Annotated in this window: 52 protein-coding genes (2 of these 52 cut by a window edge); 22 read left to right on the top strand and 30 right to left on the bottom strand. The window is 71.9% G+C overall.

Going from position 1 to position 56244, the window contains the following annotated elements:
* Positions 1–2577, top strand: partial view of a cellulose binding domain-containing protein gene (locus ACWD5F_RS31140; RefSeq protein WP_451259401.1) — the 3' portion only. 72 nt of this gene lie to the left of the window's left edge; 2577 of the gene's 2649 nt are visible here — the last part of the coding sequence; the start codon falls outside the window, past its left edge; it ends in the stop codon at positions 2575–2577.
* Between the two features lie 49 nt (positions 2578–2626).
* Here ACWD5F_RS31140 and ACWD5F_RS31135 read toward each other — a convergent pair whose 3' ends face one another.
* Both ACWD5F_RS31135 and ACWD5F_RS31130 read right to left on the bottom strand, forming a co-directional pair.
* The gene (locus ACWD5F_RS31135) at positions 2627–4531 is read right to left on the bottom strand and encodes a rhamnogalacturonan lyase (RefSeq protein ID WP_451259400.1); all 1905 of its coding nucleotides are present in this window, start codon (positions 4529–4531) and stop codon (positions 2627–2629) included.
* A gap of 39 nt (positions 4532–4570) precedes the next feature.
* Positions 4571–5530 carry a helix-turn-helix transcriptional regulator gene (locus ACWD5F_RS31130; protein ID WP_451259398.1) on the bottom strand — a complete coding sequence of 320 codons (960 nt, stop codon included), beginning with the start codon at positions 5528–5530 and terminating at the stop codon, positions 4571–4573.
* Between the two features lie 62 nt (positions 5531–5592).
* Here ACWD5F_RS31130 and ACWD5F_RS31125 point away from each other — a divergent pair, with 62 nt between their 5' ends.
* Together ACWD5F_RS31125 and ACWD5F_RS31120 are read left to right on the top strand one after the other, a co-directional pair.
* On the top strand, positions 5593–6072 hold the full coding sequence (locus tag ACWD5F_RS31125) for a hypothetical protein (RefSeq protein ID WP_451259396.1): 480 nt from the start codon (positions 5593–5595) through the stop codon (positions 6070–6072).
* Positions 6069–6554 carry a hypothetical protein gene (locus ACWD5F_RS31120; protein WP_451259394.1) on the top strand — a complete coding sequence of 162 codons (486 nt, stop codon included), beginning with the start codon at positions 6069–6071 and terminating at the stop codon, positions 6552–6554. The genes ACWD5F_RS31125 and ACWD5F_RS31120 overlap by 4 nt, the downstream gene beginning before the upstream one ends.
* On the opposite strand, the gene ACWD5F_RS31115 is transcribed toward ACWD5F_RS31120, so the two are convergent.
* Together ACWD5F_RS31115 and ACWD5F_RS31110 are read right to left on the bottom strand one after the other, a co-directional pair.
* On the bottom strand, positions 6532–7281 hold the full coding sequence (locus ACWD5F_RS31115; protein WP_451259392.1) for a class I SAM-dependent methyltransferase: 750 nt from the start codon (positions 7279–7281) through the stop codon (positions 6532–6534). The genes ACWD5F_RS31120 and ACWD5F_RS31115 overlap by 23 nt on opposite strands.
* Before the next feature lie 5 nt (positions 7282–7286).
* Positions 7287–7592, bottom strand: a complete 306-nt coding sequence (locus tag ACWD5F_RS31110; RefSeq protein ID WP_451259390.1) for a 4a-hydroxytetrahydrobiopterin dehydratase — start codon at positions 7590–7592, stop codon at positions 7287–7289.
* A gap of 130 nt (positions 7593–7722) precedes the next feature.
* On the opposite strand from ACWD5F_RS31110, the gene ACWD5F_RS31105 reads away from it, so the two are divergent.
* The 7 genes from ACWD5F_RS31105 (at position 7723) to narI (ending at position 17146) form a co-directional block, all read left to right on the top strand.
* Positions 7723–8559 (top strand): helix-turn-helix domain-containing protein, encoded by an 837-nt coding sequence (locus tag ACWD5F_RS31105; RefSeq protein WP_451259388.1) that lies wholly within the window; start codon positions 7723–7725, stop codon positions 8557–8559.
* A gap of 199 nt (positions 8560–8758) precedes the next feature.
* Positions 8759–9622 (top strand): helix-turn-helix domain-containing protein, encoded by an 864-nt coding sequence (locus ACWD5F_RS31100; RefSeq protein WP_401729843.1) that lies wholly within the window; start codon positions 8759–8761, stop codon positions 9620–9622.
* A 116-nt stretch (positions 9623–9738) separates the two neighbouring features.
* Entirely contained in the window at positions 9739–10554 is an 816-nt protein-coding gene (locus ACWD5F_RS31095) for an SAM-dependent methyltransferase (RefSeq protein WP_451259386.1), read from the top strand.
* Positions 10555–10633: 79 nt separating this feature from the next.
* Entirely contained in the window at positions 10634–14317 is a 3684-nt protein-coding gene (locus ACWD5F_RS31090) for a nitrate reductase subunit alpha (RefSeq protein ID WP_451259384.1), read from the top strand.
* The gene (gene narH, locus ACWD5F_RS31085; protein WP_451259382.1) at positions 14317–15933 is read left to right on the top strand and encodes a nitrate reductase subunit beta; all 1617 of its coding nucleotides are present in this window, start codon (positions 14317–14319) and stop codon (positions 15931–15933) included. Before ACWD5F_RS31090 ends, narH begins: the two co-directional genes overlap by 1 nt.
* A complete protein-coding gene (narJ, locus tag ACWD5F_RS31080; RefSeq protein ID WP_450357282.1) occupies positions 15933–16427 on the top strand; it encodes a nitrate reductase molybdenum cofactor assembly chaperone in 495 nt (164 codons plus the stop codon). Before narH ends, narJ begins: the two co-directional genes overlap by 1 nt.
* A complete protein-coding gene (narI, locus tag ACWD5F_RS31075; protein WP_451259380.1) occupies positions 16424–17146 on the top strand; it encodes a respiratory nitrate reductase subunit gamma in 723 nt (240 codons plus the stop codon). Before narJ ends, narI begins: the two co-directional genes overlap by 4 nt.
* Before the next feature lie 6 nt (positions 17147–17152).
* Here narI and dnaK read toward each other — a convergent pair whose 3' ends face one another.
* From dnaK to ACWD5F_RS31045, 6 genes are all read right to left on the bottom strand, one after another.
* Positions 17153–19036 (bottom strand): molecular chaperone DnaK, encoded by a 1884-nt coding sequence (dnaK, locus tag ACWD5F_RS31070; protein WP_451259378.1) that lies wholly within the window; start codon positions 19034–19036, stop codon positions 17153–17155.
* Between the two features lie 143 nt (positions 19037–19179).
* A complete protein-coding gene (locus tag ACWD5F_RS31065) occupies positions 19180–19608 on the bottom strand; it encodes an OsmC family protein (protein ID WP_401729856.1) in 429 nt (142 codons plus the stop codon).
* 121 nt (positions 19609–19729) lie between these two features.
* Positions 19730–21463, bottom strand: coding sequence for a vWA domain-containing protein (locus ACWD5F_RS31060; protein WP_451259537.1), 1734 nt, complete (start codon positions 21461–21463; stop codon positions 19730–19732).
* 62 nt (positions 21464–21525) lie between these two features.
* A complete protein-coding gene (locus ACWD5F_RS31055; protein WP_451259376.1) occupies positions 21526–22587 on the bottom strand; it encodes an ATP-binding protein in 1062 nt (353 codons plus the stop codon).
* 119 nt (positions 22588–22706) lie between these two features.
* Entirely contained in the window at positions 22707–24725 is a 2019-nt protein-coding gene (locus ACWD5F_RS31050) for a phage holin family protein (protein ID WP_451259535.1), read from the bottom strand.
* A gap of 144 nt (positions 24726–24869) precedes the next feature.
* Positions 24870–25271 carry a hypothetical protein gene (locus tag ACWD5F_RS31045; RefSeq protein WP_401729858.1) on the bottom strand — a complete coding sequence of 134 codons (402 nt, stop codon included), beginning with the start codon at positions 25269–25271 and terminating at the stop codon, positions 24870–24872.
* An 83-nt stretch (positions 25272–25354) separates the two neighbouring features.
* Between ACWD5F_RS31045 and ACWD5F_RS31040 the strand changes: the two genes are divergently transcribed.
* The 3 genes from ACWD5F_RS31040 to ACWD5F_RS31030 all read left to right on the top strand — a co-directional run bounded on the left by ACWD5F_RS31040 (position 25355) and on the right by ACWD5F_RS31030 (position 27662).
* Entirely contained in the window at positions 25355–26128 is a 774-nt protein-coding gene (locus ACWD5F_RS31040) for an MBL fold metallo-hydrolase (protein ID WP_401729860.1), read from the top strand.
* Complete coding sequence (locus ACWD5F_RS31035; RefSeq protein ID WP_451259373.1) at positions 26125–26751, top strand: DedA family protein; 627 nt, start codon at positions 26125–26127, stop codon at positions 26749–26751. Before ACWD5F_RS31040 ends, ACWD5F_RS31035 begins: the two co-directional genes overlap by 4 nt.
* 122 nt (positions 26752–26873) lie before the next feature.
* The gene (locus tag ACWD5F_RS31030) at positions 26874–27662 is read left to right on the top strand and encodes an alpha/beta fold hydrolase (protein ID WP_451259371.1); all 789 of its coding nucleotides are present in this window, start codon (positions 26874–26876) and stop codon (positions 27660–27662) included.
* Positions 27663–27688: 26 nt separating this feature from the next.
* Here ACWD5F_RS31030 and ACWD5F_RS31025 read toward each other — a convergent pair whose 3' ends face one another.
* The 4 genes from ACWD5F_RS31025 to ACWD5F_RS31010 form a co-directional block, all read right to left on the bottom strand.
* Positions 27689–28717, bottom strand: coding sequence for an MBL fold metallo-hydrolase (locus ACWD5F_RS31025; RefSeq protein WP_451259533.1), 1029 nt, complete (start codon positions 28715–28717; stop codon positions 27689–27691).
* 47 nt (positions 28718–28764) lie between these two features.
* Positions 28765–30012, bottom strand: coding sequence for an aminotransferase class I/II-fold pyridoxal phosphate-dependent enzyme (locus ACWD5F_RS31020; protein ID WP_451259369.1), 1248 nt, complete (start codon positions 30010–30012; stop codon positions 28765–28767).
* Positions 30013–30323: 311 nt separating this feature from the next.
* Positions 30324–31013: a hypothetical protein gene (locus ACWD5F_RS31015; RefSeq protein WP_451259368.1), complete on the bottom strand. Its 690-nt coding sequence runs from the start codon at positions 31011–31013 to the stop codon at positions 30324–30326.
* Positions 31014–31246: 233 nt separating this feature from the next.
* Positions 31247–32041, bottom strand: a complete 795-nt coding sequence (locus tag ACWD5F_RS31010) for an RNA polymerase sigma factor SigF (RefSeq protein ID WP_401729869.1) — start codon at positions 32039–32041, stop codon at positions 31247–31249.
* A 242-nt stretch (positions 32042–32283) separates the two neighbouring features.
* Between ACWD5F_RS31010 and ACWD5F_RS31005 the strand changes: the two genes are divergently transcribed.
* Positions 32284–32676, top strand: coding sequence for a DUF2795 domain-containing protein (locus ACWD5F_RS31005; RefSeq protein ID WP_451259366.1), 393 nt, complete (start codon positions 32284–32286; stop codon positions 32674–32676).
* Between the two features lie 43 nt (positions 32677–32719).
* Here the strand turns inward: ACWD5F_RS31005 and ACWD5F_RS31000 are convergent, their stop codons facing one another.
* From ACWD5F_RS31000 to ACWD5F_RS30990, 3 genes are all read right to left on the bottom strand, one after another.
* Positions 32720–32950 carry a DUF6158 family protein gene (locus ACWD5F_RS31000; protein WP_124001763.1) on the bottom strand — a complete coding sequence of 77 codons (231 nt, stop codon included), beginning with the start codon at positions 32948–32950 and terminating at the stop codon, positions 32720–32722.
* Between the two features lie 95 nt (positions 32951–33045).
* Positions 33046–34665 (bottom strand): ABC-F family ATP-binding cassette domain-containing protein, encoded by a 1620-nt coding sequence (locus ACWD5F_RS30995; RefSeq protein ID WP_401729872.1) that lies wholly within the window; start codon positions 34663–34665, stop codon positions 33046–33048.
* 76 nt (positions 34666–34741) lie between these two features.
* Positions 34742–35389, bottom strand: coding sequence for a histidine phosphatase family protein (locus tag ACWD5F_RS30990; RefSeq protein ID WP_451259363.1), 648 nt, complete (start codon positions 35387–35389; stop codon positions 34742–34744).
* Positions 35390–35459: 70 nt separating this feature from the next.
* Between ACWD5F_RS30990 and ACWD5F_RS30985 the strand changes: the two genes are divergently transcribed.
* From ACWD5F_RS30985 to ACWD5F_RS30975, 3 genes are all read left to right on the top strand, one after another.
* Positions 35460–36947 carry a phosphatase PAP2 family protein gene (locus ACWD5F_RS30985; protein ID WP_451259361.1) on the top strand — a complete coding sequence of 496 codons (1488 nt, stop codon included), beginning with the start codon at positions 35460–35462 and terminating at the stop codon, positions 36945–36947.
* A gap of 171 nt (positions 36948–37118) precedes the next feature.
* Complete coding sequence (locus ACWD5F_RS30980) at positions 37119–37940, top strand: class I SAM-dependent methyltransferase (RefSeq protein ID WP_451259360.1); 822 nt, start codon at positions 37119–37121, stop codon at positions 37938–37940.
* Between the two features lie 42 nt (positions 37941–37982).
* Positions 37983–38153 (top strand): hydrophobic protein, encoded by a 171-nt coding sequence (locus ACWD5F_RS30975; protein WP_451259358.1) that lies wholly within the window; start codon positions 37983–37985, stop codon positions 38151–38153.
* Positions 38154–38215: 62 nt separating this feature from the next.
* Here the strand turns inward: ACWD5F_RS30975 and ligD are convergent, their stop codons facing one another.
* A complete protein-coding gene (ligD, locus tag ACWD5F_RS30970) occupies positions 38216–39187 on the bottom strand; it encodes a non-homologous end-joining DNA ligase (protein ID WP_451259356.1) in 972 nt (323 codons plus the stop codon).
* Complete coding sequence (locus tag ACWD5F_RS30965; protein ID WP_451259354.1) at positions 39184–41052, bottom strand: transketolase; 1869 nt, start codon at positions 41050–41052, stop codon at positions 39184–39186. Before ACWD5F_RS30965 ends, ligD begins: the two co-directional genes overlap by 4 nt.
* Positions 41053–41309: 257 nt before the next feature.
* Between ACWD5F_RS30965 and ACWD5F_RS30960 the strand changes: the two genes are divergently transcribed.
* On the top strand, positions 41310–41657 hold the full coding sequence (locus ACWD5F_RS30960; RefSeq protein ID WP_124001755.1) for a VOC family protein: 348 nt from the start codon (positions 41310–41312) through the stop codon (positions 41655–41657).
* 28 nt (positions 41658–41685) lie between these two features.
* Here the strand turns inward: ACWD5F_RS30960 and ACWD5F_RS30955 are convergent, their stop codons facing one another.
* Positions 41686–43641, bottom strand: a complete 1956-nt coding sequence (locus ACWD5F_RS30955) for a DUF5107 domain-containing protein (RefSeq protein WP_451259352.1) — start codon at positions 43639–43641, stop codon at positions 41686–41688.
* Between the two features lie 167 nt (positions 43642–43808).
* Here ACWD5F_RS30955 and ACWD5F_RS30950 point away from each other — a divergent pair, with 167 nt between their 5' ends.
* Positions 43809–44156 (top strand): DUF6204 family protein, encoded by a 348-nt coding sequence (locus ACWD5F_RS30950; protein ID WP_451259350.1) that lies wholly within the window; start codon positions 43809–43811, stop codon positions 44154–44156.
* On the opposite strand, the gene ACWD5F_RS30945 is transcribed toward ACWD5F_RS30950, so the two are convergent.
* The 9 genes from ACWD5F_RS30945 to ACWD5F_RS30905 form a co-directional block, all read right to left on the bottom strand.
* Positions 44128–44715: a GNAT family N-acetyltransferase gene (locus ACWD5F_RS30945; protein WP_451259348.1), complete on the bottom strand. Its 588-nt coding sequence runs from the start codon at positions 44713–44715 to the stop codon at positions 44128–44130. The genes ACWD5F_RS30950 and ACWD5F_RS30945 overlap by 29 nt on opposite strands.
* Before the next feature lie 19 nt (positions 44716–44734).
* The gene (locus tag ACWD5F_RS30940) at positions 44735–44980 is read right to left on the bottom strand and encodes a LapA family protein (protein WP_401718490.1); all 246 of its coding nucleotides are present in this window, start codon (positions 44978–44980) and stop codon (positions 44735–44737) included.
* Between the two features lie 130 nt (positions 44981–45110).
* Positions 45111–46034, bottom strand: coding sequence for a S66 peptidase family protein (locus ACWD5F_RS30935; RefSeq protein ID WP_451259346.1), 924 nt, complete (start codon positions 46032–46034; stop codon positions 45111–45113).
* Positions 46031–47983, bottom strand: coding sequence for a dipeptidyl-peptidase 5 (locus ACWD5F_RS30930; protein WP_451259344.1), 1953 nt, complete (start codon positions 47981–47983; stop codon positions 46031–46033). The genes ACWD5F_RS30935 and ACWD5F_RS30930 overlap by 4 nt, the downstream gene beginning before the upstream one ends.
* 16 nt (positions 47984–47999) lie before the next feature.
* Complete coding sequence (locus ACWD5F_RS30925; RefSeq protein WP_451259342.1) at positions 48000–49304, bottom strand: M20/M25/M40 family metallo-hydrolase; 1305 nt, start codon at positions 49302–49304, stop codon at positions 48000–48002.
* Entirely contained in the window at positions 49297–50130 is an 834-nt protein-coding gene (locus ACWD5F_RS30920) for a M55 family metallopeptidase (RefSeq protein ID WP_451259340.1), read from the bottom strand. The genes ACWD5F_RS30925 and ACWD5F_RS30920 overlap by 8 nt, the downstream gene beginning before the upstream one ends.
* 71 nt (positions 50131–50201) lie before the next feature.
* On the bottom strand, positions 50202–50708 hold the full coding sequence (locus ACWD5F_RS30915; protein WP_451259338.1) for a MarR family winged helix-turn-helix transcriptional regulator: 507 nt from the start codon (positions 50706–50708) through the stop codon (positions 50202–50204).
* A gap of 60 nt (positions 50709–50768) precedes the next feature.
* Positions 50769–51182 carry a DUF6069 family protein gene (locus tag ACWD5F_RS30910; RefSeq protein WP_451259336.1) on the bottom strand — a complete coding sequence of 138 codons (414 nt, stop codon included), beginning with the start codon at positions 51180–51182 and terminating at the stop codon, positions 50769–50771.
* Between the two features lie 108 nt (positions 51183–51290).
* The gene (locus ACWD5F_RS30905) at positions 51291–52052 is read right to left on the bottom strand and encodes a dienelactone hydrolase family protein (protein ID WP_451259334.1); all 762 of its coding nucleotides are present in this window, start codon (positions 52050–52052) and stop codon (positions 51291–51293) included.
* A 96-nt stretch (positions 52053–52148) separates the two neighbouring features.
* Between ACWD5F_RS30905 and ACWD5F_RS30900 the strand changes: the two genes are divergently transcribed.
* From ACWD5F_RS30900 to ACWD5F_RS30890, 3 genes are all read left to right on the top strand, one after another.
* Positions 52149–52742, top strand: a complete 594-nt coding sequence (locus ACWD5F_RS30900; RefSeq protein WP_451259332.1) for a TetR/AcrR family transcriptional regulator — start codon at positions 52149–52151, stop codon at positions 52740–52742.
* A gap of 180 nt (positions 52743–52922) precedes the next feature.
* The gene (locus ACWD5F_RS30895) at positions 52923–53462 is read left to right on the top strand and encodes a hypothetical protein (RefSeq protein ID WP_451259330.1); all 540 of its coding nucleotides are present in this window, start codon (positions 52923–52925) and stop codon (positions 53460–53462) included.
* Positions 53459–55588, top strand: coding sequence for a hypothetical protein (locus ACWD5F_RS30890; protein ID WP_451259328.1), 2130 nt, complete (start codon positions 53459–53461; stop codon positions 55586–55588). The genes ACWD5F_RS30895 and ACWD5F_RS30890 overlap by 4 nt, the downstream gene beginning before the upstream one ends.
* A 96-nt stretch (positions 55589–55684) precedes the next feature.
* On the opposite strand, the gene ACWD5F_RS30885 is transcribed toward ACWD5F_RS30890, so the two are convergent.
* Positions 55685–56244, bottom strand: the 3' portion of a protein-coding gene (locus tag ACWD5F_RS30885; protein WP_451259326.1) for an SMP-30/gluconolactonase/LRE family protein. Its footprint extends 382 nt past the window's final position; only the last 560 of its 942 coding nucleotides appear in the window; the start codon falls outside the window, past its right edge — the gene reads right to left on this strand; the stop codon is at positions 55685–55687.

The following is a 56244-nucleotide window of genomic DNA, read 5'->3' as shown; positions in this document are numbered from 1 at the left end:
CTCGCCGCCGGCAGCCCGAACGTGGCACTCGCCGCCGATACCTACACCTGGAAGAACGCCCGGATCGACGGAGGCGGATTCGTCCCCGGGATCGTCTTCAACCGCAGCGAGAAGAACCTCGCCTACGCCCGCACCGACATCGGCGGTGCCTACCGCTGGGAGGAGTCGACGAAGACCTGGACGCCGTTGCTGGACTCGGTCGGATGGGACGACTGGGGGCACACCGGTGTGGTGAGCCTCGCGTCCGACTCCGTCGATCCGAACAAGGTGTACGCGGCTGTCGGCACGTACACGAACAGTTGGGACCCGACCGATGGGGCCGTGCTCAGGTCCGATGATCGGGGCGCCAGTTGGCAGAAGACCGACCTGCCCTTCAAGTTGGGCGGCAACATGCCCGGCCGGGGCATGGGCGAGCGGCTCGCCGTCGATCCGAACAAGGACAGCGTGCTGTACCTGGGGGCGCCCAGCGGCAAGGGGCTGTGGCGGTCGACGGATTCCGGGGTGACCTGGGCGCAGGTGACGAACTTTCCCAACGTCGGTGACTACGTGCAGGATCCGACCGACACGAGTGGGTACGCGAGCGACAACCAAGGGATCGTCTGGGTCACCTTCGACGAGTCGACCGGCAGTTCCGGGAGTGCGACGAGGACCATTTACGTGGGGGTGGCCGACACCGCCAACTCGGTGTACCGCTCGACGGACGCCGGCGCGACCTGGTCCCGGGTCGCCGGGCAGCCCACCGGATTCCTCGCGCACAAGGGCGTGTTGGACGCGAGGAACGGCTACCTCTATCTCGCGTACAGCGACAGGGGCGGCCCGTACGACGGGGGCAAGGGCGCGTTGTGGCGGTACGCGACGGCGAGCGGGACGTGGACCGACATCAGCCCGGTCGCGCAGGCCGACACCTACTACGGGTTCAGCGGGCTGACGATCGACCGGCAGCATCCCGGAACGGTCATGGCGACGGCGTACAGCTCCTGGTGGCCGGACACGCAGATCTTCCGTACGACGGACAGTGGTGGCACCTGGACGAAGGCGTGGGACTACACGTCGTATCCCAACCGTGCGAACCGCTACACGATCGACGTCTCGTCCTCCCCCTGGCTGACCTTCGGAGCGAACCCCTCACCTCCCGAACAGGCTCCGAAACTGGGCTGGATGACGGAGTCGCTGGAGATCGACCCGTTCAACTCCGCGCGGATGATGTACGGGACGGGCGCGACGCTCTACGGCACGGAGAATCTGACGAACTGGGACAGCGGCGGCCAGTTCACCGTGAAGCCCATGGTGCAGGGCCTGGAGGAGACGGCGGTGAACGACCTCGCCGCTCCCCCGTCGGGCGGCGCCCAACTCCTCAGCGCCCTCGGGGACATCGGCGGGTTCCGGCACACGGACCTCGGCAAGGTGCCGTCGATGATGTACACGTCCCCGAACTTCACCACGACCACCAGCCTGGACTTCGCCGAGACGAACCCCGGCACGGTGGTCCGCGTCGGCGACCTCGACTCCGGTCCGCACATCGCGTTCTCGACGGACAACGGCGCCAACTGGTTCGCGGGCACCGACCCTTCGGGCGTCAGCGGCGGCGGCACGGTCGCCTCGGCGTCCGACGGCAGCCGCTTCGTCTGGAGCCCGGCGGGCACGGGCGTGCAGTACACGACCGGCTTCGGGTCGTCCTGGTCGGCGTCCAGCGGTGTCCCGGCGGGCGCGGTCATCGAGTCGGACCGGGTCGACGCGAAGACCTTCTACGGCTTCAAGTCGGGCAAGTTCTACGTCAGTTCCGACGGCGGCGCGACCTTCACCGCCTCCGCCGCCACCGGCCTGCCGAGCGGCGACACCGTCCGCTTCAAGGCGCTGCCCGGCACGAAGGGCGACATCTGGCTGGCCGGCGGCGCCTCGGACGGCCCGTACGGACTGTGGCACTCGACGGACTCCGGGGCGACCTTCACCAAGCTGTCCGGCGTCGACCAGGCCGACACGGTCGGCTTCGGCAAGGCGGCGCCGGGTGCCTCGTACCAGACCCTCTTCACCAGCGCGAAGATCGCCGGCGTACGCGGCATCTTCCGCTCGACGGACAAGGGCACGACCTGGACCCGCATCAACGACGCCGCCCACCAGTGGGGTTGGACGGGCGCGGCGATCACCGGCGACCCTCGGGTGTACGGACGGGTGTACGTCTCGACGAACGGCCGGGGCGTCATCTACGGCGACACGTCCGACCCAGGTGGTGGAGGCGGCGGCGATCCCACTCCCACGGGCGCCTGCACGGTGACGTACAAGATCGCGAGCCAGTGGTCGGGGGGCTTCCAGGCGGATGTGCAACTGGCCAACACGGGATCAACCACCTGGAACGGCTGGTCACTCGGCTGGTCCTTCCCGAACGGCCAGAAGGTCAGTCAGCTGTGGAACGCCGACTACACGCAGTCGGCCGCGGCCGTGACCGCGAGGAACCTCGGCTGGAATGCGAACGTGGCCGTCGGCTCGTCCGTGAGCTTCGGCTTCACGGGCAGTTGGTCGGGGGCGAACACGAAACCGACGTCGTTCAAGCTGGGCGATCAGAACTGCACGGTCGTCTGACCGAGCGGGGTGCGCACCCGACTGCGGCACGCACCCCGTTCCTGCCGCCCTACGGCGTGTACACCGCAGGTCGTGGTGCCGTCGCCATCCCGTCGCCGATGAAGAAGCTCGGGTGCGGTGGCTGGTTGTACGCGGTGTTCTGCCAGGACAGGGCGGTGCGGTACTGGGTGTCGTGGAGGAGGGTCGTGATCCTCGTGCCTGTCTCGTACGGCGTCGAGTAGATCCGTAGTGCCGTGTTGTCCGACGTCGGCCAGACGACCTCCTCGCGCCAGTCGCCGAGGAGGTCGCCCGACAGGGACGGGGTCGCCTTGGTGCTGTTGTTGGAGTGGACCGAGGCGCCGGTCAGGAGGCGGGTGTCGGAGGCGGTGCCGTACTTGTCGATGTGGGTGCCGTCGAGGAGTTCGCGGACCGGGTCGGCGTCCCACCAGGACAGGAAGTTGGTGCTGGACGGCTTGCGGGTCGACACCACCGTGCCCTTGGGGTTGCGGATGCCGCTCTCGGACGCCGACCACGATTCGGCGCCCGCACTGCCCGCCCAGATGTCCCCGGAGACACCCCGGCCGTTGTCGCCGTTGGCCGGTGTGGACCAGATGATCGCACCGGTCTTCGCGTCCGCCAGCCACGACGACGGCTTCGAGGAATCCTCGTCCACCTTGAACTCCTCCAGGCCCGCACGCGACGGGTCGAGGTCGCCTACGTGCATGGCGTCGCCGTGGCCGTTCTTCGTGGTCCACAGGCCGGAGCCGTTGTCGTCCACGGTCATCGAGCCGTACACGATCTCGTCCTTGCCGTCCCCGTCGACGTCCGCGATCGACAACTGGTGGTTGCCCTGACCGTCGTACCCCTTGCCGGAGTTGGTGGAGGAGTTGGTGTCGAAGGTCCAGCGGCGAGTGAAGGCGCCGCCGCGCCAGTCCCAGGCCGCGATCACCGTGCGGGTGTAGTAGCCGCGGGCCATGATGAGGGAGGGTCGGGCGCCGTCCAGGTACGCCGTGCCCGCGAGGAAGCGGTCCACGCGGTTGCCGTACGAGTCGCCCCACGACGACACCGTGCCGCGCGCCGGAACGTAGTCGACGGTACTCATCGCTTTGCCGGTCTGGCCGTTGAACATCGTCAGGTACTCGGGTCCGGACAGGACGTAACCGCTCGCATTGCGGTAGTCCGCCGAGGAGTTGCCGATGACCACACCCGTTCCGTCGACCGTGCCGTCCGCCGTCTTCATGGCGATCTCGGCCTTGCCGTCGCCGTCGTAGTCGTACACCTGGAACTGCGTGTAGTGCGCGCCGGAGCGGATGTTGCGCCCCAGGTCGATACGCCACAGGCGGGTGCCGTCGAGCCTGACGCCGTCCAGGATCGTGTTGCCGGTGTAGCCGGACTGGGAGTTGTCCTTGGCGTTGGTCGGCTGCCACTTGAGGACGAAGTCCAACTGGCCGTCACCGTCCAGGTCTCCGACGGAGGCGTCGTTCGCCTCGTACGTGTACGCCACGCCGTCGGGGGTCGTGCCGCCGGCCGGTGGCGTGATGGGCACGTCCTTGTAGCCGGTGCGGAACTGGATCGCGTGGACCGAGTCCGCCTGCTCGACACCGCCCACGATCGCGCGGACCGTGTAGTCGGCCTGGGCGGGGGCGCCGGCGTGGAAGTAGTTGGTGGAACCGGTGACCGGGGTCGAGTTGACCTTCGTACCGGCCCGGTAGACGTTGAACGAGACGTCGTTCGGGTCGGTGCCCAGCCAGCGCCAATTGACCAGGTTGCCGGTGTCGGTGTGGACGCTGACGACACCCCGGTCGAGCTTCTCGACCTGGCGGGCGGTGGCGGCCTCGGCCGGGCCTGCGTTGAGACCGGTGAGTCCGGCGGCGATCAGAGCCGCGGTGGCGGCCATCGCCGAGACGGCGGCTCGGCGTCTGCGACGCGCGTTCGAAGACAGGTGCGGGTGCGGATGCGGATGCGGATGCTGCACGTGACGTACCTCCAGAGAGGACGGACGGGTTCCGCACGTTCAGTCGCCGCCGCCCTCCGCCACGTTGCCGTACCTTTCGGCCAGTTCGGCGATCGTTCGGGCGATGCGTTCGCGCAGCTCGGGCGGTTCGAGGACCTCGATGTCCGTGCCCAGGCGCAGGAACTCGCCATGCGCCCGCTCGACGGACTCGATGGGGACCCGGGCGACGGTCCAACCATCCTCTCCTGCACGCCCGTTCACCGTCCTCGGCAGCGTCACGCCCGGGGCCAGCCGCACCACCGCCTCCGCCCGGTACAGCCGGTCATGGAAGTCGCGCTGGTACGCCGTCCAGTAGGCCGCCAGGTCGAAGGCTTCGGGGCGCGTGAACTCCTCGTCGGACGTGGCCAGTTCGAGGATCTGGTCGACCCGGAAGGTACGCGGCCCGGATCCCTCGGCTCCCGCCACGACGTACCAGCGCCCCGCCTTCAGCACCAGCCCGTACGGCTCCAACCGCCGCTCCACATCCGTCGGTTCGACCCAGCGGCGGTAACGGACGTGCAGGACACGGCTGTTCCAGACCGCGTCGGCCACCGCCGGGAGGTACGGGGCGTCGTCGGCCTCCGCGTACCAGCCGGGTGCGTCCAGGTGGAAGCGGCCGCTGATCCGGTCGGCGTGGACACGCAGCTCCGGCGGCAGCGCGGCCCGCACCTTCAGCTGGGCGGCGGCGAGCACGGAACCGAGACCCAGCTCGGCGGCCGGGCCCGGGGCGCCGGAGAGGAAGAGCGCCTCCGCCTCCCCCGCCGTGAGGCCGGTCAGGCGCGTGCGGTAGCCATCGAGCAGGCGGTAGCCGCCGGCGTGGCCCGCGTCGCCGTACAGCGGGACGCCCGCCGCGCCGAGCGCCTCGACGTCCCGGTAGACCGTGCGCACCGAGACCTCCAGCTCCTCGGCGAGCTGGGCGGCGGTCATCCGGCCCCGGGTCTGGAGCAGCAGGAGGATCGAGACGAGTCGGCTGGACTTCACCTCTCCAGAATCCCAGACTTCACTGACACAGGTTGTCAGTGAAGGCGGCCTAGCGTCCCACCATGGCCTTCACCGAGAAACTGCTCACCGTGCCACCCCCGATCGAGCTGGCCGGCCGGCACATCAAGCGCTACCACGTGACCGCCGACCCGGCGGGCATCGCGCCCGAGATCGAGAAAGCGGCGTACGCGATCCTGCCGGAGCTGCTGCCGGAGCCGGACGGCACTGCGCCCGCGACCTTCGTGGTGCTGCACAAGGGCGGCGACACCGGCGCCTATCTCAACGCCTACAGCTGGGTGTGGGACAACGTGCTGCACTTCCGGGGCGTCTCGGCGGGCCAGCCGGTGCTGGGCTGCCCGGACGACGACCCCACCCACTTCATCCGGCCCGACCTGCCCTGGATCGGCTGCGTCTGGGAGCTGCCGCCGATCCTGCACGAACGGGACGCCTGGGTACGGCACCTGCTCGCGCCCGAAGTCCCGGACCTCGACGCCTACTTGGCCGACTCCCTGCCCGAGGGAACGACGGGAGACCGCGCATGAGCGGCCCGCACGACTTCGACTTCCTCCACGGCGATTGGGAGGTGGTCAACCGTCGCCGCACCGATTTCCTCGACCCGGACAGCGGCTGGGAGGAGTTCTCGGCAACGGCCCGCTGTTGGCCGCTGTTCGACGGGGCCGCGAACGTCGACGAGATCGATCTGCCGCAGCTCGGAGCCAAGGGCGCGACCTTGCGGCTCTTCGACCGGGAGACCGAGCGGTGGTCGCTGTACTGGGCATCCAGCCGCAGCGGCACGCTCTTCCCACTCGTGGTCGGTCAATTCGACGGCGACCGGGGCGAGTTCCTCGGTGACGACACGCACGACGGCAAGGACGTACGGGTGCGGTATGTCTGGACGGTCGCGGCGCCGGACCGTGCCCGCTGGGAGCAGGCCTTCTCCCTCGACGCCCTCGACTCTCCCGACGGCGAGGAGACCTGGCTGACCAACTGGACCATGGACTTCAGCCGGCCGCCGGCTTCCTGAAGGCCCGCAGCGTGAACTCCGGGTCGGCGCGCGGCCGTTCCTGGTCGGGCAGCGCCTCAAGACGCTCGGCGAACCGTTCGGTGAGCGGGTCGCCGGGCGGCAGCCGGGTGAACCAGCCGCGGCGCAGATCGGCGGCGGTACGACGGGGACTGCGCCCCTGACCCCGGCCCCTGAAGCGGGCCTGTCCCGCCGGACGCAGGCGCTGCGCGGCGGCGTACGTCTCCACCAGCAGGGCGGCGTCGGGGGCCGGGCGGCGCGGGCGCGGGGCGAGCACCGCGTCGATGTCGCTGCCCACGTCGTGCGCGGCGGCCTTGTCGACGGTGGTGACGTACACCCCGCCCGGCCTGAGCACCCGGGCGCACTCGGCGACGACGGCCCGCACGTGCTCGGGTTCGTCGAGCAGGTGCAGCAGCCACACGCTGGTGACGGCGTCGAAGGTGGCGTCGGGGAACGGCAGCGTGCGGCTGTCGGCGAGGACGATCGCGCCGGGCAGCCGGCGAGCGGCCATCCGGGCCATGCCGTACGTCAGGTCCGCGCCCGTCACCCGAGTGGCGGGCCGCGCCGCCGCGAACCGCCGGGTGACGATGCCGGTGCCGCAGGCGAGGTCGAGCAGCCGGCCGGCCGAGGCGGGGACCAGGCCCAGTACGGCGTCCGCCGCGGCTGCGGCCCGGGGCTCACCGCCGCGGCTCGCGTCGTAGGCGTCGGCTTCCTTGTCGTAGTCGAGCACGGACGTCAGTGTGCCCCGTGGCCCTGCGCCAATTCCTCGACGCGGCGGGCGAGCGCGAAGTCCAGCGCGGTGACCTTGCCGCCGACGCTGTGCGTGTTCACCGACAGGGACACGGTGTTGTAGCCGAGGGTGAGGTCGGAGTGGTGGTCCAACTCCTCCTGGACCTGGGCGATGTGGACGACCATCGCGGTCGCCGCGAAGTGCGTGCCGAGCCGGTAGGAGCGGGTGAGCAGGTCGCCGTCGAGCGACCAGCCCGGCAGCTCGGCCAGCCCCTCCTCGATCTGCTGCTGCGACAGCGGTTCCACGGGCATGGCATCGCTCCTTCGTGACGGCCGGACACCCCTTCAGCGTGCCACAGTCCGGGACCTCGCCGCGCTGGTCAGAGGGGGTCGTCCGCGGCGTGCCCGGTTCCCTTCCGCGGACGTCGACTACGGTCGTCGTATGACCGCCGCCGCGCACGGGAAGTCCGCCACCGCCACCACGGCTTCCACCGTCGACAAGGGTGTCGGCCCGCTGCTGCGGGACTGGCGGGAGCGGCGGCGGGTGAGTCAGCTGGAGCTGGCGCTGCGCGCCGACTCCTCCGCGCGGCACATCAGCTTCATCGAGACGGGCCGCTCCCGGCCCAGCGAGGAGATGGTGCTGCGGCTCGCCGAGCACCTGGACGTTCCCGTGCGCGAGCGCAACGCCCTGCTGCTGGCGGCCGGTTACGCCCCGCACTATCCGGAGACCCCGCTGGACTCCCCCGCCCTGGACGCCCTGCGCGAGGGCGTGGAGCGGCTGATCCAGTGCTACGAGCCGTATCCGGCGCTGGTGGTGGACGCGACGTACCAGGTGCTGGCGGCGAACCGGGGCGTCGCCGTCCTGCTCGACGGCATCCCGGACCATCTCCTCCAACCGCCCCTGAACGCCATGCGGTTGACCCTGCACCCGGAGGGCCTGGCACCGCGCATCCGCAATCTGCGTGAATGGCGCGGGCACCTGCTGGACCAGATGCGGCGCGAGATCGCCCTGCACCGCTCGGAGCCGCTGCGGCAGCTGTACGAGGAGGTCGCCGCCTATCCGGTGCCCGCGTCGGACCCGGCCGCCGAACCGGCCGAGCCCGTACCGTACTTCGCGCTGCCGATGCGGCTTGAGCACGACGGCCGGACGCTGTCGTTCATCTCGTCGATCTCCACCTTCAACACCCCGATGGACGTGACGGTCGCCGAGCTGGCCATCGAGACGCTGCTCCCGGCCGACCCGGCGACGGCCAAGTATCTCCACTCGCTGATGTCCTGACGGGTCCCGGACCGGAGTGCGCCGGCCCGGGACCCGATGTGGCCACGGTCCCGCGCGTCGCGCGCCGAGTCGATTACGTCTGGGGTAATGAGGAGGGAGATCACCGGTGAGGCATATGCCTCACCCGGATCCCATGAGACTGTCGGCGGAACATGACACACTGCTTCGCGCATACTTCGGCGCGTAGGGGAGGCGTGACGTGAGTGAGCGGCGTCCCGCGCCCACCGTGGGCCAGGTGGTGCTCGGCAAGCGCCTGCAGGAACTGAGAGAGGCGGCCGGCCTCAAGCGTGAGGAGGCCGCCCGGGTACTGCGGGTGGCTCCCGCGACCGTACGGCGGATGGAAATGGCCGACGTCGCGCTGAAGATCCCGTATGTCCAGGTGCTGCTGGAGACGTACGGGGTCGCCGAAGAGGAGGCGACGGCGTTCGTCGCGCTGGCCGAGGAGGCGAACCGGCCGGGCTGGTGGCAGCGGTTCCACGACGTGCTGCCGGACTGGTTCAGCCTGTACGTGAGCCTGGAGGGCGCCGCCCGGCTGATCCGCTCCTACGAGCCGCACTTCGTGCCCGGGCTGCTCCAGACCGAGGACTACGCGCGTGCGGTCATGGAGGCGGGCACGGTCGGGCAGACCGAGCCGGGGGCCATCGAGCGGCATGTGACCCTGCGTATGACCCGCCAGCGGCTGCTGGACCGCGACGACCCGCCCCACCTGTGGGTGATCATGGACGAGACGGTGTTGCGGCGGCCGGTGAGCATCCGCGGCGAGGTGATGCGCGGGCAGTTGGACAAGCTGCTCGAGTACGCCGAGCGCGACCGGGTCACGCTCCAGATCGCCGAGTTCGAGGACGGTCCGCACCCGGGGACGTACGCGCCCTTCACGCTCTTCCGCTTCGCCGAGCCGGAGCTGCCCGACATGGTGTTCACCGAGTACCTGACCGGCGCCCTGTATCTCGACTCCCGCAGCGAGGTCTCCGCGCACCTGGAGGTCCTCGACCACATGACGGCGCGCGCGGCCTCGGCCGAGCGCACCAAGAAGCTGCTGCGGGAGTGCCGCGAGGACTTCTGAGCGGCCCGACCCCGAGCGGCACAGCACAGCACAGCCCGGAACCACCTGCACTTCTCCCCCCACGGCACCTCCAGAGTCACGCACCGCACCTTTCCCACACGAGGAGAAGACACGGCATGACCGGATCCGACGCCGCGCCCGTCCAGATAGACACGAGCAGGCCGCACCCGGCCCGGGTGTACGACTGGTGGCTGGGCGGCAAGGACAACTACCCGGTGGACGAGGAGCTGGCCCGCCGCATCCTGGCCGCGGACGGCACCGCGGTGCGCGGGGCGCGCGCCAACCGCCGCTTCATGCACCGGGCGACGCGTACCGTCGCCGAGGCCGGCATCCGCCAGTTCCTGGACATCGGCACGGGCATCCCCACCGAGCCCAACCTGCACCAGGTGGCGCAGAGCGTCGCCCCGGACGCCAAGGTGGTGTACGCGGACAACGACCCGATCGTGCTGCGGCACGCGGAGGCGCTGCTGCACGGCTCGGCCGAGGGCAGCACGGAGTACGTGCACGCCGACGTCCGTGACCCGGACACGATCCTGCGGCTGGCCGGCGAGAGCCTGGACTTCACGCAGCCGATCGCGCTGTCGCTGGTCGCGCTCACCCACTACCTGGGCGAGGACCCCGACGGCGACGACGTGTACGGCCTGATCAAGCGGTACGTCGACGTGCTCGTCCCGGGCAGCTACCTGGTGATGTCGCAGGTCACGCCGGATCTCAACCCGGAGGCCATCGCGCAGGCCGCCGAGCACTTCCGGCGCAGCGGCACCCCGTTCTATCCGCGCGACCTGGCCGAGTTCTCGCGCTTCTTCCACGGTCTGGAACTCCTCGGCCCCGGCGTCATCTCGGTCTACGGCTGGCGGCCGGACCCGGAGGACGTGGCGGCCCAGGCCGAGGGCATCGTGCCCCTGTACGGGGCGGTCGCCCGCAAGGCCTGACCCGTACGGCTGCGGTGAAAAGGTGCGCTCCCCTGCCCCGCCCTAGGTTCGACACCACGGGCAGAGCAAGGGAGCGCACGTGACCGACACGCGGATACCGCCCGCCGAGCCGGGTGCGGCGCTGTTGCGGCTGGGCAGGTTCTTCCGGCCCGGTACACCGGCACCCGATCTGCACAGCATCGGGCTGTCCGGTGGCCGGGAGGCGGACGCCTTCTACCGGGACCGGTGGAGCCACGACAAGGTCGTGAACTCCACGCACGGTGTGAACTGCACGGGTTCGTGCCGGTGGAAGGTGTATGTCAAGGACGGCATCATCACCTGGGAGACCCAGCAGACGGACTACCCGTCGGTGGGCCCCGACCGTCCCGAGTACGAACCGCGCGGCTGCCCCCGGGGCGCCGCCTTCTCCTGGTACACGTACTCGCCGACCCGCGTGCGCTACCCGTACGTCCGGGGTGTCCTGCTCGACCTGTACCGCGAGGCCCTCGCCCGGCTCGGGGACCCGGTCCTGGCCTGGGCCGACCTCCAGGCCGACCCCGAGCGCCGCCGCCGCTACCAGCAGGCCCGCGGCAAGGGCGGACTGGTCCGCGCCACCTGGGACGAGGCCGTCGAGATCGTCGCCGCCGCGCACGTCCACACCATCAAGACGTACGGCCCCGACCGGATCGCCGGCTTCTCCCCCATCCCCGCGATGTCGATGGTGTCGCACGCGGCGGGCGCCCGCTTCCACTCCCTCATCGGCGCCCCGATGCTCTCCTTCTACGACTGGTACGCCGACCTGCCCGTGGCCTCCCCGCAGGTCTTCGGCGACCAGACGGACGTACCGGAGTCGGGCGACTGGTGGGACGCCGCGTACCTGATGATGTGGGGCTCGAACGTCCCGGTCACCCGCACGCCGGACGCGCACTGGATGGCGGAGGCCCGCTACCGCGGCCAGAAGGTCGTCGTGGTCGCGCCCGACTACGCGGACAACGCCAAGTTCGCCGACGAGTGGCTGCATCCGCACCCCGGAACAGACGGAGCGTTGGCCCTGGCGATGGGCCATGTGATCCTCAAGGAGTTCTTCGTCGACCGCGAGACGCCGTTCTTCGCGGACTACGTACGGCAGTTCACCGATCTGCCCTTCCTGGTCACGCTCACCGAGAAGGAAGGCGGACACGTCCCGTCGAAGTTCCTGCGCGCCGCCGACCTCGGGCAGGGCGGCGAGGGCGCCGACTGGAAGACGGTCGTCCTGGACGCGGCCAGCGGTCGCGCGGTCGTCCCGAACGGCTCCCTGGGCTTCCGCTGGACCGACTCCGGCAAGGGCCGCTGGAACCTCGAACTGGGCCCGGTCAAGCCACAGTTGAGCCTGTACGGCCATGAGGCGTCCGGAAACGTCGAGGTCCTGCTCCCCCGCTTCGACACCGACGGCGGCGAGCACGGACAGGGCCGCGGGGACGTCGCACGACGCGGGGTCCCGGCGACCCGGCTCGGCGGGACGGACGGTCCGCTGGTGACGACCGTCTTCGATCTCCTGCTCGCCCAGTACGGGGTCCACCGCCCTGGCCTGCCCGGCAGTTGGCCCACCTCCTACGAGGACGCCCGTACACCTGGCACGCCCGCCTGGCAGGAGACCCACACCTCCGTCCCGGCGGCCAAGTGCGTCAAGATCGCGAGGGAGTTCGCGCGGACGGCCGAGCGGTCCAAGGGCCGCTGCATGATCCTGATGGGCGCGGGCACCAACCACTGGTTCCACTCCGAGACGATATACCGCGCCTTCCTCGCCCTGCTCCAGCTCACCGGCTGCCAGGGCCGCAACGGCGGCGGCTGGGCGCACTACGTCGGCCAGGAGAAGTGCCGCCCGGTGACGGGCTGGGCCACGCTGGCCGCCGCCTCCGACTGGTCGCGGCCACCGCGCCAGATGATCGGCACCGCCTACTGGTTCCTCCACACCGACCAGTGGCGCTACGACCGCTTCACTGCCGACGTGCTGGCCTCGCCGCTGGGCGAGGGCCGGTTCAAAGGCATGACGGGCGCCGACTGCCTCGCCCTGTCGGCGCGTTCGGGGTGGATGCCGTCGTACCCGACCTTCGACCGCAATCCGCTGGAGCTGGGCGAGGCGTTCGGCGACCCGGTGGCCAAGGCGGTGGCCGAACTGCGCGCCGGGACACTGAAGTTCGCCTGCGAGGACCCGGACGCGCCGGAGAACTGGCCGCGCGTGCTGACGCTGTGGCGGGCCAATCTGCTGGGTTCGTCGGCGAAGGGCGCCGAGTACTTCACGAAGCATCTGCTGGGCACGCACTCGTCGTTGAGCGCCGAGGAGGCCTCGGTGGACGAGCGCCCCCGTGACGTCACGTGGCGGGAGGAGGCGCCCGAGGGCAAGCTCGACCTGCTGCTGTCGCTGGACTTCCGGCAGACCTCCTCCACGCTCCTGTCGGACGTCGTGCTGCCCGCCGCGACCTGGTACGAGAAGCACGACCTGTCGTCCACCGACATGCACCCCTACGTGCACTCCTTCACCCCGGCCGTGGACCCGCCGTGGCAGGCGCGCACCGACTTCGACACGTTCAAGGCGCTGGCGGAGCGGGTGAGCGAGCTGTCCGTGCTGCATCTGGGCGTGCGCAAGGACCTGGTGGCGGCGCCGCTCCAGCACGACACCCCGGGCGAGACCGCCCAGCCCGGCGGGGTCGTCCTGGACTGGAAGCGCGGCGAGTGCGAGCCGATCCCCGGGAGGACGATGCCGAACCTTGTCGTCGTGGAGCGGGACTACACCGCGATCGGCGCCAAGTTCACCGCTCTCGGCCCACTCGTCGAGGAACTGGGCCTGCCCGCCAAGGGAATCGCCCTGCACCCGGACGAAGAGGTAGCGCGGCTGCGGGAGTTGAACGGCACGGCCTACCAGGGCCGGCCGTCCCTCGACACTGCGGTGAAGGCCGCCAACACGATCCTCTCCCTGTCCGGCACGACCAACGGGCGGCTCGCCACCCAAGGCTTCCGCACCCTGGAGCAGCGCACCGGACAGGAGATGGCCCACCTGGCGGCCGAGCACGAGGGCAAGCGCGTCACGTACGCCGACACCCAGGCGGCGCCCGTCCCGGTCATCACCTCGCCGGAGTGGTCGGGCAGCGAGTCCGGCGGCCGGCGCTACACGGCGTTCACGCAGAACACCGAGCAGCTCAAGCCCTGGCACACGCTCACCGGACGCCAGCACTTCTTCCTCGACCACGACTGGATCCACGAACTGGGCGAGGCGCTTCCCGTGTACCGGCCGCCGCTCGACATGAACAGGCTGTTCGGCGAACCGCGGCTCGGCCCGGACGGACAACGGGAAGTGACGGTCCGTTACCTCACCCCGCACAACAAGTGGTCCATCCACTCCGAGTACCAGGACAACCTGTTCATGCTGGCCCTCTCCCGGGGCGGCCAGAACATCTGGATGTCCCCGCAGGACGCGGACGCCATCGGGGTCGCGGACAACGACTGGATCGAGGCGGAGAACCGCAACGGCGTGGTCGTGGCCCGGGCCGTCGTCTCGCACCGGATGCCGGCCGGCACGGTCTACATGCATCACGCGCAGGAGCGCACGGTGAACGTCCCGAAGACGGAGGCGACCGGCAAGCGCGGCGGCATCCACAACTCGCTCACCCGGCTGATCCTCAAGCCGTCCCATCTCATCGGCGGCTACGCCCAGTTGAGCTGGGCCTTCAACTACCTGGGCCCGACGGGCAACCAGCGCGACGAGGTGACGGTCATCCGCCGTCGCAGCCAGGAGGTCGAGTACTGATGCGTCCGATGGCCCAGATCGCCATGGTCATGAACCTCGACAAGTGCATCGGCTGTCACACCTGTTCGGTCACCTGCAAGCAGGCGTGGACCAACCGGCAGGGCATGGAGTACGTCTGGTTCAACAACGTCGAGACCCGCCCGGGACAGGGCTATCCGCGCCGCTACGAGGACCAGCAGAAGTGGAAGGGCGGCTGGGAGCTCAACAAGCGCGGGGCGCTGAAGCTCAAGGCGGGCGGTCGTTTCCACAAGCTCGCCGGGATCTTCTCCAACCCCAGGCTGCCGGAGATCAAGGACTACTACGAGCCCTGGACCTACGACTACAGGAACCTCACCGACGCCCCGCTCGGCGACGACTACCCGGTGGCCCGCCCGGTCTCCCAGCTCGACGGCAAGCCGATGAAGATCGAGTGGTCCTCGAACTGGGACGACAACCTCGCGGGCGCCCCCGCCTACGGCGACCTCGACCCGATGGTCGAGCGCACCCGCCAACAGGTCGCGGACAAGGTGAGGTTCGAGTTCGAGCAGACCTTCATGTTCTATCTGCCGCGCATCTGCGAGCACTGCCTCAACCCGGCGTGCGTGGCGTCCTGTCCGTCCGGCGCGATGTACAAGCGGGCCGAGGACGGGATCGTCCTGGTCGACCAGGACCAGTGCCGTGGCTGGCGGATGTGCGTGACGGGCTGCCCGTACAAGAAGGTGTACTTCAACCACCGCACCGGCAAGGCCGAGAAGTGCACGCTCTGCTATCCGCGCCTCGAAGTGGGCCTGCCCACCGTGTGCTCGGAGACGTGCGTGGGCCGGCTGCGCTATCTCGGGGTCGTCCTCTACGACGCCGACAAGGTGACGGCCGCGGCTTCGGTGCGGGACGAAAAGGCCTTGTACGAGGCCCAGTTGGACGTGTTCCTCGACCCCGACGACCACGCGGTGCAGCGGGCGTGCGAGGAGGCGGGCATCCCGTACGACTGGATGGAGGCGGCCCGCCGCTCCCCCGTGCGGGCGCTGATCAGCACGTACAAGGTCGCGCTGCCGCTGCATCCCGAGTACCGCACCATGCCGATGGTCTGGTACATCCCGCCGCTGTCGCCCGTGGTCGACGCGCTGTCGGAGACCGGGCACGACGGCGAGGACGCGCAGAACCTGTTCGGGGCCATCGAGACCCTCCGCATCCCCCTCGAATACCTGGCGGAACTGTTCACCGCCGGTGACGTCGGCCCGGTCCGCGCCTCGCTGGAGAAGCTCGCCGCGATGCGCTCCCACATGCGGGCGATCAACCTCGGCGAGGAACCGGACCCGGAGGTCACGGCGGCCGTCGGCATGGAACCCGCCGAGATCGAGGCGATGTACCGGCTGCTGGCGATCGCCAAGTACGAGGACCGGTACGTGATTCCGACGGCGGCGGTCGGGGACGCGCGCCGCCTCGAGGAGTCCGCGCTGCCCGACGAGTGCAGTCTCGACCACGCGGACGGTCCCGGGATGGGCGGCGACGGGCCGTTCGGTCAGGACTCGGGGCGCAAGCTGCTGCCGATCGTGTCCGTGGAGACCTTCCACGCGCTGCGCGACCGCCAGACCGCGGACCACCCGGACCGGCCGGACCACGACGCGAAGGATGCCTGATGCCCTCGGACGCTGTGCTGTACCAGGCGGCCGCGCTCTGCCTGACCTACCCCGACGACGACTTCCGCGCCCGGCTCCCCCTGCTGCGCGAAGCCGCCCCGCAACTACGGGAGTTCGTCGACCACGCGGCCCTCACCCCACCGCAGGAGCTGGCCGCGCACTACGTCCAGGTCTTCGACTTCAAGAACCGGCACAGCCTGTATCTGAGCTGGTGGCACGACGGCGACACCCGGCGGCGCGGGATGTCCCTGGTCCGCTTCAAGGAGCTGTACCGCGCTCACGAGCTGGAGTTCACCGGCGAGGAGCTGCCGGACTTCCTGCCGGCGGTCCTGGAGTTCACGTCCCGCACCGGCAACCTCGAACTCCTCTCCGAGTACCGCGCCGCCCTGGACCAACTCCGCGCCCGCCTAGCCGACTTCGGCACGCCCTACGCGTCCGTCCTGGACGCCGTCTGTGCCACCCTGCCGCCCGCACCCACCGAGGCACGCCGATGAGTACGTTCCTGTGGGGCGCCCTGCCCTATCTCGCCTTCGTCCTGCTGGTCGCCGGCCTGTTCTGGCGCCACCGCTACGACAAGTTCGGCTGGACAACACGCTCTTCGCAGGTCTACGAGTCGAGGCTCCTGAACATCGCCTCCCCCGCCTTCCACTACGGCATCCTGTTCGTCCTCGCCGGCCATCTGGTGGGTCTGTTCGTCCCCGAGTCATGGACCCACGCGGCCGGTATCAGCGAGCACGTCTACCATCTGCTCTCGCTCTACGGCGGCACCGCGGCCGGTGCCCTCACGGTCGCCGGCATCCTGCTCCTGCTCTACCGCCGCCGCACCAACGCCCCCGTGTTCCGGGCGACCACGGTCAACGACAAGCTCATGTACGTCGTGCTGCTCGCGGCGATCGCGATGGGCATGGTGGCGAAACTGACCCACGCCTCCGGCGACGGCTACGACTACCGCCAGTCCATCGCCCCTTGGGCCCGCAGCCTGTTCACCCTCCAGCCGAGGACGGAGCTGATGGCGGGCGTGCCGGTGCTGTACCAGATCCACGCCGTCATCGGCATGACACTGATCGCGCTGGTGCCGTACACCCGCCTGGTCCACATGTTCAGCGCGCCGGTCCAGTACCTGTTCCGCCCGTACGTGGTCTACCGCAGCCGCGACCCCAGACAGTTGGGGCCGCGGCCGGAGCGTAGGGGGTGGGAGAAGACCGGTTCCTAGGGGTGGCTAGGCCGCACCGCCCTTCGTGTCCCGGTCGTCGTCGACGATCTCCGCGTCCACCACTCCCTCGTCGTCCTGCGGTGAGGTGTCCTGCTCGGTACCGGTGCCACCGCCGTCGGCGCCGTCCGTCGGAGGCCGGTCGGCCTGCGCGTACATCGCCTGGCCCATCTGCTGGCTGACGGAGGCGAGTTTCTCCACGCCCGTGCGCAACGCGGCCGTGTCGGCGTCCTGTTCCAGCAGTTCCTTCAGCTCCGTGGCCGCGGCCTCGACCTCGGACCTGGTCTCGGCCGGGATGCGCTCCTCGTTGTCGCGGACGAACTTCTCGGTCTGGTAGACGAGTTGCTCGGCCTGGTTGCGGGTCTCGGCGGCCTCCCGGCGCTTGCGGTCCTCGTCGGCGTACTGCTCCGCCTCCCGCATCATGCGGTCGATGTCGTTCTTCGGGAGCGCCGAGCCACCGGTGACCGTCATCTTCTGTTCGCGACCCGTGGCGAGGTCTTTCGCCGACACGTGCATGATTCCGTTGGCGTCGATGTCGAAGGCGACCTCGATCTGCGGCACCCCGCGCGGGGCGGGCGGCAGCCCGGTGAGGTCGAAGACGCCCAACTTCTTGTTGTACGCGGCGATTTCGCGTTCGCCCTGGTAGACCTGGATGCCGACCGAGGGCTGGTTGTCGGCGGCGGTCGTGAAGATCTCCGAACGCCGGGTCGGGATCGTGGTGTTGCGCTCGATCAGCTTGGTCATGATGCCGCCCTTGGTCTCGATGCCGAGGGACAGCGGGGTGACGTCGAGCAGCAGGACGTCCTTGACGTCGCCGCGGATGACGCCCGCCTGGAGGGCCGCGCCGACGGCGACGACCTCGTCGGGGTTGACGCCCTTGTGCGGGTCCTTGCCGGTGAGTTCCTTGACCAGGTCGGTGACCGCGGGCATACGGGTCGAGCCGCCGACCAGGATGACGTGGTCGATCGCCGCGAGCGGCACGTTCGCGTCCTTGATCGCCTGGTGGAAGGGCGTCTTGCAGCGGTCGAGGAGATCGGCGGTCAGCTCCTGGAACTGCGCCCGGGTCATCTTCTCGTCGAGGTGCAGCGGCCCGGCCGCGGAGGCCGTGATGTAGGGCAGGTTGATGGTGGTCTCGGTCGAACTGGACAGCTCGATCTTGGCCTTCTCGGCGCCCTCGCGCAGCCGTTGCAGGGCCATCTTGTCGGTGCCGAGGTCGATGCCCTGCTGCCCCTTGAACTTCTTGACCAGGTACTCGACGACCCGCTGGTCCCAGTCGTCACCGCCCAAGTGGGTGTCGCCGTTGGTCGCCTTGACCTCGATGACTCCGTCGCCGATCTCCAGCAACGACACGTCGAAGGTGCCGCCGCCGAGGTCGAAGACCAGCACGGTCTGCTCCTCGCCCCGGTCCAGACCGTAGGCGAGCGCGGCGGCCGTCGGCTCGTTGATGATCCGCAGCACCTTCAGGCCCGCGACCTCCCCGGCCTCCTTGGTGGCCTGCCGCTGCGAGTCGTCGAAGTACGCCGGTACGGTGATCACCGCGTCCGTGACGTCCTCACCGAGGTAGGCCTCGGCGTCCCGCTTCAGCTTCTGCAGCACCCGGGCGGACAACTCCTGCGCCCGGTAGCGGGTCCCGTCGATCGAACCCTCCGAGGGGAAACGCCACTCCGCGTCACCCATGTACCGCTTCACCGAGCGCGCGGTGCGCTCCACGTTCGTCACGGCCTGCCGCTTGGCGACCTCGCCGACCAGCACCTCCCCGTTCTTGGCGAAGGCCACCACCGACGGTGTGGTCCTGGCTCCCTCCGCGTTGGCGACGACGGTGGGTTCGCCGCCCTCAAGGACGGCGACCACCGAGTTCGTGGTCCCCAGATCGATCCCGACCGCACGTGCCATTTCGGTCCCCTTCCGCCAGGGCACTTCCCCGACTACAGCACAAAACTTGAGTGCGCTGTTGTCAATGCCGCCTACCCGGAAACGACGATGCCGCGCCCCCGATCGGGGAACGCGGCACCGAAGAAGTGACCAGGCCTACGGGGTCAGGCGAGCTTGGCCGACAGCGTGATGGTCGTGCCGGTGAGCGCCTGGCTGACCGGGCAGTTCTTCTTGGCGTCCTCGGCGGCGGCGACGAAGGCCTCGTCGTCGATGCCGGGAACGGTGCCCTCGACCGTGAGGTGGATGCCGGTGATGCCCTCACCCGGCTGGAAGTTCACGTCGGCCGAGGTGACGAGCTTGGTGGGCGGGGTGCCGGCGCCGTTGAGGGCGTGCGACAGCGCCATGGAGAAGCAGCTGGAGTGCGCGGCGGCGATCAGCTCTTCCGGGCTGGTCTTGCCGTTGGCGTCCTGAGAGCGCGAAGCCCACGTGACCGGCTGCGCCTCGATGGCACCGGAGGAGTCGAAGTTCACGACACCTTGGCCCTCGATCAGGTTGCCTTCCCAGACGGTGTGTGCGGAGCGCGTGGTTGCCACGATTGTTCCTTTCGGGTGGGGCCCCGGGCGGGGCCCGTATCCGGGTGCCAGGACACCATCCGATCACACCTTCTGCCGGTGCACCCACATGACCGGCACGACGGTCGTCCACGCCGTGAGGTCAGCGCACCCGGAACACCGGCCCCCGCGCGCTGAACGGCAGTCGAGCGCCCTGCGGGATCAGGTACGCGTGCTCGCGCCGCACCCGCAGGACGTCGCACCAGCCGTCGGTGATGACCAGGATCGGGGTGCCGCGCGGGAAGTCGTCCGCGCGGTGCAGGAGATCGATGCCCGGCTGGAGGACCGTACCGCCGCGGCCGTGCACCCGGACCCGGCCGGCGATCTCCGTCACCGGCACGAACCCGGCGTCGTGCGCGGCCGCGTCGCAGAAGACGACGCGGGCGGCCGGTACGTCACGGGCCTCGGCGTACGAGGCGATCGCGCCGAGCGCCTTGCCGAGCAGGACGCGGTCCATCGAGCCGGAGGTGTCGAGGACCACGCCGAAGGTGCAGCGGGCGATCTCCTCGGGCGGGAAATAGCGGCCCGCGCGCGGGATGTCGGGGGTGGAGGACTGGCGGCGCGAGGGACGGGCGTAGGAGCGCACCGGTTCCGGGCGGGGCACGAACTCGTCGAACCAGCGGGCCAGTTGGGCGTCCCAGGGCAGCGGCGGGTGGCTGAGGGCGCGGATCTCCTCGATCAGGCCGCCGGGCAGGTAGCCGCGCTCCTGCTGCTGGTGCAGGTCGAGGCCCTGGCACAGGCCCCGCCGGTAGAACTCGTCGAGGTCGACGTAGTCGCCGGGCGGGCCCAGCGGGGTGCCGAGCACGTCGCCGACGCCCTTGCCGCGCAGGGTGGCCAGGCGGCGCATGCGGCGCAGGTCGCCGGCGATCCGGTCGTAGACCTCCTCGGCGGACAGACCCGTCAACTCGCGGTCGTACAGCAGGCCTTCGGGCATCGTGCCGACCTGCATCTCGCTCAGCCAGCCGTTGACGACGTAGTCGCAGGCGATGTTGAAGAGGTAGGGGTCACGGGTGCCGCAGCGGTCGCCGTGGCGCAGGGCGGCGTGCAGCATCTCGTGGCCGAGGATGAAGCGCCACTCCTCGTCGTCGAAGGTCCGCAGCGGGTTGACGTAGATCTCGCCGGCCTCGGTGTTGACGGCGGCCACCGCGATGCCGTGGGCGCGGGCGAGTTCGGCGTCGGCGACCAGCTTGATGCCGGCCGCGATGCCGCCGAGCAGCGGGTAGGAGGAGACGAACCAGCTCAACGCCCGCTGCCAGGGCCGCAGTTCGGCGATCTGCCCGGTCAGGGAGTCGCGTCGGCCGCCCGCCATGTCCATCGCCGCCGACACGGTCCGGGTCAGCGCGGTGGCGAACGCCAGCTGCCAGTCCGGGGGTTGACCCAGCCAGCCGTGCCAGGGCAGGAGCAGCTGGTCGGGCTCGCCGTCCGCCGTACCGCAGTGCTCGTACGCGGCCGGCAGGCCGTCCCGCCGCCAGCGCGCGGCGAGTTGCTCCTCGTCGCCGTCGGGGTAGGCGGTGGGCAGCTCCTCGGGGGTCCTGCCGATGGTGAAGCCGAGCAGGAAGCGGTTGACGACGACGCAGCGCGCGGCGAGGTCGAAGCGGTCCGGCTGGGTGCGCTCGCCCTTGACGGCCGGTACGTGTCCGAAGCCGAGGTGGAGCACGGCGTGCGCCACCGCCCAGGCCCAGTCGGCCGGTTCGGCCAGGCGTTGCGGGTGGGCGTGCAGGTCGCCGTCGGAGTCGACGCGCACGAGGCCGTCCCGGGGCGCGAGCCGGCAGTCCTCGTGCCGGCAGACGTTGAACTCCACCGCCGCCAGCGCCGGGTTGGCCCCGACCAGCCGCATCCCCGCGGCGAAGGCCTCGGCCGCCAGATCCCGCTTCTTCTCGCCCTTGGTCCGGGCCCGGCTCACCGCCGCGCCTCCACCAGGCGCGGCATGTCCCGGGCCGCCTCGACGAGGAACCACGAGGGCAGCACGGGGTTGCCGTCGGCGTCGGAGGCGATGACGGTCTGCGCGACCTCGACGGAGATCTCGGCGAGCTGCACGAGCAACGACTTGGCGCGGTACGCGGTCTGCCGGCCGCTCGCCGACATGTGCTCCTTGCTGACCGGGAGTTCCTTGACCAGCCGGCCGCGGAACGACTCGGCGAGGTAGTACAGCAGGTCGCGGTCCTGCATGCGGTGCGGCCAGCCGGCGTCGCCCTTGATGATGGCCTCGATGCCGTACCGGCTGCGCACGATCTTGACGTAGCCGCAGAAGGCGGTGGCGTGCGCGGGCGTCAGCGTGCCGTGCGCGAGCACCTTCAGGGTCTCCTCGTCGAGGTCGCGGCCGAAGGAGTGCAGCGCGTCGGAGAGCATGTGCCAGGAGCGGGGCGTGGAGAACGGCTCCTCGGTCTTCGGCGGCTTGGACCACAGGTGGTCGGGCCGGTCGGTGAGGTGGTCCAGGACCCACGGGTGGATGTCGTTGTTCGCCGCCCAGGTCAGCCAGTCCGTGGCGGAGGCCTCCAGGTGGACGTGGGCGAGCCGGTTGACCAGGGCGGAGGCGATCGGGCGGGCGAGCGCGTTGTCGGTGGCGCGGTTGCCGGCGCCGATGACGATCGAGCCCTTCGGCAGCTCGTAGTTGCCGATACGGCGGTCCAGGATCAGCGAGTAGAACGCCTTCTGCACGTCCGGCGAGGCCGCGTTCAGCTCGTCCAGGAACAGGCAGTACGGCTCGTCGCGGGCGATCGCCTCCGGCGGGCAGAACACCGAGCGCCCGTCCCGGATCTGCGGCACCCCGATCAGGTCCTCGGGCGCGAGCTGGGTCCCGAGCAGACTCACGCACTCCAGCCCCAGCGACTCGGCGAACTCCCTTACCAGGGAGGACTTTCCGATGCCGGGCGCGCCCCAGAGGAAGACCGGCCGCACGGTGGCGAGGCCGAGCAGCAGTTCGGGTATCCGGGCGGGAGTGACGGTGACGGCTGCCTGCACGCAGTTGCTCCTGGGAGGGTCGAGGGGCGCGCGCGACATGCGACGTCCGATACGACCAGTGTGTGCGGGGAGCCGATCCGACGCAGCCGATTATTCGGCCGCCGGGCCCACGCGAGCCGCTAGGCCGCGCGGTCCTCCCGGGCCGGCAGCGGCACCTGCGGTCCGTCCGTCTCGCGCAGCCAGCGCAGCAGCACCCGGTGCACCGACTCGGCTCCGACCAGCTCGCAGCCCTCCTGGACCGGCGGCGAGAACGCGACCGGGGAGAGCAGGAACGGTCTGCCCTGCGCCCCGCCGAGCCCTCCGTGCGACCCGATCTGCTCCTCGAACGCGAGGACTTCGCCGTCGGCCGGGTCGTGCGCGGAGTTGACCATGATGTCGGCGGTGTGCGGAAAGCCGTGCGTGCGCCGCACGGCGTCGGCCGCGCCCGTCCCGAACGCCCCCAACGGCCCTGGATCCCCGTCGAGTTGGTCCAACGGGATCTCGGCGCCGTACGCCCCGAGCACGACCCCGCCGTGCTCCTCGCTGCGCACCAGCAGGAAGCCGATGCCGGGGTGGTTGGCGAGCGTGGTCAGCAGGGCGGGGTGGCGGGCGTCGATCTCCTCCTTGCTCATCCGGTGCGGCACGTCCGGGAAGGAGACCAGGCCGAGGTTGCCCGAGGCCAGGACGATCGGCTCCGAGCGGCGGGAGGGCCGGTGCTGTTCGCCGCCCTCCTCGACCGGGCGGCGCAGCGCGGCCCGTACGGCGGCGCGCGCCTCGGCCCCGCTGTGCGTGCGCCGCGCCTTGCGCGGCACGGGCAGCCCGCAGCCGGCCCGCACCAGTTCGCCGAGGCCGAGGCCGTAGCGGGACCGGAAGGTCTCGCCCGGGCTCTGGCCGTGGTCGGAGAGCAGGACGATCCGGTACGGCCGCGGGGCGTGCTCCGAGGCGTTCTGGATCAGCGCGAGCGAGCGGTCGAGCCGGGCGAGGACCTTCTCGGCGTCCCGGCCGTGCGGCCCGGAGTGGTGCGCCACCTCGTCGTACGCCACCAGGTCCGCGTAGACGGAGGTGCGCCCGGCGAACATGTCGCCGATCACCGCGGCGACGACGACATCGCGTTCGACGACGGTCGCGAAGGCGCGGATGAGGGGGTAGAGGCCGCCGCGCTTGACGCGCGGGCGCTGCTTGCAGGCCCGGGAACGGGTGGACTGGCCGATCTCGCGGCCGACCTCGGCGACGAAGGACATCGCGGTGCGCACGGCGTTGGCGGGGTCGGCGAAGTACGCGAAGTAGCCCGCCCTGGACCGGTTCTCGCGCCCGCGCCTGCGGGTGGCGATGGACAGGACGAGGGCCTGTTCGTCGGCGCCGCCGCTGAACAGGTTGCCGCGGCTGGCGCCGTCGGCGCTGAGCAGGCCGCCGTCGCCGGTGCGCTCGACGGCGCGGCGCTGGAGTTCGGCGGCGCTGGTCGGCCGGTTGCAGACCATGACCTCGCGGGTGTCCTTCTCGTACCAGCGGAAGGCGGGCACGTCGAAGTTGCTGCCGTGCAGGATGCCGAGCTGGCTGGCGCCGGTCTGGCTGGACCAGTCGGTGCGCCACGGGGTGAGCCGGTGACTGCCCTCCAGCCAGCCGGCGACGGTCGGCATCAGGCCCTTGCCGACGGCGGCGAGCAGCACGTCGTGGCCGACGCCGTCGAGTTGCAGGAAGACGGTGCCGGGGCTGGACGGACCGGTCGGGCCGCGGTCGCGGCGGCGGTCGGCGAGACGGTAGAGGCGGCGGCGGTAGGCGTCGTCGTCGCGGACGGCCAGCGCACCGCCAGTGGCGGAGGCGACGGCCGACATCACGGCGGCCACCACGACGGCGGTCTCCGGGGCCACCTCACCCCGTCCCGACGGGTTGATGCGCAGCGCGATCAGCAGCAGCGACCCGTTGAGCACGAACACCAACAGGCCCAGGACCAGGGCGGGTACGAGCAGCAGCAGCCGGACGAGCAGCGGCCACACCAGTGCCGACAGCAGACCGAAGGCGCCGGCGCCGAATGCCGCGGTGACCGCTATCCGGGTCGCGCTGTCGCCGTCCGGTGACTGGATCTGGAAGTCCGGCAGGATCCCGGCGAGCACGAGCATGGTGACCGTGGAGACGGCCCACACGGCGATGCTGCGCCCCATCTGACTGGCGATCCGCCGCCAACGCCCGCCACGCACGCCCTGCCACCTCACGTCCCGGCCCGACGCCGGAGCGGGCCCCTGTCTCCCTACCCTGTCATACGGCCCGGACCGACCGGTTTCCCGACAGGAGCCGCTTGTATCGGGTCAGCGGCCGTCGTATCCCGCCGTCGGCATCGACAGACGGCGATGCACCCGCGCCTTCATCTGCGCGTCGTAGGCCGGCTCCGCGGACCCCACGGTCTCCACCCGCACCCCGCGTCGCGCGCACTCCGCGGTGAACTCCTCGACGGACGACAGCGCGCTCTCCAGGACCCGTCGGCTGGGCGCCACGAACAGGTCGGACCCGGGCCGGACCCCGTCCCACAGCACACAGTGGTCGGCCCGCAGCCCTCGGACCAGAAGCTCCCGGCTGACGATGAAGCCCCGCTCGGCGGCCCAGCGGGCACACATGGCGTGCTGGCTGCGGGAGTCCACCAGGAAGGGGTCGTCGTCCAGCTCTTCGAGCGGCGTCAGACTCGCGATCGCAGTGACCCGCACCGGTCCCATGGCGTCCCCCTCACCTCCGGGTTTCGCCGCCGACCCTACTCCAGCCCGTAGGCTTCGGGGAGTCGCGCGAAGGAGGCAAAGAAGTGCCGGTGGAGATCACCTGGTGGGGTCACGCCACCTGCACGGTCGCGGACTCGGGCGTACGTGTGCTCACCGATCCCCTGTTCGCACGCCGGCTCGCGCATCTGCGCCGCCGGCGCGGGGCGGTCCCGACGGCCGACGCGCGGCGCGCGGACCTGGTCCTGGTCTCCCATCTGCACGCCGACCACCTGCACGTTCCCTCTCTTGAACGGCTCGATCCGGGCACGCGCCTGCTGGTGCCCCGGGGCGCACCACGGGCGGTACCGGGGCTGCGCCGGCTCACTCAGCTGTCGGTGACCGAGGTGGCGCCCGGGGACGTGATCCCGGTGGGTGACGTGGTGGTACGGGTGGTGCCGGCGCGGCACGACGGGCGGCGGCTGCCGGTCGGTCCGCACCGCTCGCCCGCGCTCGGCTACGTCGTCGAGGGCGAGGCCCGGACGTATTTCGCCGGGGACACCGGCCTGTTCGACTCGATGGCGAAGGAGGTCGGGCCGGTCGACGTGGCACTGCTGCCGGTCGGCGGCTGGGGCCCGTATCTCGGCGAGGGGCATCTGGACGCGGGGCGGGCGGCCGAGGCGCTGGCCCGGCTGGCGCCGCGCAGTGCGGTGCCGGTGCACTACGGCACGTACTGGCCGATCGGGATGGACGCGGTGCGCCCCCATGAATTCCACGCCCCCGGAGAGGAGTTCGTACGCATCGCGGCCGAGCGCGCGCCCGACGTGGCCGTGCATCTGCTCGGGCACGGGGAGAGCGTGCGCGTGGGAGTCGCCCGGTGATAGCGCTGGCCGCGGCCTCGACGACGACCGCGCCCGAGACCGCGCAGCAGGCGATCGGGTATCCGACGCTGTTCCTGCTGGTGCTGCTCGGGGCGCTGGTGCCGGTGGTGCCGACGGGGGCGCTGGTGAGTTCGGCAGCCGTGGTGGCCATCCATCAGACGGCGCCGCTCGCGATGGTGCTGGTCTTCGTGACGGCGTCACTGGCCGCGTTCCTCGGCGACGCGACGCTGTACTGGCTGGGGCGACGGGGCCTGCACTCGAAGAACGGCTCGCGCTGGCTGGAGGCGATCCGCTCCCGAGCGCCGGAGGAGCGCCTCACCCAGGCGCAGGAGAAGCTCGCCGACCACGGAGTGGCGGTACTGATCCTGTCCCGCCTTGTCCCGGCGGGCCGCCTCCCGGTCATGCTGGCCTGTCTCCTGGCCCGCTGGCCGATGCGCCGCTTCGCCCGCGGCAACCTCCCGGCCTGTCTCGCCTGGGCCGTCACCTACCAACTGATCGGCGTCCTCGGCGGCTCCCTCTTCAACGAGCCCTGGGAGGGCGTGGTCGCCGCGGTCGCCCTGACGGTGGTGATCAGCACGGCACCGACTCTCTGGCGCCGGGTACGGAAGCCCAGGGCGGCTTAGAACGAGGATCGGGCGCAGGCGTATCGCACCGACACCTCCCGAGCACGGGGTGGCGGGAACGCGGTATCGGTCGGCGGGTCGGTGCGTACCCGGCTCCGGGGTCCGCGGGCTACGTTCGGGCGATGGCACAGATCAGTTATCGGGCCGGGGACGGCTGCGCCCTGCACGGCATGACACTGGGCGACGGCCCGCCGCTGGTCCTTCTGCACGCGGGCGGCCCCGATCACGAGAGCATGCTCCCGTTGGCCGAACTGCTCGCCGACCGTTGGCTGGTCGTCCTGCCCGACCTGCGGGGCTACGGGCGTTCGGTGTGCCGGGATCCGGAGCGCTTCACCTGGGACCGGTACGCCGAGGACGTCATCGGGCTCCTCGACCACCTCGGGCTCCCGGACGCCGTACTCGCCGGCGCGGGGATCGGCTCCACGGTCACGCTCCGGACCGCGGCCGCGTACCCGGCGCGCGTGCGGGCCGCCGTGCTGATCGGGGTCGAGGACATCGAGGACGACGAGGCGAAGGAGGCGGAGATCCGGTTCCTCGACGCGTTCGCCGAGCGGGTCGCGGCCGACGGCATCGAGGCGGGCTGGGCGCCGATCCTCGCCGCGCTCCCGCCCGTCGTCGGCGCCATGGTGCGGGACGCCATCCCGCGCTCGGACCCCGCCAGCATCGTGGCCGCGGCGGCGATCGGTCACGACCGCTCCTTCCACGGCGTCGCCGAACTGGCCACGATCACCGCGCCGACCTTGGTCTTCCCCGGCGCCGACCCCCGCCACCCGGCCGCCCTGGCCGAGGAGGCCGCCGCCGCTCTCCCGCACGGCGAGCTGGCCACGGTCCGGATCGACGGGGAGCTCCGCACCGCCGAGGACCTGGCCCGCGCGACGGCCCCTACGATCCGAGCGTTCCTCGGACCGTAGGGGCCTGCGTTCGCCGACCTATCCGCTCACTCCCCCAGCACGCGCGACCCTCCCACCGGCAGGTCCCACAGGTCCTCTCGCGCGAGACCCGCCTTCTCCCACGCCGTGCGTACGCGCGTGAGGGGTTCCAGGACCGGTTCCGCCGAGAGGACGAACGTGCCCCAGTGCATGGGGGCCATCCGACGGGCGCCGAGGTCCTGGGTGGCGCGGACCGCCTCCTCGGGATCGCAGTGGACGTCACTGAGCCACCAACGGGGGTCATAGGCCCCGATGGGCAGCAGGGCGAGATCGATGCCCGGGTAACGGCTGCCGATACGGTCGAACCAGTGGCCGTACCCCGTGTCGCCGGCGAAGTACACGCGCTGTCCGTCGCGGGCGGTCAGCACCCAACCGCCCCACAGCGTGCGGCAGGTGTCGGTGAGGGAGCGCTTGGACCAGTGGTGGGCGGGGACGAAGTCGAAGCGGACGCCGTCCAGTTCGGCCGCCTCCCACCAGTCCAGTTCCGTCACGGCGGTGAATCTGCGGCGGCGGAACCAGCGGGCGAGCCCGGCCGGCACGAACACCGGGGTGTCGCGCGGGAGTCGGCGCAGGGTGGGGGCGTCCAGGTGGTCGTAGTGGTTATGGCTGATGACGACCGCGTCGACACGCGGCAGGGCGCTCCAGGCGACCCCGACCGGGGTGATGCGGGCGGGTGTGCCGAGGATGCGGCGGGACCAGACCGGGTCGGTGAGGACGGTGAGGCCGCCGATCCGGACGACCCAACTGGCGTGTCCCGCCCAGGAGACGGCGACCGTGCGGGCGTCGACCCGGGGCAGCGGACCGGGTTCGAAGGGGAGCCGGGGGATGTCGGCGAGGCCCTCGCGCCCGGGGCGCACGGAACCCTCGCGGGCGAAGCGGGCCGTGGCCTTGAGGCCGGGCAACGGGGCGGTCAGACGGTCGTGGAAGGTCCGCGGCCACACCCGCCGCTCACCCTGCGGACGGGGCTCGGCGAGCGGCGGTGAGGGCGGCGGCGGGGCCAGCGGGGACAACGGTGTCATCGGGAGCGTGGAGGGCATGGTCGTCTGCGGTGTCGTACTCGTGGTGGTCGACTCTGACTGTTGCGTCATCGAGGAGGCTCCCATCGCTGAGCGTCGTCGCGGAGATCGTCGAAGACCGACTTCAGTCGGATCAACGCGCGTTGCACGTGTGGCAGTTCCAACGGCGTGGGTGACGTGAGGCATTCCGCGCGTTCGTCGTCCGTACGGCCCAGCAGCGGGCCGGTGGACAACCGGACGCGCAGGGCGCCGAGTTCGTCGCCGAAGCGGTGACCGCCGGGCGCGGGCATGCCGAGCCGGGCGGCGAGGAAGTCCTCCAGCTCCTGGGCGTCGCCCACGCCGTGCGCCGTGAGTGCGGGGCGCAGCGGGTCCAGGTCGACGTACAGGTGGCGGCCCGCCTGCGGGGGACGGGACACCGCGCCGGCCTCGACGACCGCGTGGTGCGCGGCGGCGGCCACGCGCGCGTGGAGGCGTACGGCGGCGGCGAGACGCGCGGTGACCGGCGCGGGTTCCGTCAGAGCGTAAGCGGCCGGCGCGGCGACGGGGCCGGCGATCCAGGCGCCCATGGCGGTGAGTACGTCGAGCACGCGTGCGTGGAGGGCGGTTCCGTCCTCGTCGGCCGGGAAGCGGGCGATGGCGGCCGGCCAGCCCGCCGGCAGCAGGGCGCCGGCCAGGTCGGTGACGACGGTGACCCGGTCGGGCCGCATCTCGGCGGGGCTGAGCTGCACGGAGTCGTGCGGGGCGTGCACGGTGTCGCGCCAGGTCTCGTCGCTGACCACGTGCAGCCCCGCCTCGACGGCGGCCTCCACGCACGCGTGCAGCACGTCGGGCGGCGCCACGGTCGCGGTCGGGTCGTCGGCGACGGACAGCACCAGCAGCCGCGGATCCCCGCCCTCGGCCCGCACCCGGCGCACGGTCTCCAGCAGGGCGTACGGATCCGGCACACCCCCGCACTCGGCCGGCGTCGCCACGTGGAAGACGGGCCTGCCCAGCAGTCGTGCGTACGGCGCCCACCAGGCCGCGCACGGCCGGGGCACCAGGACGTCGCCGCCGAGGGCCGCGGTCAGCGCGAGCAGCAGGGCGGGGGCGCCGGGTCCCGCGGCGACCCCGGCGGGTTCGACGGGCAGTCCGCGGCGCTGCCAGTAGCCGCAGGCCGCCTCCCGCAGTGCGGTGCCGCCGCCGACCGGCTCCCCGTCGGCGGTGGCCGCCGCGGCGGCGAGTGCGGCGCCGAGCTCGGGCAGCACGGGCAGCCCGTCCTCGGGGAGATGCGGCCCGTAGCGGACGGGGCCGTGGCCTTCCGGGGCCGTCCGCCGCATACGTACCTCCGCGCCGTGCCTGCTGCCGTGTCCGTCGCCCTCGGAGACCGTGGGACGTCCGTCCGCCCCCGGCCGCGTCCCGGTCCCCGGCCCCGTGTCCATCCCCGTCCCCCCGTCCGGTGCGTCCGCGCCCGGTAAGCCGCCTCCCCGTCGCCGTCCCGCCGGCTGTTCCCGCCGCCACGCACGGTGGTCACCGGTGCGTACGAGGCAGGTCGTGCCGTCGGGATCCGCGTACCCGGCGTGACTGACGCCGGCAGGTGTCCGCAGGGTTGCTCCGGTCGCCCGGGCGGTGCCGGACGCGGGCCGCCGGGTCACCTGTCCACGGCGGCGTCCCGGTGGCGCAGCCGGTACGCGGCGGCACCCAGGCCGCCCGCGATCAGGACGCCGCCGGCGACCAGGGCGGGCACGGAGTCGGTGAACGTGCCGCCCTCGCCGGCCTCGACGCCGCGCTGGACGGGGGCGGCGGCACAGTCCTCGGTGCGCGGCTCGACCCGGGTGTCGGTGCGGGGCTGGACCCAGGTGTCGGCGTGGGGTCCGGCGCAGGTCCGGCCGCCGCCGTCGCCGCCACCGCCGTTCCCGCGGGTCACCGTGAAGGTGGCGCTCCAGGCCTTGCCCTGGCCGCCGGGCGCCGCCGGGCAGGTGCCGTCGACGGTCCACGCGGAGTCCCGGGTGACCGCGTTCGGGCCGCGGTCCGGGAAGTCGTCGGCGGGGGCGATGCGGGCGGTGCCGCGGTAGGCGGGCCCGGCGATCGCGTCGTCGTTGCCGGCCACGCGCTGGAGCTGGACGGTGCCGTCGTCGAAGGCCTGCGAGGTCGCGTCGAGGGTGGCGGGCGCGGTGCCGCTCGTGGCGTCGCAGGAGACCGAGACGGTGACGCTGCCGCCCGGGGAGGCGTTGCTCGGGCTGACCTCCGCGGCCGGGTCCGCGAAGGCGGCCGAGGCGGCGGCGCCGAGCGCGGCACCGGCCAGGGCGGCGGCGGACAGGACACGGGCGGTGCGGCGCATGGGAAGGGCTCCTTCGGCCGGCGGCTGCGGGGACACGGAGTTCGTGTCCCCGCAGCCATCACAGCCCGCCCGACGGCGCCGCGCGCGCGGCCGGACACCATTCGCGGGACGCGCACGGCCGACCGGGTGACATGCGGAACGCTCCCCCGTGGACCCACGGGGGAGCGTCTCACCGAACCAGAACTCGAACCCGAACTCGTACCTGAGCCCGAACTCGAACCCGACCCCTTCGCCTAGGCCGCGCCGCTCATGACCTGCTCGCGCACCTGGGTGCAGCAGCGGTTGATGAGCCGGGAGACGTGCATCTGGGAGATGCCCAGCTGCTCGGCGATGCGGCTCTGGGTCATGTCGTCGAAGAACCGCATGTAGAGGATGGTCCGCTCACGCTCGGGCAGGGCGGCGAGGCGGGGCGCGACGGCCTCGCGGTCCACCACCGTGTCCAGTCGCCCGTCGGGCGCGCCGAGCGCGTCGCTCAGGGAGTAGCCGTCGTTGCTGCCGGGCAGCTCCGCGTCGAGCGAGAGCGCCGTGAAGCTCTCCAGCGCCTCCAGTCCCGCCCGCGCGTCCTCCTCGCTCATGTTCGCCTGCGCGGCGATCTCCGCGACGGTGGGGCGGCGGCCGGAGATGGTCTGGGACAGGTCCTGGCCGGCGAACCGGACCCGGTTGCGCAGGTCCTGGACGCGGCGCGGCACGTGCACGGTCCACATGTGGTCCCGGAAGTGCCGCTTGATCTCGCCGGTGATGGTGGGGACGGCGTAGCTCTCGAAGGCGTTCCCCAGGGCCGGGTCGTACCGGTCGACAGCCTTGACCAGGCCGAGGGCCGCGACCTGGCGCAGGTCCTCGAAGCTCTCGCCACGGCTGCGGAAGCGTCCCGCGAGCCGGTCGGCCATCGGCAGCCAGGCCTCGACCAACTTCTCGCGCAGGGTGTCGCGTTGCTGGCCGGCGGGCAGCGCGGCGAGCGTACGGAAGGCCTCCGCGGTGTCGGGGGCGTCGTCGTGCGGGTGGTGCTTCGCGCTCACTTTGGTGGGCATGGTTGCGTCGCAACTCCCTCGGTGCTGCTTCGGGTGAAGGTCACCGTGGGAAGTGCGGCCGGCATCCGGGCGGACACGGCCGTGGCGGCGATAGAGCCGTTCCCACGGACGTGCCTCCGGTCCGAAGCACTTGACCTCCGCCTGCCCTCGACTTCTCCGGGCAAACACCCGTGTCGACGACCGCTGTTCGGGTAGGCGCCGCACACGCACCGAAGATCCGTCCGAAGACCCAGGAGGGACACATGCAGCGAGGCAGCAACCGGCTCAGCGCCCACCGAGACGAGGAGTTGAAGCACGAACTGCGGGACCTGCTCAGGTCCGGTCACCCCACCCGGGCCGAGGAGCGGCACGGCTCCGAGCCGGCCGCCGAGGACGACCCGGAACTCGCGGGCGGTCCGATCGCACCCGGCAGCCCGTCCACGCCCCCGGAGGCGATCCGCCTGGAGCTCTCCCGCTATCTGGGCCGCCACTCGTTCCCGGCCGACCCGTTCGCCCTGGCCCTCACCCTCCAGGACGCGCACGCGCCCGACGCCCTGGCCGACCCGGTGGCACGCCTGCCCCACACGGCCCGCTACACCAGCGTCCAGGAACTGACCGACGCCCTCGTCGGCGCGGACCCGGAGCGGCGCGGGTAGGTCGGCGGGGCAGATCAGCCGCCGCCGGAGCGGCGCGGGTGGGTCAGCTGCCGGAGGACCGCTCCCGCGCCCCTTCGCGGGTGCGGCCCGCGGCGACCATGCGCTCGGGATTGCGGCGCAGGAACTCGCCCTCCAGTGACGCCATGCGGACGTTGTGCGCCCGCAGGGCGTCGACGGAGCCGTGCAGCAGGGTGTCGTGGCGCGTGCGGTGGATCGTCTCCAGCTCCTTCATGAGCTGCTGGTCGTCCAGTCGGCTGGGCTCGACTCCGGTCATCGTGGTGCCCCGCTCGTCGTGGGTACGGCTCCGGAAGGGTGCCGTGGAGCCGGCGTCTCCTCGTCCACTGTACGAACAACCGGCCGGCCCCGCGCCTAGCGGACCCGCTCCACCCGCCGCTCGTCCCACACCGGCTCCGGCGTCTCCCTGACCCGGCCGTCGCTCCCGAAGACCAGATAGCGGTCGAAGGAACGGGCGAACCAGCGGTCGTGGGTGACCGCGAGGACCGTGCCGTCGAAGGCCTCCAGGCCCTCCTGGAGCGCCTCGGCGGATTCCAGGTCGAGGTTGTCGGTGGGCTCGTCGAGGAGGAGGGCGGTGACACCCTCCAGCTCCAGGAGGAGGATCTGGAAGCGGGCCTGCTGGCCTCCGGAGAGGCGGTCGAAGGTCTGCTCGGCCTGGTTCGTCAGCTCGTAGCGGCGCAGTCGGGAGGAGGCCGCGCCCCGGTCCTGGGAGTGCTCCGACCACAGGATGTCCAGGAGTTTGCGGCCCCGCAGTTCGGGGTGGGCGTGGGTCTGGGCGAAGTGGCCCGGCACGACCCGCGCACCCAGCTTCCACTCCCCCGTGTGCGCCACCTCGTCGCCGGCCAGCAGCCGCAGGAAGTGCGACTTGCCGGAGCCGTTGGAGCCGAGGACGGCGACCCGCTCGCCGTAGAAGACCTCCAGGTCGAAGGGCTTCATCAGACCGGTCAGTTCAAGTCCCTTGCAGGTGACCGCCCTTACGCCGGTACGGCCGCCCTTGAGCCGCATCGTGATGTCCTGCTCGCGCGGCGGCTCCGGCGGCGGTCCCGCCTCCTCGAACTTGCGCAGTCGCGTCTGTGCGGCCTGGTACCGGGACGCCAACTCATGGCTGATGGAGGCCGCCTGACGGAGATTCAGCACCAGCTTCTTCAGCTGCGCGTGCTTCTCGTCCCAGCGGCGCCGCAACTCCTCGAAGCGGGCGAAGCGTTCGCGCCGGGCCTCGTGATAGGTGGCGAAACCGGCCCCGTGCACCCAGGCGTCGGCGCCGGCCGGCGAGGGCTCGACGGAGACGATCTTCTCGGCGGCGCGGGAGAGGAGTTCGCGGTCGTGGGAGACGAAGAGCACCGTCTTGCGGGTCTCCTTCAGCCGCTCCTCCAGCCACCGTTTGCCGGGCACGTCCAGGTAGTTGTCCGGCTCGTCGAGCAGCAGCACCTCGTCGGCGCCGCGCAGCAGCGCCTCCAGGACGAGCCGCTTCTGCTCACCGCCGGAGAGAGTGCTCACCTGCCGGAACTGCGCCTTGTCGTACGGCACGCCCAGCGCGGCCATGGTGCACATGTCCCACAGGGTCTCGAACTCGTAGCCGTGCACCTCGGCCCAGTCGGACAGGGCCTGCGCGTACTGGAGTTGGGCCGCCTCGTCGTCGACGGTCATGATGAGGTGCTCGGCCCGGTCGACGGCCCCCGCCGCCTCCTGGATGCGCGCCGGGGCGACCGACACCAGCAGGTCGCGTACGGTCGTCTCGTCCCGTACCGACCCCACGAACTGCCGCATCACGCCCAGGCCGCCGCTGACGGTGACGGTCCCGCCGTGCGGTTTCAGCTCGCCGGAGATCAGCCGGAGCAGGGTCGTCTTGCCCGCGCCGTTGGGCCCGACCAGGGCCACGACGGCCCCTTCGCCCACCCGGAACGACACATCGCCGAGCAGCGCCCTCCCGTCGGGGAGGTAGTACTCGAGGTGTGCGGCTTCCAGATGTCCCATGAACAGGCATTCTGCGGGCCGCCCGGCGGGTCGGGCAAACCGTTATCCCGCCCGGCCCGTCTGTCGAAAAGCGGGCTCAGTCCAACGCCTGCCCGGCCGGTCCGCCCTCGCCGGCCGGGGTCACCACCGCGCCCGCCCAGGAGACGGCCTTCCAGCCGTCGGCGGGCGAGCCCTCCAGGACGACCACGCCGGTGTTGTCGAGGGGGTGGGCGGCGGCGAAGGGGACGTCCACGTTGTCGGCGCGGGCCGCGGTCCACATCCGGATGGCCGCGCCGTGGCTGACCATGGCGACCGTCCCGGCCCCGCTGTCGGCGGCCTCGGCGACGACGGCGTCGTAGCGGGCGAGCGCCTCGGCGCCGCTCTCGCCGCCCGGCATCCTCAGCTCGGTGTCCCCGGCGGCCCAGGCGAACACCGTGCGCATGTAGATCCGGGCCCGCTCCGAGTCGCCCGGGAGCATCTCCAGGTCGCCCGCGGACAGCTCGCGGATGCCGGCCCTGACGACCACGTCGAGGCCCCGCGCGGCGGCCAGCGGGGCGGCCGTGAGCTGCGTACGGACCATGGTGGAGGCGTAGAGGGCCTCGATGTCCTCGTCGGCGAGCGCCTCGGGCAGGGCGGCGGCCTGCTGCTCGCCCAGGGCGGTCAGACCGGGTCCCGGGATCGCCGTGTCCAGGACGAAGGCGACGTTGGACGGCGTCTGGCCGTGGCGGACGAGAATCAGACGCATGCGGGGACCCTCCGGGTGTCGGTTGCCGTCCGCCGGACAAGAAACGGCGAGTTCAGGGTAGCGGGACCATATGAGCCCAGACGTCGACCTCACCCTTCCCAAGCCCGGCCTGCATCCGCTGCGGGACCGGCTGCTCGCGCTCGACTCCAGGCTGTTCGAGTTCGCGGCCGAGCGGAACTGGCCGGCCGCGGAGCCCGTCCTGCCGCGGCTGAGCCGGGCGGCGAACCACGGCGTGCTGTGGTTCGTCGCGGCGGCGGCCCTGACCGCGGCCCGCACCCCGCGCTCCCGGCGCGCCGCCGCCCGCGGGCTCGCCTCCCTGAGCGTGGCCTCGCTGACCATCAACACGATCGGCAAGCGGTCGATACGGCGACCGCGCCCCGTCCTGGATCCCGTACCGGTCGCCCGGCAGCTGAAGCGGCAGCCGATCACCACGTCCTTCCCCTCCGGTCACGCCGCGTCGGCGGCGGCCTTCGCGACCGGGGTGGCCCTGGAGTCGCCCGCCTGGGGCGCCGCGATCGGCCCGATCGCGTTCTCGGTGGCGATGTCCCGCGTCTACACGGGCGTCCACTTCCCGAGCGATGTGCTCGCGGGCGCCGTCCTCGGCACGGTCGCCGGATTCGCCGTACGGGGTCTGGTGCCCACCCGGGTCCAGTCGGTCTCGCCGGCCCGGCCCCGTACCGAGTTGCCGACGCTGCCGGACGGCGAGGGTCTGGTCATGGTCGCCAACATCGCCTCGGGCACCGCCGACCGGGTGCGCGCGCTGAGCGACAGTCTGCCGCTTGCCGAGATCGTCGAGTGCGAACCGGCCGACATACAGGCCGAGTTGGAGAAGGCGGCGGCCCGCGCCACGGTGCTCGGCGTGTGCGGCGGCGACGGCACGGTGAACACCGCGGCCGGGATCGCCCTGCGCCACGACCTGCCGCTCGCCGTGCTGCCCGGCGGCACCCTCAACCACTTCGCCTACGACCTGGGCGTGGAGGACGCCCGCACCCTGGCCCGCGCGATCCAGGGCGGCGAGGGCGTGCGGGTGGACGTCGCCCGGTTCGACGCCGGCGGCACCAAGGGCATCTTCCTCAACACCTTCAGCCTGGGCGTCTATCCGGAGCTGGTGCGTGAGCGGGAGCGCTGGTCGGACCGGATCGGCAGCTGGCCGGCCGGGGTGGTCGGGGCGCTGCGGGTGCTGCGGACGGACCAGCACCCGCTGCAGGCCGAGGTCGGCGGCAAGACCCACCCGCTGTGGCTGCTGTTCGTCGGCAACGGCACCTACCACCGGATGGGCCTGGCTCCGGCCCGTCGGCTCGACCTCGCGGACGGCCGGCTCGACGTCCGTGTGGTGCACGGCGGCCGGCGCCCCGCGCTGCGGCTGCTCGCCGCCGCGGCCGCGGGCCCGCTGACCCGCTCCCCCGCGCACGCGGCGGTCCAGGTCACGCGACTGCGCCTGGACGGCGTGGCCCCGGGGACGCTTCTCGCCTACGACGGCGAGGTCACCGAGGCGACCGGCCGGGTGACGGTGGAGAAGCTGCCGCACGCGCTGCGGGTCTACCGCCCGCTGCCGTGACCCCCGCGCCCTGCCCCGATGTGGACTGACAGACCGCAAGTTGACTGACGGTCCGTCAGTCCACATCGTAATATCCGGGTCTCATCATTCGGCATGCGCGCGTACCGTGAGACGTACCGCCGACGGGGTCGTGAGCGCCCCGCGAGCAGGTACGTCGAGAGGGGACCAGCCATGTCCAGGCCGCAGGAGACCGCCGTCTACACGCACGGCCACCACGAGTCGGTGCTGCGTTCGCACACCTGGCGGACCGCCGCCAACTCCGCGGCCTACCTGCTCGGTTCGCTGAAGCCGCACATGAAGATCCTGGACATCGGCTGCGGCCCCGGCACGATCACCGCCGACCTCGCGGAACTGGTCCCCGACGGGCACGTCACCGGTGTCGACCAGGCACCCGGCATCCTGGAGCAGGCGCGGGCGACGGCGGCCGAACGGGGCCTGGCCAACGTCGACTTCGCGGTCGCCGACGTCCACGCGCTGGACTTCCCGGACGACACGTTCTGCGTGGTCCACGCCCACCAGGTGCTCCAGCACGTGGGCGATCCCGTGCAGGCGCTGCGAGAGATGAAGCGGGTCACCAAACCGACCGGCTTCATCGCCGTCCGCGACGGGGACTACGCGGCCATGACCTGGTACCCGGCGTCCCGAGGGATGGACGACTGGCTGGACCTGTACCGGCGGGTGGCCCGGGCCAACGGCGGCGAGCCGGACGCCGGGCGGCGGCTGAAGTCCTGGGCGCTGGCGGCGGGGCTGACCGACATCACGGCGACCTCCTCCACCTGGACCTTCTCCACGGCCGAGGAACGGGCCTGGTGGAGCGGTCTGTGGGCGGACCGGACGCTGGCGTCGGCGTACGCCGAGCGGGCCACGGAGGGCGGACACGCGACCCCTGAGCAGCTGCGGGCCGCGTCGGAGGCCTGGCGGGAGTGGGGCCGGCGGGAGGACGGCTGGTTCTCCGTCCTGCATGCGGAGATCCTGTGCCGGAAGGACGTCTGAATCTCCGTCTTCGGGTTACTCGGAGGGCAGGAGGTTCACAACATGGTTCCGATTCTGCTTGTCCTGCTTCTTGTCCTGGTCCTGTTCGGTGCGGGCTTCGCGTTGAAGCTGCTCTGGTGGGTCGCACTGGTGGTTCTGGTGCTGTGGGTGCTCGGCTTCCTGATGCGCGGTACGACATCGTCCGGCGGTCGCAATCGCTGGTACCGATGGTGACTCGGTACCCATAGGGACACCCATGGCGGGTCACCCACGGTGAGTCGGGGGGCGCGGCGCGATCACGCGCCGCGCCCCCGTACCGCGTCCAGCCTGCGCCGCGCCGGTCCCAGGGCGCGGCGCCTGCGCATGATCCCGTCCCAGGGGTCGGTGCGGGCCTGTTCCAGGGCGTCGGCGACGGTCCAGCGGCGGGGGCCGAGGCTCGGGTCGTCGAGCTGCGTCCACGCGATGGGCGTGGCCACGGGGGCACCGGGCCGGGCGCGGACGGAGAGCGGGGCGACCGCGGTCTGCGCGTAGGCGTTGCGGCCCACGTCCAGGTAGAGCCGGTGCCCGCGGTCCTTCTTGCGCGCGGCGGTGGTGAGCCGGTCCGGGTGGGCGTCCGCGAGATGGTCGGCGACGTCACGGGCGAAGGCGCGGACCTCGTCGAAGTCGCTCCGGCCGTCGAGGGGCACGATCACGTGCAGCCCCCGTGAGCCGGTGGTCATCAGGGCGGACGGCAGCCTGAGCCGGTCGAGGAGGTCCCCGAGGAGCCAGGCCGCCTCGCGCACGGCGGCGAAGTCGCCGTCGGCCGGGTCGAGGTCGAAGACCAGCCGGTCGGGCAGCTCGATCCGCCCGACCCGGGACAGCCACCGGTGCACGGTGAGACAGGCCTGGTCGGCGAGGTACACGAGGGTGGCGGAGTCGTCGCACACGGTGTGCAGGACGGTCCCGCCCTCCTTGGGCACCTCGACGCGGGTGATCCAGTCCGGGTAGCTCTCCGGGGTGTTCTTCTGCATGAAACGGGGCCCGTCGACGCCGTCCGGATGCCGTTCCAGCATCAGCGGGCGGCCGCGCAGGTGCGGCACCATGAGCGGGGCGGCCGCGCGGTAGTAGTCGACGAGGTCGCCCTTGGTGTACTCCGGCGTCTTCCCGTGGTCCTTCGGGTTCCCGTCGTCCTTCGCCTTGCCGTCGCCGGGGAAGAGCACCTTGCCGGGCCGGTGCACGTCGACCGTGCGGTGTCCGGCCCGGACCCTGCGTATCTCGTCGTCGCTCACCGCACGACCGCCTCCTCGACCAGCAGCCGGCCGGCCGCCGCGATCGACTCGGCGTCGATGCCCGCCGCGTGCAGCTGCTCGGCCGGGGACGCCGAGCCCGGCATCGTCCGCACGGCCAGCCGCACCAGCCGCGGCACCGGCCGCCCGTCGAGGAAGGCGTCCAGGACGGCGTCCCCGAGGCCGCCCTCCTCGTGGTGGTCCTCCACGGTCATCAGGCACCCGGTGTCCTCGGCGGCCCGGCGCAGGGTGACCCGGTCGACGGGCTTGACCGAGTAGAGGTCCACGACCCGGACCGCGATGTCGTACTCCGCCAGCGCGTCGGCGGCGGCCAGCGCCTCGTGGACGGTGACGCCCGCGGCGACGATCGTCAGCCGGTCCCGGTCGGAGGAGCGCAGCACCTTGCTGCCGCCGATCGGGAACTCCTCGTCGGCGCCGTAGATCACCGGGCTCTCGCCGCGCGAGGTGCGCAGATAGCGGACGCCGTCCAGACCCGCCAGCTGCGTGACGAGCCGGGCGGTCTGGTTGGCGTCGCACGGGTACAGCACCGTCGAGCCGTGCACCGCGCGCATCATCGCGAGGTCTTCGAGGCCCATCTGGGAGGGCCCGTCCTGGCCGATCGAGACGCCCGCGTGCGAGCCGACGAGGTTGATGCCGGCCCCGCTGATCGACGCCATCCGCACGAAGTCGTACGCGCGCGTGAGGAACGCCGCGAACGTGGTGGCGTACGGCATCCAGCCGCGTGCGGCGAGTCCCACGGCCGTCGCGACCATCTGCTGCTCGGCGATGTAGCACTCGAAATACCGCTCGGGGTGTTCCTTGGCGAAGAGCTCGGCCTTGGTGGAGTCGCCGACCTCGCCGTCGAGGGCGACGACGTCACCGCGTGCGGTGCCGAGGGCGACGAGCGCCTGCCCGAACGCGTCACGGGTGGCCACGCCCTTGCCGCTCTTGCCCTCATCTCCCTTGTCCCAGCGGGGCAGTTCGAGGACCCCGCCACCGTTGACGGCGTGCAACATCCGTGCGGCGGGCGGCTGTTGCACATGAACCCGGAGCGAACGGGGACCGCCGAGTTCGGCGATCGCCTCCTCGGGATCCGGCAGCGGCTTGCCGTGCAGGCCCTCGCGGTCCTGGACGGAGGCGACGCCCTTGCCCTTGAGGGTGCGCGCGAGGATCACGGTCGGCCGGCCGATCGTCGACTCGGCCTCGCCGTAGGCACGTTCGATCGCCTCGACGTCGTGCCCGTCCACCTCGACGGTGTGCCAGCCGAACGCCTCGAAGCGGCGCGCGTAGGCTTGCAGGTCATGCCCGTGCCGGGTCGGTCCGCGCTGCCCGAGCCGGTTGACGTCGACGATGGCGGTGAGGTTGTCGAGATGCTCGTACGCCGCGTGCTCGGCGGCCTCCCACACCGAGCCCTCGGCGAGCTCGCTGTCCCCGCACAGGACCCACACGCGGTATCCGACGCGGTCCAGGTTCTTGCCGGCCAGCGCGATGCCGACGCCGACGGGCAGCCCCTGGCCGAGCGAGCCGGTGGCCGTCTCGACCCACGGCAGCCTGCGCGGCGTCGGATGCCCTTCCAGCCGGCTGCCCCGGGTACGGAAGGTCAGCAGCTCGGCGTCGTCGATGGCACCGGCCGCCTTGTAGGCGGCGTAGAGAAGCGGCGAGGCATGTCCCTTGGACAGGACGAAACGGTCGTTGCCGGGGTGGGCGGGGCGATCGAAGTCGTAGCGGAAGTGGTTCGCGACGAGTACGGCCATCAGATCGGCGGCGGACATCGAGGACGTCGGGTGTCCGGAGTTCGCGGCCGCGGCCGCCCGCACACTGTCCACGCGCAACTGCTGGGCGAGTTCGGCGAGTTCGGCGGTGTTCATGACTCTCCATCCGTGCGGTCGTCCGGTGCTCGGCCCGTCCGGTACCCGGCGCGGCCGACGCCGACGGCCACGACGCGGAGTCGCCTCGTGGTTCGCCTCCGTAACGGGCGTGCACCTTGGTCCGGACTTCTCCGCGTCCCCCTGGTGCGGGCGGCCAAACGTGCGCGGGGCTCCGGTCCCACGCCGGGCGCACCACGGCCGGATCGATCACGGGAAACGATCTCCCCTCCCGTCCGGTGCGAACTAGGCTCGTCCGCATGGACATTCTGGGAGCCACGCTGCGGATCTGCGTCGACGACCTGGAGGCCGCGGTCCCGTTCTACGAACGGCTCGCGGGCGGCACCGCCCTGCGCTTCGAACGCGCCGGCGTCCAGGTCGCCGCCGTCGGCTGCTTCCTGCTGATGAGCGGCCCGGAGGCCGAGCTGGAAGTGCTGCGCAAGGTCTCCGCGACGATCGCCGTGAAGGACGTCGACGAGGCCAACCGCGTGCTCACCGAACTGGGCGCCCGGGTCGTCGCGGGGCCGGTGGCCACCCCGGCGGGCCGCAACCTGATCGCGATGCATCCGGACGGGGTGGTGTACGAGTACGTGGACCGCAACGTGTAGCGACGCCTCGTCGCGACCACCCCACCCCTCACCCCTCCCGGGGCCGCATCCGGAAGTCGTAGCGCTCCGGCAGCGGCTCCTCGGCGACCTGGGCCCACAGTCGCCCGATGGCCTCCGCGCCCTCCCGCAGGTCGGCGACCTCGAAGTCGGTGTCGAAGACGGCCCGCGCCTCCTCGCGCCGGTCCTCCGCCAGGAGCAGCCCGGCCTCGATCAGCCGGAACCGGCCGCGCTCACGGGTCGCCGGGTGCAGCCGTTCCCAGACGGCGCGCGCCTGTTCGGTACGGCGTACGGCGAGCAGTGCCTCGATCGCCTCGCGGCCCAGCGCGGCCGTGGCCGCCGTCCAGGACGCGCCGGTGTCGCGCCGCTCGTGGCACAGGTCGTCGAAGGCCTCGGTGTACCGGTCGGCGGCCCGCTCGTGGTTGCCGGCCTGCTGGTCGGCGACGGCGAGGCAGCGCAGCAACGGCCAGAGGGACGGGGCGAGTTCGAGGGCCCGCTCCCAACTGCGCACCGCCTGCGCGAAATCGCCGTCGTGCCACTGGGCGACGCCGAGGTGGTACTCGGTGAGCGGGGTGGCGGGCGCGGTCTCCAGCATGTCCCGCCAGTGCCGGGCGACGAGCGTCTCGCCGGGCGGCCGCACCCGGCGCGGGTCGGGCAGGGACCCGGCCCGCAGCAGCTGCCGCCAGGGCTCCTGGTCCTCGCCCAGCGTGCTCTCGTCGAAGGGCGTGCCGGGCAACTTCCAGTCGGTGCGCAGGACTTCGAGCGCGCCCCAGCCGGAGCCGACGGCGAGGATCTCACCGGGTTCGGCGTCGGCGTGCGGCTTCCACGCCTCGTACGCGGCGTCGACGTCGGCACGCGGCAGGACGGCTTCGAGGCGCTCCTCCACCTCGTCGGCGGCGCCCGGGAAGGTCAACTCGTCGGCGCTGCCCGGCGAGTTCAGCGGACCGTACGCCTCCAGCCACGACACCTCGCTCTCCGCGTCCAGTCGCACATGCTCCAACTGCGTGCGCGCGAGCCCGGCCTGGATCTCGCAGTAGCCCCCGGTGCCCGGCTCGGTCAGCCACTCCTGCCAGCGCCGGCCGCCCGTGCCCTTCCCCCAGACGAAGAGCTTGCGTCCCCGCAGCACGTCGGTGGAGGTCTGCACCAGCCCGTTCCCGTCCTCGTCGAGGGCGGCGATCCAGCGCCGCCGCTCGTCGGGCAGGTCGTAGAAGTAGTCGGCGGCGCACGGGAGTTGCTGGATCTCCGGGTGCGCGGGCACGGGCACCTTCCGCAGCCGCCGCTCGTACCCGAACCGCCACGCCTCCCCCGCCGGCACCAGCACCCTGCGCTCCTCGGGCACGGCGATGTTGGACCACCAGTAGGTGGGCACGGGCTTCTCGTGCGGATTACGGACGCGGACACCGACGTAGAGGAAGTCGGAGTCCTCCGGCAGCCAGAGGTCGACCTGGAAGGGGAGGTCGCGCAGGCGTTCCCACTCCCACAGGCGGAGCATCTCGCCGCCGTCGGGGGCGGGGACGCGGGCCGCGTGCAGCGGGGAGACGGCGAGGGTGGTGTGGCCGGTGGCGCCGATGTTCCATTCGATGCCGCCGGAGTACCAGGCGCCGTTGAGGGCGAAGTTGGCGGGCTGGAACACCGGGTTGCGGTACAGGAGTTCACGTCCGGTGGGCTTGTGGAACAGGGAGGCGACCCGGCCGCCGAGGCCGGGGAGCACGGTGGCGCGCAGCCGGTCGTTCTCGATCACGAGGGTGTCGATCTCCCGGGGCGCGCGCTCTCTGCCGTACCCGTCCCGCACGCGCGCGGGCAACAGGCTGCGCAGGGGCGCGAGTCCGGCCTGCCGGGCCATGTCGCACGGCAGGTCGTCCCGGTCCCGTTCCTCGACGCGGTGCACTTCGTCGAGCGGCCGGAGCGGGGGCAAAGGGTTGTCCGGACCGAGGTCCGCTGCGGGCAGGGTGATTACCTCACGTCGGATCGTCGTCACGATCACCATGGAAGCCGCTAGCCGGTGAGCTGGCCAGGGTCCCTGCCGGTCAGGATTGCGCAAAGGCGCCGACCTGCGGGGACGGCGGGACCGGGCGCGCGGAAATTCCGTGGGCAGGGGATCACCGTCGGCATAGGGTCGGGCTTTCGACTACGGCGAAGCGGGAGCGGGAGAGCATGGGCGAGCAGCACACGTACCGGGTGATCGTGCGGGGCACGTGGGACGGGCTGACCGAGCAGGCCCGGGAGCGGCTGCTCGCCGAGGCCGGCGACCACGGCATGACGAGCATGCGGTTCACCGACGAGGGCTCGCTGTCCTACGAGCCGGCGCCGCTCAAGCACTTCTCGATGCGGTTCGTGGTGGTGTCGGACGCGGCGGACGGCGAGGAGATGGCGGGCGCGATCGCCGAGGACCGGGCGGAGACCCTGCTGCGCGGGCTCGGCTACGGCTTCGGGGAGCTGAAGTCGACCGTCACCGACCTCGACACCATGAAGATCAACCGGAAGCCCGCATCTCGGCGGTGAGCGCCCAGCGCTCGTGGTCCCGCCAGGCGCCGTCGATGTAGATCATGTTCGGCGAGAAGCCCTCCAGGCGGAATCCGCAGGAGCGGGCCAGGGCGATCGAGGCGGCGTTGCCGGGCTGCGCGTTGATCTCCAGGCGGTGCAGCCGCATCGGCCCGAAGGCGTACGTCACGACGAGTTCGAGGCCCGCGCGCATCAGCCCGCGCCCGGCGGCGTGCGCGAAGGCGCCGTAGCCGAGCGCGCCGCACTGGAAGCCGCCCTCGACGATGTTGTTGATGTTGATGAACCCGGCGATGGCCCCGTCGGCGCGCCCCGTCTCCCCGCCGTCGGCCGCCGCGTCGCTCTTCTCGCAGACCAGGAACCCGGCCTTGGTCGGGTCCTTGATCAGCCGGTTCGCGTAGGCGAGGTACCCGTCGGAGCTGTCCGGCGGGAACAGCCACGGCTGGTGCAGGTCCTTGCTCTCCCGGGCCCGGGCGGTGAACTCGGCACCGTCGTCGTAGGCGAAGTGACGTATGCCCACGCGGGGGCCTTCGGCGAGGTAGCGGGACGCGGTGTGCGGCATCCCGACACCCTACGACGGGTCAGTCCCTGCGCCTCATGAAATACGCCCCGCACAGGGCGCCGATGAGCCCCGTGGCCAGCAGCGCCATCCACAGCGGCAGCGTGACCTCGGGGATCAGCAGGCGGATCTTGGTGTCGCGGGTGTTCTCGAAGATGAAGATCAGGGCGAGGACGGCGAGCAGGACGACGACGACCCGGGCGGGCGTCATCACCTGTCTGACCCGGCCCCCGCTCTTGGCACCGTGCTCAGAAGTCTTCGTGCTCATGGCACCAGGGTGCGCCCGAAGCGGCCGTCACGCACGGTGAGGCCGCCCGCCGGGTGACCGGTCCGCCGATCACATTCGCCGCACATCCCGTCACTCACCGCGACCGCGTGCCACGGCGGGCGCCCGTGGTTCAGCGAAGCGCGGGTTCGTCGAGCGTCAACGTGCCCGTGTCCGCGTCGAGTTCGGCCGCGACCCCGAACGGGATCGTCAACGCCCCCTCGCAGTGCCCGAATCCGAACTCCTCCACGACCGGGACACCGAGCCCGCCGAGCCGGTCGGCGAGCAGGGTGCGCACCTTCTCGTACGGTCCGCACTTCTCCCAGGACCCGAGCAGCACGCCCCGCACTCCGTCGAGCCAGTCCGCGCGCAGGAGTTGGGTGAGACAGCGATCGAGGCGGTACGGCTCCTCGGCCACGTCCTCCAGGCACAGCAGCCCGCCGCGCGCACCCGGGCGGGCGTGCGGGGTGCCCAACTCCCCGGAGAGCAGGGCGAGACAGCCGCCGAGCGTGACGCCCCGCGCCCGGCCCGGGACGAGGGCGGTGCCGCCCGAGGTGATCGTGCGGACCGTCTCCGGCGCGAACAGCGTGGCCTTCAGGTGGTCCTGCGCCCGCGCGCTCTTGATGAAGTCGGCGCCCGCCGCCATCGGACCGTGCAGGGTGACCAGGCCCAGGCGGGTGGCGAACGCCTCGTGCAGCGTGGTGATGTCGCTGAACCCGACGAACACCTTCGGCCCGGCCGCCCGCAGCGCCTCCCAGTCGAGCAGGTCCACCATCCGCTGCGCCCCGAACCCGCCCCGCGCGCACAGCACCGCGTCGACGGACGGGTCGCACCACGCGTCTTGGAGGTCGGCGACCCGGTCCGCGTCCGTACCGGACAGGTAGCCCAACTCCGGGTGCCGGCCAAGCACATGGGGTGCCACCACCGGGTCCAGGTCCCAGCCGCGCAGCACGTCGAGCCCGGCCTGCAGCCGCTCCTCCGGGATGGGGCCGCTGGGTGCGACGACGGCCACGCGGGCGCCGGGGGCGAGTCGGTGCGGCCGTACCAGTTCCCTCACGTGGACAGCTCCTGTGTCGGAATACCTTGGGGGTGCAGCCCGAAGACCTGCGCGTACAGGGAGAGTTCGGACTCCAGCACCCGGATCATGGTCTCCGCGCGCCGGAATCCATGGCCCTCGCCCTCGAAGGTGATGTACGCGTGCGGCACCCCGCGGCCCGCCATCCGCTCCAGGAACCGTTCGCACTGGGCCGGCGGGCAGATCACGTCGTCCAGCCCCTGGAGTAGCAGGAAGGGCACGGTGACCCGGTCGGCGTGTTCGGCGGGCGAGCGTTCCGCGTACCGTCCGGGCACCTCGGCGAGGGGTCCGACGAGGGATTCCAGGTACTGCGACTCGAAGTCGTGGGTCTCCCCGGTGCCCCAGCCGGTCAGGTCGAGGATGGGGTAGATGATCGTGCCGCAGGCGTAGACGTCGGTCGAGGCGAGCGAGGCGGCCGAGGTCCAGCCGCCCGCGCTGCCGCCGCGGATCGCGAGCCGGGCGGGGTCGGCCGTGCCCTCGTAGGCGAGGGCCTGGGCGACGGCCGCGCAGTCCTCGACGTCGACGACCCCCCACTGCTCGCGCAGCCGGTTGCGATACTCCCGGCCGTACCCGGTCGAGCCGCCGTAGTTGACCTCGGCGACACCGATGCCCCGGGAGGTGAAGTAGGCGATCTCCAGGTCGAGGACGAGCGGCACCCGGCTGGTGGGACCGCCGTGCGCCCAGACCACGTAGGGCGGCAGTTCGTCGCCGAGGGACACGCAACCCGGGTTGTGGGGCGGGTAGATGTGCGCGTGGATGTCGCGTCCGGCGGGTCCGGTGAAGGTGCGGATCTGGGGTTCTGGGTAGTACGCCGGGTCGACCGCGTCGTCGTGCTCGGCGCCGATCACCCGGGCCCGGCCGGTGCGGGTGTCCAGCTCCACCACTTCCTGGGCGCTGCGCGGGCTGGCGCCGACGGCGACGACCCGCTCGCCGTGCACGGCGAGGGTGGCCGCGAACTCGGTCCAGGGTCCCGCCGCGTCGACGACCTCGCCGGTCTCGGGGTCGAGGACGCCGAGCGCGGAGGCGCCCCGGCCGTGCACGACGGCGATCAGTCCGCTGTCCAGCGGCGCGAACCAGCGCTGTCCGAGCTTCCACAGCGGCCCGCCGAACTCCTCCTCGCGCGGGCACACGGGGGTGCCGTCGCGGTAGAGGTTCCACCAGCCGCCGCGGTCGCTCGCGTACAGCAGGGAGCCGTCGGGCGCCCAGTCGGCCTGGGCGATGGACTCGTCCGGACCGCCGGCGACGGTGCGCGGCTGCCGCAGGGTGCCGTCCTCGGTGACGTCGGCGACGATCAGTTCGGTGCCGTCCCACGGCATGCGCGGGTGGTCCCAGGCGAGCCAGGCGGCGCGCCGTCCGTCGGGCGAGATCCGGGGGCCGGTGACGAACCGGTGCCGCTCGTCGGTGAGTTCGCGTACCGCGTCCCGGTCCTCGGCCGCCGATCCGTCCAACGGCACCGCGACCAGGACCCGGCGCAGATCGCTGGGTCCCTCGCCGGTGAACTCCTCCAGCACGCACCACACTTCACCGCGGTCCAGTCTCAACTGCGGTTCCGCCCAGCGCAGTCCGCCGCCCACGGAGGACACGGGAGTGAGCGGCCGGGGGTCCCGGTTGGGCTCGTAGCGGTAGAGCCGCTGGTCGGCGAAGTTCACGAACACCACGAGCGGTTCGCCGTCCACCGCGGTCCCGGCCCACGGCCGGCCGCCGTACTCGATGACCCGGCTGCGCACGTTCCACGGGGCCGGGAGCACCGACTCCTCGCGCCCGCCGACGCGCCGCCGCACCAGGGTGCGCCGGCCGCCCTCGGTGGGTCTCGGCTCGGTCCACCAGGCCTCGTCGCCGACGAATCCCACGAACTCGGGCTGCCCGTCGTGCGCGGCGGCGAGCGCCGCGTCGATGGGCGAGGGCCAGGAACCGTACGCCAGGGACTGCACGTTCTCCCCCACCTTGCTAGGCCGTCCGCAGGAAACGGTCGAGGACCCGGACGCCGAAGTGCAGCGCCTCGACCGGGACCCGCTCGTCGACCCCGTGGAACATGGCCTGATAGTCGTAGCCCTCGGGCATCTTCAGCGGGGTGAATCCGTACCCGGTGATGCCGAGGCGTGAGAACTGCTTGGCGTCGGTGCCGCCGGACATGCAGTACGCCACCGGGTGCCCCTCGGGCGCGAACTCCCGGATGGCGGCCCGCATGTTGGCGTACGTCGGTGAGTCGAGCGGTGCTTGGAGGGCCCGCTCGTGGTGGGCGAACTCCCAGTCCACGTAGGGCCCGGTGAGTTGGTCGAGGGTGGCGCGGAACTCGTCCTCGCCGCCCGGGAGGTAGCGCCCGTCGACGTACGCCACGGCCTCCCCCGGGATCACGTTGACCTTGTAACCGGCTTCCAGCATGGTCGGGTTGGCGCTGTTGCGCACGGTGGCCTCGACCAGCTTGGCCGCCGGACCCAGCTTCTCCAGCAGCCCGTCGACGTCGTCGAAGTCGGGCTCGAAGCCGTAGAGCGCGGCGAGGTCGCCCAGGGCCGCCCGTACGGTCGGGGTGAGCCGTGTCGGCCACTCGTGCTCGCCGATCCGGGTGATCGCGGCGGAGAGGCGGGTGACCGCGTTCTCCTTGTTCACCTTGGAGCCGTGCCCGGCCCGCCCGCGCGCGGTCAGCTTCAGCCAGCCCGTGCCCCGCTCGCCGGCCGCGATGGGGTAGATCTGCCGCCCGGTGCCGTCGTGGAAGGTGAAGGCCCCCGACTCACTGACGCCTTCGGTGCACCCCTCGAAGAGCCCCGCGTGCTGATTGGCGAGGAACCCCGACCCGTCGGCGGCGCTCGCCTCCTCGTCGGCGGTGAACGCGATCACGACGTCCCGCCGGGGCCGTACGCCGTTGCGCGCCCAGTCCCGCACGACGGCCAGGATCATGGCGTCCATGTTCTTCATGTCGACCGCGCCGCGCCCCCAGACGACGCCGTCGCGGACCTCCCCGGAAAAGGGGTGCACGGTCCAGTCGTCGGCCTGCGCGGGCACGACGTCCAGATGACCGTGGACGAGCAGCGCGTCGGCGCCGGGCTCGGTCCCCTCGATCCGGGCGACGACGTTCGTCCGCCCCTCGGTGCGTTCCAGCAGCACGGGTTCCAGGCCCGCGCCGGCGAGTTGCTCGGCCGCGTACTCGGCGGCGGGCCGCTCCCGGCAGTCCCCGCCCCCGCGGTTGGTGGTGTCGATGCGGATGAGGTCGGAGGTGAACCGGACGACCTCGTCCAACGCCTGCTGGTCACCCATACTGCTCCTCCACGGCGGCCGAGACGATCGTGGTGACCGCCTTGAAGGTACGAATGCCCTCGTACATGGTCTCGTTGGTGTACGCCACCTTCCGCTCGCCGATCCGCTCCACACCCGGCACCACGGTGGCGGCCATGGCGAGGTGCTCGGCGTCGAACTCGAGCGCGACGGTGAACGGCCCTGCCTGGACCGGTTCCTGACGGACCGCCAGCTGAGCGGCCTCCTTGGCGGCGGCGCGGATGTCGGCGGCGGTTCTGGCCGGCGTGCGGCACACGGCCGCGTAGCGCGAGACGTGGTCCTTGACGGCGACCTTCAGCGCCCCGGGCGCGTAGCCGAGGGCGTCCTCGCAGGCCACGTCGTCGCCGGTGACCAGGACGACGGGGACCCCGTACTCGGCGACGACATGCGCGTTCAGGAGACCTTCGCTGGCGCGTACGTCGTTCAGCCAGACGCCGGTGATGGAGTTGGCGAGGTAGGTGTGGGCGAGGACGCCCTCCATGCCGGCGCCCGCGTGATAGCCGACGAAGGCGATGCCGTCGACGTCCCCGTGCTGCACGCCCTCCACCATGGACAGGGACTTGTGCCGGCCGGTGAGCATCTGGGTGCGCTCGTCGAGGCGTTCGAGGAGCAGGTTGCGCATGGACCAGTGGGCCTCGTTGACCAGGACCTCGTCCGCGCCTCCGTCGTAGAAGCCCCGCACGGCCGCGTCGACGTCGGAGGTGAACATCGAGCGGCACCGCTCCCACTGCGGTGTCCCCGGCAGCACGTCGGCCGGCCAGGTGACGCCCGTGGCACCCTCCATGTCGGCGCTGATCAGGATCTTCATGGTGCGTCACGTTACGCGCCGACGAGGGAACCTGCCACGAAGTGGTGCGGAGGTTCAACCACTTTCCCGTCCTACCGTCGCCGCCAGGGCAGGACCTCCCGGTCGTCCTCGGCCGCGTCCACGCGCTGGAGCGCGGAGTTGATCGCCTCGCCGACCTCCGCGAACTGGCGGACCTGGTCGCGGGTCAGCACGTCGAAGACCGCGCGGCGGACCGCCTCGACATGACCGGGCGCCGCCCGCTCCAGCAGCCGGCGCCCGTCCTCGGTGAGCACGGCGAGTTGGTTGCGCCGGTTCGCGGGGTCGTCACGGCGCTCCACATAGCCGGCCTCCTGAAGGCGGTTCACGGCATGGGTGAGCCGACTCCGGGTGATCCTCAGCCGCTCGGCCAGCTCGGACATCGTCAGGGAACGGTCCGGGAGTTCGGAGAGGTGGGCGAGCAGGATGTAGTCGGTGTGCGGCACCCCCGCCTCCTGCCGCAGCTGCCGGTTCAGGTAGTCGTTGAGCAGCGTCGAGAACTCGACGTAGGCGAGCCAGGCCCGCCGCTCCTCGGCATCGAGCCAGCGTGGGGTCGTGGACATGCGCACACCCTAGTCAGCCGGTGTGTGAAGGCGGGAACCCGCCATCGAGATCACCGCCGGCTACGACAGCGGCATGACCTTGCGGTACGCGAACACCGCGGTCGCCGCGACCGCCACGTGCATCAGGAGCAGCGCCCCGACGCCCCTCATCCCGCCGTCTCCGAAGAGCAGGAAGTCGGGCACGAAGGACACGACGACGAGGGTCGGCACCAGCCACCGCACCAGCGCCTCCGGGTCCTTCGAGACCTTGCGCACGACGGCCCAGCCGACGGCACCCGCCACCACCCCGACAGCCGTCAGGAAGATGTACGAGGACGCCTTCAGCGGCTCGAAGTCATCGGGCGCGCCCGCGGCCAGGGCGAGCAGCGCGATCACCGTGTCCACCACGGAGGCCACCACGATCGCGGCCAGCACACCTCCCGCCACCACGAGCGGACCACGGCGGACGGCGACGGCATCAGAGGCAACGGACATGACCACTCCAGGGAGGGCGGCTGCGGACAGAGACCGGGCAGAGACCCCCAACGGAACGATTGAAGTCTCAAACGAGAGTCTGACCGAGTTCGTTTGAAACTTCAAGGTTCAGAGCGTGCGGTCGAAGAGGTCGAGCAGCGCCGCCCAGTGCCGCTCGGTCGCCTCGACGCCGTACATCGCCGTGTCGGCCTGCGTGAACCCGTGGTGGGCGCCGGTGTAGACCTCGCCGCGATGGCGGACGCCGGCCGCGATGAGGGCCTTGTCGAGGCGGTCGATCTGTTCGGCCGGGTTGGTGGCGTCCTGGTCGGCGTGGCCGAAGTACAGCTCGGCGGTGATGCGGTCGGCGAGCAGGTGGGGGCTGTCGGGAGCGTCGGTGGCGAGATACGCGCCGTGGAAGCCGGCCATCGCGGCGACGCGGTCGGGGTGGGTGCCGGCGGTGCGCAGGGCGAGTCCGGCACCCATGCAGTAGCCCGTGACGCCGGCCGGTCCCGCAGTGGTGAGCGGGGAGTCGGCCAGCCAGTCGAGGTAGGCGTCGGCGTCGCGCATGGCTCCCTCGGGGGTCAGCGACAGCGCGGCCGGACGCAGGGCCGCGAGCAGCTCCGGGCGCTCAACAGGGTTGATGAACGCGGGCAGTTCGACCAGGGGCGCCCGGCCCGCGCGGTAGAAGACGTTCGGCACCAGGACCGTGTAACCGGCACCGGCGAGCCGGTCGGCCATCGCCTTCAGGTGCGGGCGCAGTCCGAAGCCGTCCATGTAGAAGAGGACGGCGGGGTGCGGGGCGCCGTCGTCGGGGGCGGCCAGGTAGGCGTCGGCGGTGCCGTCCCGGGTGGGGATGTCGACGGACGAGCCCTGTACGGGGATGTCGTTCATGATGGTGCGCCTCCATGTCAAATGTGAAACTGAGTGTCACGCTAGCCACCAGGTGTCGGACCCGCAAGCAAGGACCACGGACGTTAGGATCGCCAGGTGAGCGAAGCGGCGCGTGGCAGTACGAGGGAGATCGCCAGGGCGGCTGTGCGTGCCGAACTCACCCGGGTGGCGCTGGAGTTGTTCCGCCGGGACGGGTTCGCCCAGGTCACGCTGGACGACCTCGCGCGCGCGGCCGGGGTCTCCCGCAGCACCTTCCTGCGCTACTTCGGGACCAAGGAGGACGCGGTCCTCGCCGCCTTTGACGGATCCGACCTGCGGCTCGCCGACGCCCTGCGCGCCCGCCCGGCCGACGAGGACGACTGGACGGCGCTGCGCCGGGCCCTGGACACCGCGCTCGTCCGCTACCGGCAGGACCCGGCGGGCTCGCTGGCGACGACCCGGCTGGTCCGGGAGACGCCGGCCCTGCGCGCCCGGAACCTGGAGAAGCAGTACACCTGGCGCCCCGCTCTTGAGGCGGCTCTGGCCGAGCGGGCCGGCGCCGAACGGCCCACGCTCGCCCAGTCGGTGCGCGCGGCCGCCGCCCTGGACTGCCTGAACGTCGCCCTCGACCACTGGCTCGCCTCCGACGGCGAGCTCGACCTGGTGCGACTGCTGGACGAGGCGTTCACGGCACTCGCGGCGCGGCAGTAGGTCGTCGCCTACGGCTCCGAACCGGCCACCCCAGCACCCAACTCCTCCCCCATGGCGTGAACTTGACCTTTTTTGCTGTGCGTTGACAAAGCCCGGGAGCTTGTATTTAGGTAAGCCTTACCTAATTTCGCATCGTCACGCGTCGCTGCGAAACACCGCCGAGAAAGGTGTGCTCCTCGTATGAGAGCCGTTCCCTCCGCACGCACCGCCGTCCGCGCGACCCTCGCCGTCGCCGCCTCCGCCGCGCTGACCCTGAGCCTGGCCGGTTCCGCCTCCGCCGCCACCTCGACCCGCACGGTCACCGACGCGGGTACGACGTACAACCTGTCGCTCACTGCCCCCGCGACGGCCACCGCGACCGGCCAGACGATCACCGTCTCCGGCTCCGGCTACAACACGGGCCAGGGCGTGTACGTCAGCCTCTGCGTGGTCGACGGGGCGCAGGGCGCGAACAAGCCCACCCCCTGTCTCGGCGGCCAGGACGAGTCCGGCACCACCGGCGCCTCGCACTGGGTCAACAACACCTTCGGCGGGCTCTTCGCCAACAGCTCCAAGTTCGGCACGGGCGGCACCTTCAGCGTCTCGATCTTCGTGAAGGCGACCCTGGAGGACGGCAGCGTCTGCGGCGAGGACGTCACCTGCGCCGTGGTCACCCGCGCCGACCACTTCGACAGCGAGGACCGCAAGTACGACGTCCACGTCCCGATCACCTTCCAGTGACGCGCGTCCATCACAGAGGCCCGGCGGCGCTCCTCGGCGCCGCCGCGCTCGTGACCGCCTCGATCGCGACCGGGTCGGCCGCACGGGCCGCCGACACCCCGAGGACCGCGACCGGCCGCGACGGCCAGGAACTCACCGTCTCCGCAACGGCGAACCTGGCCCCCGAGGGCGAGACCGTCCAGGTCACCGGCGCGGGCTACGACGAGACGAAGGGCATCTACGTCGCCCTGTGCAAGGACAACGGCGACGACCGCGTCCCGGGCCCGTGCGTCGGCGGCGCCGACACCGGCGGGGGCGCCGGCGCCTCGAAGTGGATCGTCCCCGACGGCGACCCCAACGAGGGTGAACTCGCCCTCGCCTACGGCCCCGGCGGCACCTTCGACGTCGAACTCGCCGTCCGGGCAAAGGACTCCAACGTCGACTGCGCCCAGGTCGCCTGCTCGGTCGTCACCCGCGTCGACCATCGCGCCACCGGCGACCGGTCCCAGGACGTCCGTATCCCGGTCGTCTTCGCCGGCCAGACCCCGGACGACGGAGGCGACGGCGTCGACGTGCCCGCAGGCACGATCAGTTACGCGAAAACGGCCGAGTTCACCACCGCGGGCCGGCCGCAGGACCTGCTCCTGCATCCCGACTCCGGGAAGCTGTACGTCGGTTCGGCCGACATCCCCGACACGGCCGACGTCAACGAGCGGGGCCTGTACGTCCTCGACGCGACCGACGGCAAGGTGCTCTCGCACATCGCGCAGGCGCCCGGCTCCACCGGCGCCCTCGCCGCCCGCGTCGTCCCGCTGGTCATCGCCCCGCTGACCGGTGACGGCGTGGTCTTCCACTATCCGCTGCGCGGCATCGGCACCGCCAAGGACGGCGACACGGCCGCGCGGGGCGTCTGGCTCGCCGGCGCCACGGTCACCGGCGCCGGTCCCGGCACCGAGGCGGACGCCGTGCTGGTGGCCCAGGGACCCGCCCTGTCCGAGGTCGAGACGGCCACAGGCAAGGTCCGGCGCACGGTCACCCTCGACGGGGGCTCTGCCCTCGGCGTGGACTCCGCGCACGCCGCCGCCTGGTCCGCGGGGGCCTCGGGGGGCCAGCTGCGCCGCGTGGACACCGGCTCCTTCACCGTGACCGCCACGGCCCAACTCCCGGACGCCTACGTCACGTTCCTCGAAGCCGATCCGGTGACCGGCAACGTCTGGGTGGGCAGCGGGACTTCGGTGCTCGTCTTCGACAAGGACGCCAAACTCCTGGCCACCCTGGAGGGTCGGGACCGGCCCACCGCGCTGGCCTTCGACCGGGCGACCGAGCGGGCGTTCGTCCTCCGCGAGGACTTCGGCAACGCCGACGACGGCGCGGACAACGTGGGCTCCCTGGAGGTCTACGACAGCGCGAAGTTGAAGCAGACGATCGAGCCGGTCGCGCTGCCGGGCAGCCGTGCCGATGCGTACGCGGGCGTCGCCGTCGCCCCAGGTGGAGGCACCGTCTACGTCACCGACCAGGCCGAGAGCAAGGTGCTGCGCCTTGACCGGCGGATGTCGCCGAAGGTGCTGCGCGCCCCCGCCGACCGGTCCGCCCAGGCAGGCGACGAGGTCACCTTCGTCGCCACCGCCGAGGGCACCCCGGAGCCGACCGTGCGCTGGCAGGTCAGCGGCGACGAGGGCCGAACCTGGACCGCGGTCGAGGGCGCGACACAGACGTCGTACACCTTCACCGCACGGGCCGAGCAGGACGGTCACCGCTACCGCGCCGAGTTCACCAACGCCGTCGGTACCACCCGCACGACACCGGTCACCCTCACGGTGACCGAGCCGGACGACGGGGGCGACGGCGGGACGGACGGCGGCACGGGGGACCCGGGTGACACCGGCGGCGACGGCGGGACCACGGGTGGCACCGATTCCGGTGGCACCGGCTCGGCCTCCGGATCCGGGGGCGGCGACTCGGGTACGACGACCGGCGGCGCCGGTACCACCACGGGCGGTACCTCCGTCTCCGGGACCACCGGCGCGACCACCTCCGGCGGGAGCCTCGCCTCCACGGGCGTCGGCGCGCTCACCGCCGCCGCACTCGCCGCGGCCCTGGTGGGCACTGGGTGGGCGGCGTACCGCCGCGGACGCGCTGTCAGTTGACCCGTCCGGCCTCGACCGGCCCACCGCCAAAGTGAGTCCGCCCCTCGGCAGCACCGTCCCGAAGGGCGGACTCACCCCGTCACAAGGTCGCTCGCCTCAGATCGACACCGCGACCGCGGTGAACGTCGTCTCCGGCGTCTGCGGGCTGGTGAAGCGGGCGTTGACGAGGTACAGCCGGTCGCCGAACTGCGCGGCCGTGGTGGGCACGTCGAAGCGGGGGTCGGTGATCGTGCGGCGCAACGTGGCCGTCGTGGCCTTGGCGTCGAGGTCGAACACGCTGATCAGGTTGAGGCGGTTCTGGACGACGTACAACGTCCGGCCGATGCGCCAGAGGCCGTCGCCGGCCGCGACCGAGGCCGCGCCGACCAGGGCTATCTCGGTGGCGTACCCGGTCCTGACGCTGACGTTGTAGAGCTTGCCGGGTGTGCTGCTGACGACGATCAGAGAGCGGCCGTCGGGGGCGCCGACGATGCCGTTCGCGTTGTTCACGTCGGGGGTCTGCACCCAGTCGCCGGTGAGCGGGAGTGTGCGGACGCTGCCGTCGCAGCCGCGCGGTACGCCGTAGAGGGCGGCGGCGCGCGAGTCGGTGAACCAGGCGCGGTCGCCGAGCAGGGTGACGTCGTTGATGAAGTGGCCAGTGGCTTCGCTGAGTTGGT

The organism is Streptomyces sp. NPDC002499 (assembly GCF_053595415.1).
Note: the sequence above shows the minus strand (reverse complement) of the source record. Positions and strands in the feature narration are given on the sequence as shown.

Bases quoted from the DNA above. Each gene is read 5' to 3' on its own strand.
- ACWD5F_RS31125 (WP_451259396.1), top strand. From the start codon at position 5,593: ATGGCCTTCACCGAGAAACTGCTCACCGTGCCACCCCCGATCGAGCTG.
- ACWD5F_RS30980 (WP_451259360.1), top strand. From the start codon at position 37,119: ATGTCCAGGCCGCAGGAGACCGCCGTCTACACGCACGGCCACCACGAG.
- ACWD5F_RS31095 (WP_451259386.1), top strand. From the start codon at position 9,739: ATGACCGGATCCGACGCCGCGCCCGTCCAGATAGACACGAGCAGGCCG.
- ACWD5F_RS31015 (WP_451259368.1), bottom strand. From the start codon at position 31,013: ATGCGCCGCACCGCCCGTGTCCTGTCCGCCGCCGCCCTGGCCGGTGCC.
- ACWD5F_RS30955 (WP_451259352.1), bottom strand. From the start codon at position 43,641: ATGGTGATCGTGACGACGATCCGACGTGAGGTAATCACCCTGCCCGCA.
- ACWD5F_RS31105 (WP_451259388.1), top strand. From the start codon at position 7,723: ATGACCGCCGCCGCGCACGGGAAGTCCGCCACCGCCACCACGGCTTCC.
- ACWD5F_RS30950 (WP_451259350.1), top strand. From the start codon at position 43,809: ATGGGCGAGCAGCACACGTACCGGGTGATCGTGCGGGGCACGTGGGAC.
- ACWD5F_RS31120 (WP_451259394.1), top strand. From the start codon at position 6,069: ATGAGCGGCCCGCACGACTTCGACTTCCTCCACGGCGATTGGGAGGTG.
- ACWD5F_RS31000 (WP_124001763.1), bottom strand. From the start codon at position 32,950: ATGACCGGAGTCGAGCCCAGCCGACTGGACGACCAGCAGCTCATGAAG.
- ACWD5F_RS30960 (WP_124001755.1), top strand. From the start codon at position 41,310: ATGGACATTCTGGGAGCCACGCTGCGGATCTGCGTCGACGACCTGGAG.
- ACWD5F_RS30910 (WP_451259336.1), bottom strand. From the start codon at position 51,182: ATGTCCGTTGCCTCTGATGCCGTCGCCGTCCGCCGTGGTCCGCTCGTG.
- ACWD5F_RS30990 (WP_451259363.1), bottom strand. From the start codon at position 35,389: ATGCGTCTGATTCTCGTCCGCCACGGCCAGACGCCGTCCAACGTCGCC.
- ACWD5F_RS31060 (WP_451259537.1), bottom strand. From the start codon at position 21,463: ATGCGGCTGGTCGGGGCCAACCCGGCGCTGGCGGCGGTGGAGTTCAAC.
- ACWD5F_RS31045 (WP_401729858.1), bottom strand. From the start codon at position 25,271: ATGGGACCGGTGCGGGTCACTGCGATCGCGAGTCTGACGCCGCTCGAA.
- ACWD5F_RS30915 (WP_451259338.1), bottom strand. From the start codon at position 50,708: ATGTCCACGACCCCACGCTGGCTCGATGCCGAGGAGCGGCGGGCCTGG.
- ACWD5F_RS30965 (WP_451259354.1), bottom strand. From the start codon at position 41,052: ATGAACACCGCCGAACTCGCCGAACTCGCCCAGCAGTTGCGCGTGGAC.
- narH (WP_451259382.1), top strand. From the start codon at position 14,317: ATGCGTCCGATGGCCCAGATCGCCATGGTCATGAACCTCGACAAGTGC.
- ACWD5F_RS30975 (WP_451259358.1), top strand. From the start codon at position 37,983: ATGGTTCCGATTCTGCTTGTCCTGCTTCTTGTCCTGGTCCTGTTCGGT.
- ACWD5F_RS31110 (WP_451259390.1), bottom strand. From the start codon at position 7,592: ATGCCCGTGGAACCGCTGTCGCAGCAGCAGATCGAGGAGGGGCTGGCC.
- ACWD5F_RS31025 (WP_451259533.1), bottom strand. From the start codon at position 28,717: ATGCCCTCCACGCTCCCGATGACACCGTTGTCCCCGCTGGCCCCGCCG.
- ACWD5F_RS30995 (WP_401729872.1), bottom strand. From the start codon at position 34,665: ATGGGACATCTGGAAGCCGCACACCTCGAGTACTACCTCCCCGACGGG.
- ACWD5F_RS31050 (WP_451259535.1), bottom strand. From the start codon at position 24,725: ATGGGGCGCAGCATCGCCGTGTGGGCCGTCTCCACGGTCACCATGCTC.
- narJ (WP_450357282.1), top strand. From the start codon at position 15,933: ATGCCCTCGGACGCTGTGCTGTACCAGGCGGCCGCGCTCTGCCTGACC.
- ACWD5F_RS31030 (WP_451259371.1), top strand. From the start codon at position 26,874: ATGGCACAGATCAGTTATCGGGCCGGGGACGGCTGCGCCCTGCACGGC.
- ACWD5F_RS30985 (WP_451259361.1), top strand. From the start codon at position 35,460: ATGAGCCCAGACGTCGACCTCACCCTTCCCAAGCCCGGCCTGCATCCG.
- ACWD5F_RS30940 (WP_401718490.1), bottom strand. From the start codon at position 44,980: ATGAGCACGAAGACTTCTGAGCACGGTGCCAAGAGCGGGGGCCGGGTC.
- dnaK (WP_451259378.1), bottom strand. From the start codon at position 19,036: ATGGCACGTGCGGTCGGGATCGATCTGGGGACCACGAACTCGGTGGTC.
- ACWD5F_RS30945 (WP_451259348.1), bottom strand. From the start codon at position 44,715: ATGCCGCACACCGCGTCCCGCTACCTCGCCGAAGGCCCCCGCGTGGGC.
- ACWD5F_RS30925 (WP_451259342.1), bottom strand. From the start codon at position 49,304: ATGGGTGACCAGCAGGCGTTGGACGAGGTCGTCCGGTTCACCTCCGAC.
- ACWD5F_RS31010 (WP_401729869.1), bottom strand. From the start codon at position 32,041: ATGCCCACCAAAGTGAGCGCGAAGCACCACCCGCACGACGACGCCCCC.
- narI (WP_451259380.1), top strand. From the start codon at position 16,424: ATGAGTACGTTCCTGTGGGGCGCCCTGCCCTATCTCGCCTTCGTCCTG.
- ACWD5F_RS30905 (WP_451259334.1), bottom strand. From the start codon at position 52,052: ATGAACGACATCCCCGTACAGGGCTCGTCCGTCGACATCCCCACCCGG.
- ACWD5F_RS30895 (WP_451259330.1), top strand. From the start codon at position 52,923: ATGAGAGCCGTTCCCTCCGCACGCACCGCCGTCCGCGCGACCCTCGCC.
- ACWD5F_RS31005 (WP_451259366.1), top strand. From the start codon at position 32,284: ATGCAGCGAGGCAGCAACCGGCTCAGCGCCCACCGAGACGAGGAGTTG.
- ACWD5F_RS30920 (WP_451259340.1), bottom strand. From the start codon at position 50,130: ATGAAGATCCTGATCAGCGCCGACATGGAGGGTGCCACGGGCGTCACC.
- ACWD5F_RS31020 (WP_451259369.1), bottom strand. From the start codon at position 30,012: ATGCGGCGGACGGCCCCGGAAGGCCACGGCCCCGTCCGCTACGGGCCG.